Source organism: Thalassobacillus cyri (assembly GCF_900107755.1).
GTDB lineage: Bacteria > Bacillota > Bacilli > Bacillales > Halobacillaceae > Thalassobacillus > Thalassobacillus cyri.
Map to the genome: position 1 here is coordinate 230,687 of NZ_FNQR01000001.1, position 57,671 is coordinate 288,357.

General features: G+C 38.2%; 49 protein-coding genes and 1 pseudogene (1 of these 50 cut by a window edge). 36 read left to right on the forward strand and 14 right to left on the reverse strand.

Annotated features, from left to right (window positions below; genetic code table 11):
* The 6 genes in view from BLV00_RS01080 to BLV00_RS01105 are tightly spaced (at most 22 nt apart) and all read right to left on the reverse strand, a layout consistent with a single transcriptional unit that may run on beyond the window.
* Nucleotides 1-4: the 5' portion of a restriction endonuclease subunit S gene (locus tag BLV00_RS01080; RefSeq protein ID WP_093041327.1), read on the reverse strand. It extends 1,631 nt beyond the left edge of the window; 4 of the gene's 1,635 nt are visible here — the first part of the coding sequence; it begins with the start codon at nt 2-4; the stop codon falls past the left edge of the window.
* On the reverse strand, nt 4-1,443 hold the full coding sequence (locus BLV00_RS01085) for a type I restriction-modification system subunit M (protein WP_093041330.1): 1,440 nt from the start codon (nt 1,441-1,443) through the stop codon (nt 4-6). Before BLV00_RS01085 ends, BLV00_RS01080 begins: the two co-directional genes overlap by 1 nt.
* 22 nt (nt 1,444-1,465) lie before the next feature.
* Nucleotides 1,466-3,835, reverse strand: a complete 2,370-nt coding sequence (hsdR, locus tag BLV00_RS01090; protein WP_093041332.1) for an EcoAI/FtnUII family type I restriction enzme subunit R — start codon at nt 3,833-3,835, stop codon at nt 1,466-1,468.
* 17 nt (nt 3,836-3,852) lie between these two features.
* Nucleotides 3,853-4,419, reverse strand: coding sequence for a restriction endonuclease subunit S (locus BLV00_RS01095; protein ID WP_176791275.1), 567 nt, complete (start codon nt 4,417-4,419; stop codon nt 3,853-3,855).
* Nucleotides 4,412-5,209 (reverse strand): restriction endonuclease subunit S domain-containing protein, encoded by a 798-nt coding sequence (locus BLV00_RS01100; protein WP_093041338.1) that lies wholly within the window; start codon nt 5,207-5,209, stop codon nt 4,412-4,414. Before BLV00_RS01100 ends, BLV00_RS01095 begins: the two co-directional genes overlap by 8 nt.
* Nucleotides 5,206-6,591, reverse strand: a complete 1,386-nt coding sequence (locus tag BLV00_RS01105) for an N-6 DNA methylase (RefSeq protein ID WP_093041340.1) — start codon at nt 6,589-6,591, stop codon at nt 5,206-5,208. Before BLV00_RS01105 ends, BLV00_RS01100 begins: the two co-directional genes overlap by 4 nt.
* 283 nt (nt 6,592-6,874) lie before the next feature.
* Here BLV00_RS01105 and BLV00_RS01110 point away from each other — a divergent pair, with 283 nt between their 5' ends.
* The 6 genes from BLV00_RS01110 to BLV00_RS01130 all read left to right on the forward strand — a co-directional run bounded on the left by BLV00_RS01110 (nt 6,875) and on the right by BLV00_RS01130 (nt 10,886).
* Nucleotides 6,875-7,363, forward strand: coding sequence for a hypothetical protein (locus BLV00_RS01110; RefSeq protein WP_093041342.1), 489 nt, complete (start codon nt 6,875-6,877; stop codon nt 7,361-7,363).
* Nucleotides 7,364-7,485: 122 nt separating this feature from the next.
* Nucleotides 7,486-7,824, forward strand: a complete 339-nt coding sequence (locus BLV00_RS01115; protein WP_093041343.1) for a hypothetical protein — start codon at nt 7,486-7,488, stop codon at nt 7,822-7,824.
* A 376-nt stretch (nt 7,825-8,200) separates the two neighbouring features.
* Entirely contained in the window at nt 8,201-8,611 is a 411-nt protein-coding gene (locus BLV00_RS01120; protein WP_093041345.1) for a hypothetical protein, read from the forward strand.
* A gap of 476 nt (nt 8,612-9,087) precedes the next feature.
* Nucleotides 9,088-9,270, forward strand: a complete 183-nt coding sequence (locus BLV00_RS22215; protein WP_245728702.1) for a hypothetical protein — start codon at nt 9,088-9,090, stop codon at nt 9,268-9,270.
* Entirely contained in the window at nt 9,258-9,407 is a 150-nt protein-coding gene (locus BLV00_RS22220) for a restriction endonuclease (protein ID WP_245728704.1), read from the forward strand. The genes BLV00_RS22215 and BLV00_RS22220 overlap by 13 nt, the downstream gene beginning before the upstream one ends.
* Before the next feature lie 339 nt (nt 9,408-9,746).
* Nucleotides 9,747-10,886, forward strand: a complete 1,140-nt coding sequence (locus BLV00_RS01130) for an MrcB family domain-containing protein (protein ID WP_093041347.1) — start codon at nt 9,747-9,749, stop codon at nt 10,884-10,886.
* Nucleotides 10,887-11,053: 167 nt separating this feature from the next.
* Here BLV00_RS01130 and BLV00_RS01135 read toward each other — a convergent pair whose 3' ends face one another.
* Nucleotides 11,054-11,923 (reverse strand): hypothetical protein, encoded by an 870-nt coding sequence (locus BLV00_RS01135; RefSeq protein WP_093041349.1) that lies wholly within the window; start codon nt 11,921-11,923, stop codon nt 11,054-11,056.
* 287 nt (nt 11,924-12,210) lie between these two features.
* On the opposite strand from BLV00_RS01135, the gene BLV00_RS01140 reads away from it, so the two are divergent.
* The 8 genes from BLV00_RS01140 (at nt 12,211) to BLV00_RS01175 (ending at nt 25,453) form a co-directional block, all read left to right on the forward strand.
* Nucleotides 12,211-14,409: an HsdM family class I SAM-dependent methyltransferase gene (locus tag BLV00_RS01140; protein WP_093041351.1), complete on the forward strand. Its 2,199-nt coding sequence runs from the start codon at nt 12,211-12,213 to the stop codon at nt 14,407-14,409.
* On the forward strand, nt 14,406-16,178 hold the full coding sequence (locus BLV00_RS01145; protein ID WP_093041353.1) for a DNA methyltransferase: 1,773 nt from the start codon (nt 14,406-14,408) through the stop codon (nt 16,176-16,178). The genes BLV00_RS01140 and BLV00_RS01145 overlap by 4 nt, the downstream gene beginning before the upstream one ends.
* 190 nt (nt 16,179-16,368) lie before the next feature.
* The gene (locus tag BLV00_RS01150) at nt 16,369-18,072 is read left to right on the forward strand and encodes a hypothetical protein (RefSeq protein WP_093041355.1); all 1,704 of its coding nucleotides are present in this window, start codon (nt 16,369-16,371) and stop codon (nt 18,070-18,072) included.
* A gap of 1 nt (nt 18,073) precedes the next feature.
* Entirely contained in the window at nt 18,074-18,916 is an 843-nt protein-coding gene (locus BLV00_RS01155; RefSeq protein ID WP_093041357.1) for a hypothetical protein, read from the forward strand.
* A 467-nt stretch (nt 18,917-19,383) separates the two neighbouring features.
* Complete coding sequence (locus tag BLV00_RS01160) at nt 19,384-20,031, forward strand: hypothetical protein (RefSeq protein WP_143030658.1); 648 nt, start codon at nt 19,384-19,386, stop codon at nt 20,029-20,031.
* A 625-nt stretch (nt 20,032-20,656) separates the two neighbouring features.
* Nucleotides 20,657-21,994, forward strand: a complete 1,338-nt coding sequence (locus BLV00_RS01165) for a GmrSD restriction endonuclease domain-containing protein (RefSeq protein ID WP_245728706.1) — start codon at nt 20,657-20,659, stop codon at nt 21,992-21,994.
* 705 nt (nt 21,995-22,699) lie between these two features.
* Nucleotides 22,700-23,023, forward strand: a complete 324-nt coding sequence (locus BLV00_RS01170; RefSeq protein ID WP_093041362.1) for a nucleoside triphosphate pyrophosphohydrolase — start codon at nt 22,700-22,702, stop codon at nt 23,021-23,023.
* Nucleotides 23,024-23,032: 9 nt separating this feature from the next.
* Nucleotides 23,033-25,453 carry a DEAD/DEAH box helicase family protein gene (locus BLV00_RS01175; RefSeq protein ID WP_245728741.1) on the forward strand — a complete coding sequence of 807 codons (2,421 nt, stop codon included), beginning with the start codon at nt 23,033-23,035 and terminating at the stop codon, nt 25,451-25,453.
* A 114-nt stretch (nt 25,454-25,567) separates the two neighbouring features.
* Here the strand turns inward: BLV00_RS01175 and BLV00_RS01180 are convergent, their stop codons facing one another.
* Both BLV00_RS01180 and BLV00_RS01185 read right to left on the reverse strand, forming a co-directional pair.
* Nucleotides 25,568-26,047, reverse strand: coding sequence for a sigma-70 family RNA polymerase sigma factor (locus tag BLV00_RS01180; protein ID WP_093041366.1), 480 nt, complete (start codon nt 26,045-26,047; stop codon nt 25,568-25,570).
* 275 nt (nt 26,048-26,322) lie between these two features.
* Nucleotides 26,323-28,011 carry a sigma-54 interaction domain-containing protein gene (locus BLV00_RS01185; RefSeq protein ID WP_093041368.1) on the reverse strand — a complete coding sequence of 563 codons (1,689 nt, stop codon included), beginning with the start codon at nt 28,009-28,011 and terminating at the stop codon, nt 26,323-26,325.
* A gap of 261 nt (nt 28,012-28,272) precedes the next feature.
* Between BLV00_RS01185 and BLV00_RS01190 the strand changes: the two genes are divergently transcribed.
* From BLV00_RS01190 to solA, 14 genes are all read left to right on the forward strand, one after another.
* Nucleotides 28,273-29,454 carry an iron-containing alcohol dehydrogenase gene (locus BLV00_RS01190; RefSeq protein WP_176791276.1) on the forward strand — a complete coding sequence of 394 codons (1,182 nt, stop codon included), beginning with the start codon at nt 28,273-28,275 and terminating at the stop codon, nt 29,452-29,454.
* Between the two features lie 72 nt (nt 29,455-29,526).
* Nucleotides 29,527-30,906, forward strand: a complete 1,380-nt coding sequence (locus tag BLV00_RS01195; RefSeq protein WP_093041370.1) for a solute carrier family 23 protein — start codon at nt 29,527-29,529, stop codon at nt 30,904-30,906.
* A gap of 21 nt (nt 30,907-30,927) precedes the next feature.
* Nucleotides 30,928-32,370, forward strand: a complete 1,443-nt coding sequence (locus BLV00_RS01200) for an aldehyde dehydrogenase family protein (RefSeq protein WP_093041372.1) — start codon at nt 30,928-30,930, stop codon at nt 32,368-32,370.
* A 579-nt stretch (nt 32,371-32,949) separates the two neighbouring features.
* Complete coding sequence (locus BLV00_RS01205) at nt 32,950-33,990, forward strand: alpha/beta hydrolase (protein ID WP_245728708.1); 1,041 nt, start codon at nt 32,950-32,952, stop codon at nt 33,988-33,990.
* 162 nt (nt 33,991-34,152) lie between these two features.
* The gene (locus BLV00_RS01210; RefSeq protein ID WP_093041378.1) at nt 34,153-34,536 is read left to right on the forward strand and encodes a VOC family protein; all 384 of its coding nucleotides are present in this window, start codon (nt 34,153-34,155) and stop codon (nt 34,534-34,536) included.
* A gap of 216 nt (nt 34,537-34,752) precedes the next feature.
* Nucleotides 34,753-35,463: a GntR family transcriptional regulator gene (locus BLV00_RS01215; RefSeq protein WP_176791277.1), complete on the forward strand. Its 711-nt coding sequence runs from the start codon at nt 34,753-34,755 to the stop codon at nt 35,461-35,463.
* A gap of 344 nt (nt 35,464-35,807) precedes the next feature.
* Nucleotides 35,808-36,134 carry a (2Fe-2S)-binding protein gene (locus tag BLV00_RS01220; RefSeq protein ID WP_093041383.1) on the forward strand — a complete coding sequence of 109 codons (327 nt, stop codon included), beginning with the start codon at nt 35,808-35,810 and terminating at the stop codon, nt 36,132-36,134.
* Nucleotides 36,124-37,203, forward strand: a complete 1,080-nt coding sequence (locus tag BLV00_RS01225) for an NAD(P)/FAD-dependent oxidoreductase (RefSeq protein WP_093041386.1) — start codon at nt 36,124-36,126, stop codon at nt 37,201-37,203. Before BLV00_RS01220 ends, BLV00_RS01225 begins: the two co-directional genes overlap by 11 nt.
* Nucleotides 37,204-37,228: 25 nt before the next feature.
* A complete protein-coding gene (locus tag BLV00_RS01230) occupies nt 37,229-37,549 on the forward strand; it encodes a (2Fe-2S)-binding protein (RefSeq protein ID WP_093041388.1) in 321 nt (106 codons plus the stop codon).
* Complete coding sequence (locus BLV00_RS01235; RefSeq protein WP_093041391.1) at nt 37,539-38,627, forward strand: NAD(P)/FAD-dependent oxidoreductase; 1,089 nt, start codon at nt 37,539-37,541, stop codon at nt 38,625-38,627. The genes BLV00_RS01230 and BLV00_RS01235 overlap by 11 nt, the downstream gene beginning before the upstream one ends.
* A 40-nt stretch (nt 38,628-38,667) precedes the next feature.
* Nucleotides 38,668-39,192, forward strand: coding sequence for a TRAP transporter small permease (locus tag BLV00_RS01240; RefSeq protein ID WP_093041394.1), 525 nt, complete (start codon nt 38,668-38,670; stop codon nt 39,190-39,192).
* Nucleotides 39,170-40,480: a TRAP transporter large permease gene (locus BLV00_RS01245; protein ID WP_093041397.1), complete on the forward strand. Its 1,311-nt coding sequence runs from the start codon at nt 39,170-39,172 to the stop codon at nt 40,478-40,480. The genes BLV00_RS01240 and BLV00_RS01245 overlap by 23 nt, the downstream gene beginning before the upstream one ends.
* A 176-nt stretch (nt 40,481-40,656) precedes the next feature.
* The gene (gene dctP / locus BLV00_RS01250) at nt 40,657-41,670 is read left to right on the forward strand and encodes a TRAP transporter substrate-binding protein DctP (protein ID WP_218131873.1); all 1,014 of its coding nucleotides are present in this window, start codon (nt 40,657-40,659) and stop codon (nt 41,668-41,670) included.
* A 119-nt stretch (nt 41,671-41,789) separates the two neighbouring features.
* Entirely contained in the window at nt 41,790-42,935 is a 1,146-nt protein-coding gene (gene solA, locus BLV00_RS01255) for an N-methyl-L-tryptophan oxidase (protein ID WP_093041399.1), read from the forward strand.
* Nucleotides 42,936-43,147: 212 nt separating this feature from the next.
* Here the strand turns inward: solA and BLV00_RS01260 are convergent.
* The 3 genes and pseudogenes from BLV00_RS01260 to BLV00_RS01270 form a co-directional block, all read right to left on the reverse strand.
* Nucleotides 43,148-43,351: pseudogene (locus BLV00_RS01260) on the reverse strand (thioredoxin reductase); the annotation flags it as partial.
* 285 nt (nt 43,352-43,636) lie between these two features.
* Nucleotides 43,637-47,242: an outer membrane protein assembly factor BamB family protein gene (locus BLV00_RS01265; RefSeq protein ID WP_093041401.1), complete on the reverse strand. Its 3,606-nt coding sequence runs from the start codon at nt 47,240-47,242 to the stop codon at nt 43,637-43,639.
* Between the two features lie 87 nt (nt 47,243-47,329).
* Entirely contained in the window at nt 47,330-48,418 is a 1,089-nt protein-coding gene (locus BLV00_RS01270; protein WP_093041404.1) for a HupE/UreJ family protein, read from the reverse strand.
* A 776-nt stretch (nt 48,419-49,194) separates the two neighbouring features.
* Here BLV00_RS01270 and BLV00_RS01275 point away from each other — a divergent pair.
* Entirely contained in the window at nt 49,195-49,530 is a 336-nt protein-coding gene (locus BLV00_RS01275) for a PadR family transcriptional regulator (protein WP_093041407.1), read from the forward strand.
* Nucleotide 49,531: 1 nt separating this feature from the next.
* Complete coding sequence (locus BLV00_RS01280; RefSeq protein ID WP_093041410.1) at nt 49,532-49,870, forward strand: DUF1048 domain-containing protein; 339 nt, start codon at nt 49,532-49,534, stop codon at nt 49,868-49,870.
* A gap of 540 nt (nt 49,871-50,410) precedes the next feature.
* On the opposite strand, the gene BLV00_RS01285 is transcribed toward BLV00_RS01280, so the two are convergent.
* A complete protein-coding gene (locus BLV00_RS01285) occupies nt 50,411-51,460 on the reverse strand; it encodes an NAD(P)/FAD-dependent oxidoreductase (protein ID WP_093041413.1) in 1,050 nt (349 codons plus the stop codon).
* Between the two features lie 150 nt (nt 51,461-51,610).
* On the opposite strand from BLV00_RS01285, the gene BLV00_RS01290 reads away from it, so the two are divergent.
* The 6 genes from BLV00_RS01290 (at nt 51,611) to BLV00_RS01315 (ending at nt 57,016) form a co-directional block, all read left to right on the forward strand.
* Nucleotides 51,611-52,456 carry an ABC transporter ATP-binding protein gene (locus tag BLV00_RS01290; RefSeq protein WP_093041416.1) on the forward strand — a complete coding sequence of 282 codons (846 nt, stop codon included), beginning with the start codon at nt 51,611-51,613 and terminating at the stop codon, nt 52,454-52,456.
* Nucleotides 52,407-53,339, forward strand: a complete 933-nt coding sequence (locus BLV00_RS01295) for an iron-hydroxamate ABC transporter substrate-binding protein (RefSeq protein ID WP_093041418.1) — start codon at nt 52,407-52,409, stop codon at nt 53,337-53,339. Before BLV00_RS01290 ends, BLV00_RS01295 begins: the two co-directional genes overlap by 50 nt.
* Before the next feature lie 169 nt (nt 53,340-53,508).
* Complete coding sequence (locus BLV00_RS01300; protein WP_093041420.1) at nt 53,509-54,519, forward strand: FecCD family ABC transporter permease; 1,011 nt, start codon at nt 53,509-53,511, stop codon at nt 54,517-54,519.
* Complete coding sequence (locus tag BLV00_RS01305; protein ID WP_093041423.1) at nt 54,516-55,526, forward strand: FecCD family ABC transporter permease; 1,011 nt, start codon at nt 54,516-54,518, stop codon at nt 55,524-55,526. The genes BLV00_RS01300 and BLV00_RS01305 overlap by 4 nt, the downstream gene beginning before the upstream one ends.
* A 210-nt stretch (nt 55,527-55,736) precedes the next feature.
* Nucleotides 55,737-56,408 (forward strand): lysozyme family protein, encoded by a 672-nt coding sequence (locus tag BLV00_RS01310; RefSeq protein WP_093041425.1) that lies wholly within the window; start codon nt 55,737-55,739, stop codon nt 56,406-56,408.
* Nucleotides 56,409-56,599: 191 nt separating this feature from the next.
* The gene (locus BLV00_RS01315) at nt 56,600-57,016 is read left to right on the forward strand and encodes a hypothetical protein (RefSeq protein WP_143030659.1); all 417 of its coding nucleotides are present in this window, start codon (nt 56,600-56,602) and stop codon (nt 57,014-57,016) included.
* Nucleotides 57,017-57,094: 78 nt separating this feature from the next.
* Here BLV00_RS01315 and BLV00_RS01320 read toward each other — a convergent pair whose 3' ends face one another.
* Nucleotides 57,095-57,670, reverse strand: coding sequence for a general stress protein (locus BLV00_RS01320; protein ID WP_093041432.1), 576 nt, complete (start codon nt 57,668-57,670; stop codon nt 57,095-57,097).
* Between the last annotated feature and the right edge of the window lies 1 nt (nt 57,671).

Sequence of the window (57,671 nt, forward strand, 5' to 3'; positions counted from 1 at the left end):
TCATTATTTATCCCTCCTAGAGATAGAAGCTAATTCATCGGCCAATTGTTGCTTTGTATTTTGAACACTTATTTTAGCTTCTTGATAACGCTTATAAGCTTCTTCTGGAGAAAGGTTTTCTGCTTCTATTTGGAAAGGGTTTTTGATATCTAGATTATAATTTCGTTCTTTAATTTCATCAATATTAACTTTCCAAGCATATTTGTTTTTCTCACGGTTATTCCACCATTGTTTTTCCAAATCAAATTCTTCAATTCTAATTGGTTTGGTTTTTGTATAGTTTTTATAACCTTCTGGATAAGGATGCTCAAAGTACCATATATCCTTAGTTTCTTTTCCTTTCTCGAAGAAGAGAAGGTTTGTTTGAATATCAGTATAAGGATTAAATACTCCTTTTGGAAGCCTTACGATGGTATGCAAATTACATTCGCTAATTAACTTTTCCTTAAGACGGGTTTTAACACCTTCGCCGAATAGAAACCCGTTAGGTAAAACCACTGCTGCTCTACCATAATCTTTTAGCTTTGCTAAAATGAGAGCAATAAAAAGATCAGCTGTTTCTTTTGTTTGAAGTGCTGCAGGGAAATTAGCTTGAATACCATCTTCTTCAATTCCCCCAAAGGGAGGGTTAGTTACAACAATATCTACTTTATCCTTTGATTTAATGTCTCTTAGTGGGTAAGTTAACGAGTTATCACGTTGAATATTTGGAATTTCAACATCATTTAGAATTAAATTGGTCATCCCTAATACGTGGGGGAGGGGCTTTTTTTCTACCCCAAGAATTGTTTTATCTAACACCTTTCGTTCCTCTACGGTTTTAGCTTGCTCTTTTAAATGGTTAAGTGAACAAGCTAAAAATCCACCTGTTCCACTGGCTGGGTCCAATACTTTTTCTCCTAGTTGTGGTTTTACCATATCCACCATAAATTGTGTTACGGCACGTGGAGTGTAATATTCACCTGCATTACCAGCACTCTGAAGGTCTTTTAAAAATCCTTCATAAAAGTCATTGAATAGATGGCGCTCTTCAGAACTATTAAAATCTATTTCGTTAATCTTATTTACTACCTGACGAATAAGTGTTCCTGATTTCATGTAGTTATAAGAGTCTTGGAATACCTCTTTTACAATAATTCCACGTGTGCCTTCTTGTACATTTGGGAGCTCGCTTAAAGTTGGGAAAAGTTTGTTATCAATGAAGTCTAACAACTCTTCTCCAGTCATTCCTTCATCATCAGCCGCCCAGTTTCTCCATCGAATTTCTTCTGGAATAGGGGATTCATAGTTATCTTCCATCAATTCTAATTCCATTTCTTTATCATCAATGATTTTAAGAAAAATCATCCATACAATTTGGGAAATGCGCTGGGCATCTCCATCGACGCCCACATCTTGTCGCATGATGTCTTGAATTGATTTAATAATACTTGTAATACTCATGAGGTATTCGTCTCCTTTTATCCTATTGATAGATTACATCTTCGAGTTCGCTAACTGCTTGCTGGTATTCTTTTTTTCCACCAAACGCTTTGACAATTTCCAATACAGATCCTTCTTCTTGCAGATCAGGAAGCTTTAAAACTTCCATGCTTTCAAGATTTTCAACACCGTTATCAGCGTACTTATCTAGAAGGATTTCAAGGACTTTCTTAGCTTTGTCTCCATATTTAGCGAAGTAATCTTGTTTTTGTTTTACACCTTCAGCACGCTCTTTCCGGGTCAATGGTTTTTGGTCAAAAGCAACGTGTGCTATGAGATCGAAAGGGTCAAGGTCTTTACCAACTTCTTCTTGAAGCGCATCTAATAGTATTCCTTGCTCCAACAGCTCTTCAATAATCACTTCTTTACGGTCTGCATCTCGCCATTTTTGTAAGAACTCATCTAGAGAAGCATACTCTTTTTGGACTGTCTTTTTGGTGTAGTCTTTCAAAGATTCCGTAATGAGTTTTCCGTCATCTCCGATATATTGGACTCTTTCATTAAGAACTTTAATTTGGACGTTATCCACTGTGTAAACACTAGGTTTGTCATCAGGGTTATCTCCGGGAGTAAATGGTTCTCCTGGCCCCCCAGGGATAAATCCATCATCTCCAGGCAGGTCACCTTTACCTTCATTTCCAGGATCATCTTCAGGTGGTGTGGGCGGATCGCCATCGTTTGGTTCATAAATACTCTCAGGAGGTCCATCATAGTCAGGGTCTGCAAAATGACGTGTTACATTACGAAAATCCATAATAGTAAAGCTATACTTGTTAAACTCTTCGTTCACACGTGTTCCACGACCAATAATTTGTTTGAATTCAGTCATAGAATTAATATTAGAATCTAAGACTATGAGTTTACAAGTTTGTGCATCTACTCCGGTAGTCATTAATTTAGAAGTTACTGCAATCACTGGATATGGGTTAGAAGGGTCGATAAAGTTGTCGAGTTCACGCTTACCTTCATCATCATCGCCTGTAATTCGCATTACGTACTTACGGTTTTTGGCCACCATATCTGCATTTTCATTAACCAAAGCCTGACGCATTCGTTCGGCATGGTCTATATTAGCACAAAATATGATGGTCTTTTGAAATCGATCCGTATTTTTTAGATACTTCGTAACAGTTTTAGCAATTTCTTTTGTGCGATCATCGATAATTAGCTTACGGTCGAAATCTTTTTGGTTATAAATGCGATCTTCAATCTCATAACCATATCGATCTCGTTGGCCTTTAACGGGGCGCCAGCCTTCAACATCTTTGTCTAAGGTATAGCGAATGACACGGTATGGAGCTAAAAATCCATCTTCAATACCTTGTTTGAGGCTGTACGTATAAATTGGGTCACCGAAATAGTGGATGTTCGATACGTCTTTTGTCTCTTTTGGTGTAGCCGTTAAACCGATGTGAGTTGCTGAAGAGAAGTATTCTAAGATTTCTCTCCATGCAGAGTCCTCTGAGGCGCTCCCCCTGTGACATTCATCTATGACTACTAAATCGAAGAAATCTGGTGAGAATTGCTTGTAAATGTTTTTATCTTCTTCAGCACCGGTGATTCCCTGGTAAAGGGACAAATATATCTCATAAGATTTATCCACTTGCCGGTTTTTAATTTTGGTCATTTGGCCTCTGAATGGTTTGAAGTCATTACTCTTAGCCTGATCAACTAGTATATTTCGGTCGGCAAGAAATAGGATACGTTTTTTCGTGCGAGACTTCCATAGTCGCCAAATTATTTGAAAGGCTGTATAGGTTTTCCCGGTTCCAGTAGCCATAACCAGCAATAAACGATCTTTTCCTTTTGCGACTGCCTCGACAGTTCGATTGATTGCTACACGTTGGTAGTAACGCGGTGTTTTTCCACTGCCATCTGTGTAGTATTCCTGTGTAATGATATCTTCTTCGTTTTCTTCAATCTGCTCTGCCATCCGGTATAAATTCCACAATTGTTCAGGAGACGGAAACTGACCTAATGATAGCTCTTGTTCTTTTGTTTCGTTATTGCCTGTGCGATCGTGAAAAAGGAATCCTTTTCCATTGGAGCTAAAGACAAATGGAATATCAAGAATATCAGCATATTCTAAAGCTTGTTGCATACCAGACCCTACAGAATGCTCCATATCTTTAGCTTCTACAATAGCTAATGGAATATTGGGCTTGTAATACAAGATATAATCTGCGCGTTTTCCTTTTTTTCGGGTGAATTTTCCTTTTTGTCCTATAATACGCCCGTTAGTAAAGGTGACTTCTTCTCTCATCTGAGTGTTTATGTCCCATCCAGCACTTTTAATAGCGGGTGTAATATATTTCGTACAGACGTCGCGTTCACTTAGTTTGTTCTTCAATATTGACCCCTCCTAATGTTTTAATGACGTGTACTATCTTGCTGTAGAAGTTTTTTGGTGAACGATATTATCTCTTCTTGAAGTTCTTTATCTGAGTTTAGTTGTAATTGTTTACTAATATCGGAAACGATGGCTTGCTGTTCTTCTAACTCTGGAACAGGTACTTTAAGTTCTTTAATGTCTTTAAGTCTGATAAATTGTTGGGCTGCTCCAGTAGCTTTTTGTTCTAACTGTTCAATAGCCCATGGAGTTTGCATATAGAAGTTGAAGTATTCCGGCAAAAGTTTATTTTTATCCACTTGAATGATAGTGATGTGTTGATTAGTGACAGAACCTTCAAGTTCTTTAGTTACAAAGGCTGATTTACCAATTGTACCAACTCTTGAAATCAAAATGTTCTCATTTTGTAAAATTGCTTTATTGCTAATATTAATTGTAGCAAAATCTTCGCTGACATACACAGCGTCATCTATAGATATAGAGCCATTTTTCATATCTTTAATCCTTACGTAAGGAACACCTTCATCTTGATATTCTTTTGAAGGGATTGCAGCTCCTGAACGGAAATTAATAGCTAATTCATTCAACTTTGAAGTAGGAAAGTCCCATTGATTTTTTATCAGAAGGAGTCATATAAAAACCTACATCTAGTCGATTTTGTAGTTTATTATAAGGGACTACTTTTATTAATGACTCGGAAGTTGCATGGTTCATATCTACACTTTGAAGGTGTTCACCAAATACAATTTCCACAATTTTTTCTAAGGAGATTTTGTTGGATTGTTTGTGAAGCCAATAATCATAAAGAGAATTGGCTTTCTTCACTAAAGACTCTTTTATATCTTTAAAGAGTAATTTTAAAGCTTTTAAATCTTTCACCCTAATAGTTGGAACGGCAGTACCTCTAGCAATTAAATTTAAAGTTTGTTGGAATTGCTCACTACGTAGTGTGAAATAGAGGAATGGTGACAAATTCGTTCTTTCTTTTGGTCGTAGAACTGTAAAAGTACTATTAATAATACTTCCGGATAGGTGCTCATCAACAACTGCGACTAAATTTCTTTCCGGTCTAACTGTGGAAAGGATAATGTCGCCTGTCTTAACTTTAAGTGTTGCTCTGGAAGGTAGGTCCTCACCAAGCACGGACTTGTAGTCAGTAATAATACCCTTTTCAGAAGATACGGCACTAAGATCAACATAGGAGTAAGTTTGGTCTGGAATAATATCCTTCCTTTTACTTACCTTTTCTGGATCAAAGTCCACTAATTCGGAAAGAGGAAGACCCTTGTTTTCTATCTCAAAAGAGGAAAGTAAAGCGTTAATGGACCAATCATTTTGTCCCAACACTTCATATGGCATAATTTTTAACATTTTCATTCGAGATCCCCTCCACTTTTCCAATTTTTATAGCCTGCTACAGCCTTAGGAAATTGATCTATGGTTTCACAATTAGCAAGCAGGATATTCTCTCCCGTTTCCTTCTTGTGTTTTTTCTTTCTTAGGATTAACATACTAACCTTTACACTCGTATATGGCTTTAGAGAGTGAGGGGGCAGGCTGATAATGGATTCAATGATCATCCGGTCTTTTAGTAATGACCGTGTAAAATTAGATTTTTCATTAAATAAGAAGGATTCGGGAACTAAAGCAACGACATAACCACCCGGGGAAGCTAACTCTGTTGCCCTTTCCATAAATAGATCCAATGTGCTTACTGTTCTTCCTTCTGTTGCAACTTGGAAGTTAGAGATATCATCCCGTTTCTCTTGGAACCCTCCTAACGGCGGATCAACTACGACGACGTCAGCCTCTTGTAAATTATTCTCTGAGCTTAGGACATCCCCCAAAACTACTTCTGATTTATTTTGACCACTAACAATATTCAACATCTTATAGTAGCCAAATATAGAAGGGTTCTTCTCAATTGCTGTCAACTTTTCAATGTTATTATTGCTATTTAATAAGGAGGTTGCGATTGTTCCATATCCTACACCCATATCGAGAACAGAGAAGCGATTTAGGTTTAATGTATTTATAATATCTGTAAAAAGATCTTTTACAGGTGGAGAAGTCATGTGTGCTCCTGTAGATCCATTTCTCTCCATATGGTTCAAAATAATCTCATTGTATTTTGAATAGATGGGTGGAATTTCATCTAACTTCCAAATGAATTGTTGAAATGCTCTTTCTGGCATTTTTGGTTTTTCTACGTAATGATCAATCTCATAGTGTTTATAAACAGTTTCAAGTAACTCAAAGTAGTTATCTTGGCTTAACTCATACCATTGTTCTATTGAAGACTTTTCGAATAAATATGTTCTTACTAATAAGCCTTGTAGCATATATAGCCAGTACTTAGATGAGTAAATATTTTCTCGGATTAAATCAAGAATGTATTTAAAGACTTGATTTAGTTGATCAGGATCTTCGATATATCTATTTTTTGTTTCAAATACAGGCGGTTCAATAGGCAAGAAAGTACTAGATTCAAACCAAATAAGGCGATCTGGCGTTGCTAATAATGCGTATGGTGTTTGTAATGATTCTGCGGACCTCATTAATTGCATTTGTGCTTCTTTACTTGGTTCCTTTTTTATTTCTACAACAACTTCCGGAACAAGGTCCCCTTTCTCATTTAATGTGTAAGCAGCAAGATCAGCATTTCTAAACTCCATGCGCCTTACAATAGGCAATCCATTTTCTTTTAGGTTCTTTATTACAGTTAATTCCAAGTTTTGTTCATTAAAATTGGTTTTCAATTAAAACACCCTTCCTTTTTTATGCGGTTTCTTTAGTATCCTTTAAGCTGAAAGTCTTTATCAACGCTTAAATTAAAAAAAAATAATTACGCGCCAATGATAAAATGGTATCTTCAATGCTTTTAGTCCGATGTCCTTATAAAGAAGAGGGAAAATAATTTAATGGTTTATTTAGTTTAAATACCTATTTATTTACATTGGTTTCTGATATAGAAGAGGTGGAAGGATGTAATTTGTCGAATATAACTATGTGCAATTTTTTTCCAACAGGAGTGATAATCTTATGGACTGTAAACGAAAGGTCACTATTAACGAAATAAAGAAATGTGCTATTGAGCTTGTTGAAATATCAGTCAAGGTGAAAAGTAAGGTTAATACTTCTGAATACAAAGAAAAAAGAGATAAGATATTGCATTTAATTGATTCTGGGATGGAAAATGAGGCTTTTACAATTGCTGAACAGATAGAAGCGATTAGTATTAAAAGCTTTTTTGAATATTCTTCAGATTCATTTTTAGATAGCGAGCTAAAGAAACATCACGAGGATGGGGAATCTGAAACTCCGAAAGCTTTGAAGGAGTATATAACTAAAAAAGGGCAATTGTTTAAAATGGACGGTTCGGATGTGGTGTTTAGACTAGAAAGAGGAAGAAGAATAGATGGTTTTTTTGCTGCTACAATTGATCAATCAAGTTTTGATGTTAGTCATGCAGTTGGAAGCTTTAGGTGGTTTCATGAAGATACTATAGTTGTACGGGTTAAACCTAACTGATTAAATAAGTAGGATAAATAAGGGGCGAAGGTATATTATTGTGATTTCTTTTCTAAAGGATCTCTACTCTACAAAATCTATTTTTTTATGCTCATTAAAATTAAGAAGGGTGTGACTATAGAGTGATAGTAACGTTATTTGAAAAAGAAATACTATCATTGCTTGAGACATTCCTGATATTCGGTATAAAGAATCAAAGTGAGAAAATTTATGCTACCAAAGATAAAGATATAGTTTTAGTAGTCAATCCAAGTGAAAATTATATCCAAATTCAGAGTTTTGGCTTAGAAGTATTTCAAATGCATTACCAGCTAAATAATCAAACCTGGAAAGAGGTACTACACCCCCTTAGTGAAGAGGATTTTACCGAAAGAGCCACCGAGATTTTAGAGAGTATAAATAACATTTATCTAAGATTGAAAAAGAAATTCGGCATTCGTCTCGTTGTTTCCAACCAGTAAGTGCAACCATTGGAAAAATATATGATGAAGAGGGGTTTAAAAATCAGAAAATAATATTATGGTATAATTCTATAGGTGTTCCTTTAGGGATGCGGGAGATATGCTAGGTTTGTTAATATCTATGATTGATTTTATTGTAGCAGTATTATCGTCTAGTTTGTCTAAGGTTCGAGTCCTAAAAGGGGGAGTGTGTAATATGATTAAACGAAGCGTTGAAAAGGTTAAGAGTTTCCTTGATAACTCAGTAGTTAAGGCACTTCTCCTGATATCGGGTGTGTGGTTTATCCTCCCACAACCCTAAGGGAATATTTTTTATCTCAGACCGGCATCCCGGTCTTTTTTTATTTATAATTTAAAAAATAAAGGGGGAGATGAATTGTTTGCATCAATTCTTCAATTAACAGGAGCTATTGTGCTGGGGTATTTTATTGCGTTTAGAACAAAAGTGAAGTCAAGACAGGCCGCCAGAATGATTGTTCCAGTTAAAGGAAAACGCAATATGGGATATTTAGATAGATATACTGAAACTTACGCATATCGAATTGGATTTTCTTTTATTATTGTGGGCTACTTAGTACAGATTGCAAACTTTAATGTTCAGTATTTACAGGATATGGATGTTTTCTGTAAGCTAGTAACTGCAATCTTATCAACCATTATTCTTACTTATTTGAGCGCTTTGGTTGCCGGGTGGTTTGGAAGAAGACTTTTTGAAAAAGAAGGAGTATATGACCCAAATGAGGACGTTAGAGAAGGGGAATTTATGATCGAATTGGATGATGATTAAAATGAATTCGATTCGAATGAAAATGGTGCGATTGAATTGCCCTTTAATCGTGTAATGAATGCTTTTTTTATAACACTACCAGGCTAAAATAACAAAGTAGAATATTTCAAGGGAGGAAAAATATGAGTATATGGTTGTTTCGTGCAGGTAAGCAGGGGGAGTACGAGAATAAGTTTTTACAGGATAAAAGAGTATATTTAACCTGTGACAACCTAAATACAGATTAATTCACTTTAAATGAAAAAGAGGAGCTTTATCAGACACTCATTAATCTCTATGACCTTGAAAAGGAAAAGCAGGAAGTAAACTGGGCTTCACAGATCTGGCCAATTGCTCACCGTGTGAAAATTGGGGACTGGGTGGTTCTTCCTTCAAAAATGAACCGAACGATACATATTGGGGAGATTATTAGTGAGTATCAGTACTAAGAATCAAACGGTAGTCCTTATTTATGACAGTTTTTAAGATCAGACGAAATGGTGCGGAAAAAAATACGTGAGATGTATCAAAACAATTGGAATGTCAGGAAAGATAAAACGATTGAAGATCCAGTTGACGAGTATGAAGAGCAGATTACATTTGATTTAGATGAGTACATTTATGACCAGATTTCCAAGCGCATTATTCAGCGATTTAAGGGACATATATGGAGGTTTTAATTGAAGAATTGCTTAAGGCTAAGGGTTTTACCACTTATCGAAGTCCGGAAGGGGCAGACCAAGGCGTCGATATCCTTGCTGCATCTGATACGTTAGGATTCGGTCATCTAAGGATTTGTGTACAGGTAAAAACTTAAGATACACCTCTTGACAGACCCACATTAGACCAGTTAATTGGTACTATGAGTAACTTTAGTGCAGATTTTGGTTTGTTGGTTTCATGGAGCGGCTTTAAAAACTCCGTGATGAGAGAAGTTCCTAAGGAATTAACTTCTTTGTATTACACTTCAAGTGTCCGAGTTAGATAATCGTTAGTATATTTTATGTAGGTTCTTTTTATAGTTAGAAGGATAATGAAGCGGTTTCGTAATTATGGTAAAGAAATATAAAAAGCAGTAAAATGTTAATAGAAAAATGGGTAGAATAATTTGATATGCTTCTGACAGTATCTAATTCAATCTAAGGTGAGTGAAATAATGGATAAAAAGTTACTGTTAACTAAATCTGAAATTCAATTGCTAAAAGAGTATAAATTCACAGAAAGTGGTGAGATAAGTGCAAAGGTAGATAAAAGACAAGATGCCCATAAATTATTTGTTAATCGCCTCCCTATTTTACTAGAAAAATTACTTGGTAAGAAAGGTGTCCAAATAAATGACTATCAAATTAGATCCTCAGTGGGTGAGGGTAGAATGGCCGAAGTATATTGGATAGCTTTTCTTAATAAAAACTATGTTCCAATGAATTCTGTTGGTAATCTTACCACACAACATGGGGTTTACGTAGTGTTGCTATTTGATAGAGAGCTAGAAAATGCATATTTAGCTATTGGGAATGGAGCAGAATTCCTATCTCCTAATGAGCTTAAAAATATGAGTAAGAATCAGATTAATATGATTAAAGATAAAATAGTGGGAGATAGAGTGTTAGTAAATAGTGATTTTTCTCTAAATTTAGGGAAAGGATCTAGGCCAAAGAGATATGGTAAAGGTGTTTCAGTATATATAAAATACAGGGTTGATAAAATTAATTTAATTCAACTAGGAAATGACTTTCTAACGTTAGAATCGCTACTTGAATATATTACCTTAGGTCCTGGCCTTGAGGAGATAGAAGGTGAATTACTCACCAGTACAGATTTAATCAATAAGAGGAGATATACAGGGATAGATGTTAGTAAGTATGAGAGGTTGCGAGAGCTTAGAAATAAGAGGAACAAAGAAGTTGGTACTATGGCAGAACAATTTATTTATGATCTAGAAACTGAACGACTAGCTGCATATAACCTATCCTTAAACTTTGAAATAAAGTGGGTAGGAAAAAAAGTAGATGGTTTAGGGTATGATGTTGAATCCTTTTTTCCTGATGGAACAAGAAAGTATATAGAAGTAAAAGGAACAAGTAAAATTAATACTAAGTTCTCTTTCTTCTTCACAAATAATGAACTAATGAAAGCAAAGGAGCTTGGAAAGCAATATGTCCTTGCATTTGTTCAAGTAGATAAATTAAGTAATCAATGTGAATTGTTAGAAGAGATAAAAGATCCATATATTTTTTTAAGTAATAATTTAAAACCTAATTCCTATAAAGGGGAATATAAAGCACAAAGATCCTGATGTATATTCTATTATCCTTGGTAATAAAACTGTCAGCAAATGAGCTTCTAAAAACAAGTAATCCCCTAAAAATAATAATTTTTCAAAGGGAGTAATTGACTAAAGACAGGGATCATCCCTGTCTTTTACATTTAATTTGGCAGGTTTAGTTATCTTAATGAGAAGAATTACTCTTTTACCCATTTTTCAATTGTTGATATGTCAGTATTTAGCTCTTTTGAAATTTTTTGGGATGGATAACCTTTATTAAAAAGTTTCTTTGCATATGCTCTTCTTTTTCTATAGTTTTTACTTCTACAAGCATTTGAGCAAAAGAGCTTACTTTTTCTCGCAGAGTCTGGAGAAATCTCAAACCATGTTTGACATTCTTTGCACCTACGAAAATCCTTATCCTCGCTAACAGCTAAGGCCAACTGTAACCACATTCCGCTAAGCAAGCTTTTAGGTGAATAACCAAGATAAAGCTGTTTGTTATTTAAATACATTTCAGATGAAACAAGCTTTAATTTATTGTTTATATGGTTTTTTAATAAATTACATGTTGTTGAATAAACTTCCTCATTTATCTTATTTAAGTTCAAGGTATCATTTATTATTTGAATAAAATTAGAAACAGACTGACTATTGGCAGAAATATTATGCGTTTCGTATTGGTTAATCTTACTTTCATTTTGTTGATCTATCCAATCTTTTAATCTAGAAAGAGCGAGTTTGTTACTTTTAATTATTCCTTCCCATATAGATATTACTATCCAAATTTCTTTTACATTACTGGCCCAATATTCCAAAGTTTCTATTTGGTTAGTTGTTAGGGTCCCATACTTGTTAGCAAACTGGATTATACCTATTTCGTTTAACTCAATTTCTGAAAAATTCTTAAACAGCCCTGACTCAATAAAAGGACTATATTCTACCGAAGTATCTTCTGAAGAGAAATGAGTTAATACTTTGATTTTCTCCTCTCCTTTTTTACATTCCATCCATACATAGCCATCTTTTTGAAAGTGCCATCTCATATTAATTTTGTTTATCGTCATAATTCTCCCCCCAATATAACCGTTACGGTAATTTTACTAGATAACGTATTGACCTGCAACGAGAATTTTGTTACGATAAATTTATAATTACCGTAACGATATGTGGGTTGCTAGGTTATATACATACAAATTGTTGATTTTTCCCTTAATTTAAAAGTACGTAGAGCAAGCCTTCAATGGAAGGTGCGTATCAAAAGAACAATAAATTTGATATTATTAGACTTATTCTGTCTTAACTTGTCATCAAAGGAAAGTTAAGAAGTTCTTCAAAGGGGTTGGTGGAATTTATGGTTGGAGAAAAAACTATGTTAGCGCAAACTCCAAAAGAAATCGTAAATATTCTTATTAATGTATATAAAACTTTAAACAAATACTCGATTCAAATGTTTGAAACATGGAGTAAAAATTTAAACATAGAAAAGTTTCCAACTGCAATATCCTTGGAAAAAAACAAAAAGAATAAAGGGATGGCTAAAGAATTATTTATAAATGATACGGTAACGTTATTTATTACAAGACTTCTGTTTCTCAGGTTATTAAAAGAGCTAGGCTACATCAATGAATCAATAGTAAATGATTTGACTTACAATATAGAACTTAATAAAAATGGAAATCCTTTTATTAATAAGAGCATATCTAAGGAACTAAATGACTTGAATAAATTACCCTACATCGACTTTGAACGTTTTTTGTTTGAAAGAAAGGATGCTTGGGATGAGGATGTAACCATGGCAATTAATACCTTATATAACATACCTGTCTCCAAGATTGATGAGGAGATCTTAGGTGATGTTTACCAATATTTTCTCAACGCAAATAAAAGAAAGCATTTTGGCGAATATTATACACCACGTTCAGTAGTTGACTATATTGTCAACGAAACAATTCTTAATGGTGAGCCCATAGAAGGTGATATTTTAGACCCATCTTGTGGTTTTGGAACCTTCCTAACAGAGGCTGTTCGAAAAACTAATAATTCTGAAAACTTCAAAATAAACGAGTTAGTGGGATTTGATATCAACAATTTTGCTGTTACATTAACACGCTTCTTTCTTATTTGGACAATGTTAAAAGAAGGTGAATTTGATGGGAATATAGAGAATGTTTCCATTTTAAACACAAATTCCTTAGAAAAAAACGCATCGGAAACACAAATTACTTTATTCGAAAATAACCAATTTGAAAAAACGAATGAGAATAATCACTATCGAGATGAGAAACGCTATAAATATATCGTTGGGAACCCTCCTTATATAAGGGCAGAGCGTTTGAAAAATGGTAAACAATTAAAGGCAATGTGGGGAAATGTTTGGGGGCAAAATGGTGATACCGCAATTGTTTTTCTGTATAGGATATTAAAAGAATGGATTGAAAAGAATGGAAAAGTCGGATTAGTCCTTTCTGGTGGTATTTCAAATTCCACTGCTGCAGAGTCAATACGTAATATACTAGCTGAAGAAGTAACTATTAAACAGATCATTTGGCTTGAATTTTCACCGAAAATATGGGATGCAAGTGCGATACCAATGATTCTTATAATCGAAAATAAAAAGCCAAATGATTACGATATAATTAAAACTGCGGTTCCGAGTGAATGGCCTAGTTCAGAAATAGAGTTTCAAAGCTTTTATTATAAAGATTACTTTTCTATGTCCGTTAATCCAAGCAAATATATTTTACCTTTACTTGAGACAAATGATATACCTATACTAGAGAAACTAGACTATAGTGAAACCCTTGGTGAACACATACAATTCAAATATGGTATTCAACGAGGTTCTAAAGCTAAAATTTTTAAAGATGCAAATAGCCCTAATTCCGTAAAAGTAGTAGATGGAAAAAGTATGTTTATTGCGGGTAAGGGACCTTCCATTGGGTGGGTTGACATAGATAAAGTACAGAAGAAATCATTATGGAATAATAGGGTGAACTTAGATAATGGATATATAGCACTACCTGGAATCATCCTTGCGCCAACTGCAGTTTATGTGGAAGACGCAAGTATAGCAGCATTAGATACATCAATTGTAGCTACTCATGAAAATAAAAACTTTCTAAAAGCAGCAACTGCTTATTTAAACAGTAATATTATAAGGTATCTTTCATTAATAAGTCTTCGTGCTGGGGTTATGGAAGGTTCCCACAGGTTACACATGTACCCTAGGACAGTTGAAAAATTACCTTTTCCATATTCAGAATGTATTGTGAAAAAATTAGCTAAACTATACGATAAACTATCAGAGAGTAGTCTTTCCTATAACCAACCACATGACAAGGTAACCTTTATGGAAATTATTGAAGAAATAGATAACGTCGTAGCTAAACAAATCGGGCTATGTAAAAAAGAGTTAAATCAAATTAAAAAAAGGTTATCTCAAAAACCATTAGATAGTCTGATACCACGTTATCCATGGATGAAGGCAAGTGAAAGAATACCCAACGGTTATGAAAAAGACAGGTATAAAATACAGGAGGGCGAGAAATGAATAGCACATCAATAAAGTCAACACAAATAGCCCCTCTAGAAGGAGTTGTGCAAGCTCAAACAACTGGTCAGGGAGTTTTTTTGAATGCGCATCCTTATCATACAAAACTTCCACCTTCAATAATTAAAGAGTATATTAAACATTATACAAACGTAGGAGATACCATATTAGATCCATTTTGCGGTAGTGGGATGACTGGGGTAGCTACTAGATTAATGAACAGAGTGGGTGTTTTAAATGATTTGAGTACAGCAGCTGTTCATATCTCAAAAGGTCATAGTCAAATAGTTAATCAAGATTTATTAAGAGAAGCTACTAAAGAAGTTATTGAAGAGGTTACAGAAAAAATTAATACCCTTTATCAAACAAATTGTTCTAAATGTTGTGGAGAAGCAGAGATTGCCTACACGATATGGTCAGATGTCTTTAAATGCCCTTTTTGTGATTCTCAGTTTAATCTTTGGGAACGGGCAGTGGACAATGAAAGTGGATCAGTTGCCAAAAAATTTTCATGCGGTAAATGTGATCTTACTCTAAATCGTAAAGCTTTAACAGGTTATAGAATGTCGTCAGTACCTGTAATCACAGTCTACGATTGTAAAAACGGCTGTAAAAGAAGAGAACATAAAACTACGGATAAAGAAAAAGAAATATTATCCGCAATAAATAAAATAGAAATACCGCAAAACGCACCAATAGTGAAAATGATGAATGTAGATACAGGTCAAAGGTGGGGGGAGCAATGGAGGTCAGGTTACCATTCTGATGTAACTCATGTCCACCATTTCTTTACTCATAGAAATTATTTGGCTCTTAGTTACTTGCACCAAGCTATTACTAAAGTTAAAGACAAGTTGATAAGAGAGAAACTTCTTTTTGCTTTTACGGGGTCACTAATAGCAGTTTCAAGGATGGTTAAGTATATAGCTAGTCGAGGTGGAAGAAGTAATATACCAGGGACACTTTATATTCCCTCTTTAAACTTAGAACAGAATGTATTATCTGTTTTTAAGAGAAGAATAGCAAAGGTAGAAAAACTTTGTGATATCATTAAAGACTACAATGAATTACAGAATATTTTTATGAATAATACAGCAAATAATTTAGCCGAATTAGAAGATAATTCTATTGATTATATATTCACAGATCCCCCTTTTGGAGCAAACATACAATATGCTGAATTAAATTTTATATCTGAAGCTTGGTTAGGAGAGTACACAGATAAGGATAAAGAAATCGTAATAAATAATACTAGAAAACATGATCTGAATAGATATAATGATCTGTTATATAAGAGCTTAAAAGAGATGCACAGAGTTTTGAAGACTGGAAGCTATACTTCTCTCGTATTCCATAATACAGACTCAAAGATTTGGGAAGGTTTAAGAGAAGCTATTAAGAAGTCAGGTTTTGAAGTCTCTGGCGTATCTATGTTAGATAAAGGTAAAGGAGGATGGAATCAGGTAACAAGTAGCTCTGGTACAGCCCGTTTTGATATTGTAATAGAACTTAAGAAAAATACAGAGAAGAAAAGAAAATCAGAATTTAATTTTAGACTTACTGAGGAGGATTTTCTTGTATATTTAGATGATTTTTTGAAAAACACTCCAGATCAAGAAAAAAGAAGCAGAACACTACCGTATTTGCATAGTAAAATAATTCAGCTGATTTTTATTAAGCAATCTAGCACACCGCCCCCAGACATGAAACAATTAGAAAAGATTTTATCTAAGAATTTTATTAATATTAACGGATTCTGGTATAGTTAATCAGCAATATAATCGTAATATTAACTCTTCCTTTTATGGAAGAGTTTTTTTACGTTATTTCAACATACTACTCAACATGGATCCACTTTATCATCTCTGTGTTAAGCTAATAGTAATATTTTTTGTGGAAAAATTTCCATAAATTATGTAGAATTTAAAATGTCTAGTTCTTAAGATGGGGGATGTTCTGATGGTATCACATATGGGGGTACAGGAATACGCGACTGTTAGAAACCAAAATGTAGAAATTTTAGTGGATTTTATTATTAAATGTTCGCTTGAAAAATTAAAAGAAAAAGGTATTGTAGCAAGTTTCGAAGAACCACTTAGACAAAAAGAGTTTGTAAGATCCGACTGCAGTGATGTTTTTGATCACTTTTTTAAAGTAAAAACGTTTTCTAATATTAATGGAAATAGAGATTTTGAAATTTGGGCTCAAACTACATGTTACAAAGGAAATAAAAGTGGTAGACCAGAGTCTAACAAAACTTATGAAATAAGAGAGACTTTAATTGAATCTCTAGGTTTAAGAAAATGGTTACTTTCTGAAAACAAATCCTTTAGAACAGTCCATTTTACTGTAGGTCCAACTGAATATACCTATGGGTGGTTTGAAAGTGCAAAAAAGAATGCTTTTGACTTGTCTGTTTACCCAATTGATAAATTCGACATAAATGGTTTGTTTAATGAACTCAATGAATTATTTAAAGAGGCAAAAATGGAATTTCAATATAATTCACTTCTAGAAGAGATTTATAACTCTTCTGAGTCTACTCTGATAAAGGAATTTATTCTATATATGCAAGATAAAATTATAAGCTGGTTTGAACAGGGGTTACCTAGCTCGGAAGTAGCAGATAAACAAGCTAATTTGATTAAAAGAATAGAAGATATAAATAAAGAGTACTTTGATGAGGTAATATCTAAATCCAAATATGGTGGTATGAATATAAAGGGGAAAGTTAAAGGGATTTTATGGGGCTCAGAACCATATAATCCAATGTATAAAAACACTCTAGAAAAAGTTACTAGTAAAGCACCCTTTATACCCGGAGCATTACAGACTATGGCTAATTGGGATATCACTACTAAAAAAATATTTGATAAACCAGATCAATGTGATTCTATAAGTGATTATATAAGATATTTATGGAGCAGGGAAGATGAGAACAGATTGATAGTGCGTAGACTTTTGTTAAGGACACCACACAAGGGAACAATAAATTATATACAAGATTTAGATATAAATGGTATAACTGAACATAATCTCTATAACGGAAAACCTACTTCTGAACAATTAGATAATATTAAAGAGAAAATTACGAAGATATGTGAAGAAAACGACATATTTAATATTAATGATTTGTATGAAGAGCTTACAAACAAAAGAGCGAGAAAACTTCTGTCTGAATCAGTAAGAAGTGAAATAAATAATGGATCAAATATAAAACCTACTTTTTACTTTGTTGAAGACTCATTAGGGGATAGCTATGAGATAGTTTCGTTTAACGAAACTAATTTAGAACGTCCAATTGCTTACCATAGTAATTTCACCACTGGAAAAGTTTCTCCATATCAAAATATGAAAGTAATTAGATTGAGAGAAACAAAAGTACCTTTAGCAATAATTAAAGCTAAATATTTTAGCGAAAGGGAATTTGGAAGAAGAGCAAAAGAAGAGGCTTATGTCGGTATTACTACTAAATATATTTATAATAACGGTAGTTTTGTTGAACGTTACAAAGGGTTACCTTTAATTATGTTTGTAGATATGGATGAGAAATTAATCCCTCAGGAGTATTTTATAAGAAGATTGATAAATACAGGGTGGACTGTGTTTTTCTCAATAGAAACTTTACGTCAATTTCTAAAGGATATTGCTGAGGTGAATTAACTTGAACTCACAGACTTTAAAAAAATTAGCTAAGAGCATGTTAGAAGATTATATTGAATTTTTTGAATGGGATGATGTTTGGGAGAGACCAATATCCAGTGGAACCTCTTTCGAGTGGCTTATTTTAGCTGCATTAATTACCGAGAGTAAAGAAAGAGGATGGAATTATGAGTACCCTATTTTAAAACATGAAATAAAAGAAGAAATATTTATTTTAAGAAACGAGATTCCTCAACACCATGGGGCACAGCCTGGTCATTCAAGTAATGTCTCAAATATTAATCTCTCAGAACGTTTTCTTCAGTCTCTAGTTCCAAAAATTATAATTGAAAAAGATGGGATATACTACAGCTTCTTTAGGGAGGGATGTCCATATCATAAAGTGATGTGTAATCAAGACTACTCTGAAAGGCCAGATATTATAGTTATACCTGGAAAGCCATCAGTAGGATTCCCTTATATAGACAAAGATAGAGGGGAAGTCCATTTTTCCTTTAATTTTATGGATGGTAGTAATATAGCGGAGGGTATTTTAAGAATTACAAATTCACCAAACATTCCTTGTAAAAAAAGGAGCCCTTTAAGAGGGATGAATATACCCATAACAGGTATCGTAGAGTGTAGTGTGAATAAAACTGCAAAAGTAGCAAATGACCAATTACTCTGCTACAAGAATTTATTTAAGGTTCAAAATAAAAATCGTTTATTGCTTATCACCGGAAATGATTTAAGTCATTCCGATTGGGATAACCATTATGTGGACTTAGAAAGAAAAGAGGAAGAAGTATTAGAAGATTGTATTAGGGCTGCCAAATCTACTTTAGATTCTCTAGGTATTAAGTAATAACTTATCTGTGAATAAACTAACCATCATTTAACCAATTTTGTCGAAACAAAAGAACGATTATAAGTATAGTACTAGGTATAAATGCATTAATCTAATAAATCGCTTATTAAAAAGGGTTGCCAATTTTTTAAGGTAACCCTCTTTTACAGATATAGTATTTTCTAACGAGTACATTGTATTATCTATTTGCTATAATTTATATATATAAAAAATTAGGAAGAGAGTTATGGGTGATGAATATCAGAAGCTAAATTACACCATAAACTTTTATGAGAAAAAGGGGAATCTTCTAAAAGAACAAAAAAATAAACCTTATATGAAAGATGAGCATTATAATATGTCTTCCTTCAATTATTTTAGAAGAGACGAATTCTAAAGAGATAAATTTAAAAAGAGACATAAAAAGATAAGAAGTAAAAAATAAAGGTTGGATTCATTTGGGGTTTATTAAAAGAATATATATTGTGGCAAAAGTACCATTGTTAGTAATGCTTTTATTGATGGTTTGGTCGTTTTTAGGCGGATTAATATGGTCTTATATGGGTCGAGCCTTTTTTGAACATTTTTTAATGTTATCTTTACTAGTAATACCCTACCTTTTATTACATTTTATCCTTAAAGAGTATGACTTATTTTATTCCAAGCAAATTGGAAAGTTAGAAAAATGGACTGGCACCTATAGTTACAGTGAAATACTTAATACATTGGAACTAAATTATCAAGGGAATATGCCTGTTTTAAAAAAAATGATAGAAATAAGAAGCGCCATTTGGAAATACTGTGATTATAACAGAGATAATTTACTAAATTTAATAATAATATTAAACTCACTTAAAGATGCGAAAGAGAAAGATAAAAACACTACTATCCTAGTAACTATAATGACAGGGGCAATGTTCTTAGCACTTCGAAGTGGAATATTGGTTAATCATATTTTTACTTTTAAAGCCCTAAGTGAGTCACAAGTGGTGTACTATAATATACTCTCAATTGTGTTGTTAGGGTTAGTATTTATATTAGCTCTAATAAGAATTTATAGTGGGGAATATAAGTCTATTACTCTATTGGCCAATTTAACTGAGAAAATGTATGAGGAAAAAAAGGAAGAATAACTCGACATTAAAAGGTGAAAAGTTTAAAAAAAGTGATTCACCCTAATTGCTTTTTATACTAAGATTTTGAAGGAGGTTGCAATGGAGGAATTAGAAAAGTCATTATCTAGTAGAGTAAATACCCCAGCAGAAAAGCAAGCTTATGAAAATCTAAAGTTTATATGATAATGGCACTTATACAATAAAGAAAGGTAGTAAAATAAGTGGTATTCTCAAGGGGCAAGTATTAAAGCCTAAGTTTAAAAAAAGATATTTAGTAGTAACGCAAGAAGAAATCAACAATTACCTACAATATGCTCAAATTTTAAATTACAGACATTCTGATTTTAAACCGGGGATATTTACTGAAAAAAACTCATACGAAGCTTCTTTTGCAAAAAAAGTTTATTATAGTTCTAACGAAGATTTTATTATTAATTTGTTCATAACCCATCATAATATTCATGCTTTCGAGGATGGTAATAAGCGTACAGCATTAAATCTATTTATTGATTTTTTACACAAATACACATCACTATACATACAAGATGTTATTACTATCCAAGATTCGCAAATACTCTACTTAGAAAAACACATATCTCAGGAACAATTTGAACACATTATTTATTATGAGGTGAGCGAAAAGTTGTTTAATAAAAACCAAAAATGTAATTTAGAGCACTTAATTCCTAGAGGAGATATTGAAGCCACAGATGAATACCAAAGTGGTGCGCAATCTGATAGAAGAAGTAGTTTCAACTTAACAGATTTAGAGAAAGGACAATTTTTCTATCAACAGTTAAAGAAACCAATATTTCAAAGGGATACAAATCAATGGACTGTTGAAAGAGTAGAAAAATTAATTAATACGTTTCTAGAAGATGGGTTAATTCCAGCTATAATTCTTTGGGAAGATTCAGAAGGGAATATTTATATTATAGATGGGGCACATAGAATTAGTTCTTTAATAGCTTGGGTTAATTCTGATTACGGTAAAGAGAACGAACTAAATGATAGTAATCATCAGGTAATAGAATCTTATATTAATAAGAATATAGGCAGCTACTCAGAAATTAAAACTTCTACTGATAAAAAGTTCAAGCAGGCTAAGAGCGTTATCGCAAAACGATCTATTGCTGTACAATGGGTAACCGGTAATTACGAAAAGGTAAAGGAATCCTTTATAAGGATAAATGAACAAGGAGTAGTTATAACTCAAGACGAAAAAGAATTGATTGAAAAAGATCATTTGCCTACATCTAAGTTAAGTCGAGCAATATTGGCACATGGTTTAGGCCAAGTATCTAAACATCAGAATGACTCAACTGAGTCACTTTTTAATCGTTTCTTTATGCCTTCTTTATCCCATCAACTAAATAATTATCCATTAGGTGGTTCTCTAAATGAAGGTTTCGTAATCTCCAGGATTTATAATGCGGTTAAAATTGTTGATAATGGAGAGCATTTAGATATTTGTTCTTTAGAAGCCAAGTTATTAAATGTACTAGAGTTTATTCAAGATTACTTAAATATAAGTCAAAAAGCTTATTTCTATGGTGCAACCAAGCAATTCAAAACTAATACTTTTTATGGATTTATTAGGTTTGCAGTAGAATTAAGTCAGAATGAAAGGCTGACAAAATTATTTATTAGAAACAGAAAGGAATTTGAAGAGTTTCTTGTTGATAATGAAAGACATATTCAAGCTATTGCCCGTAAGAAAAGACAGGCGAAAAAAGCATTTAACGAGTTAAGCTCTTATTATGAATTACTCCTAATAGCTTGTGAAAATGATGATTTTTCTGATTTAAAGTCAAGGTACAATTATCTGGAATTTGGGGAAAGCAATTATAAAAGCACAAAAGAAAAAACTATCCGTGAAAATTATGAGAAATTCATCTCAGAAATTCCAAGATGTTTTGTTTGTGGAGGCTTTATTGATGGAAAGGAAGATGCAGTGCAAAAACATAATTGTTGCTTATAAAGTTAGGCCCTGAATTTCTTTCTAAAAGGCCTATTAGTGATCATTTTTGTAATATCAATAATAAAGAGTAGGGCAAAGTTCGGATATAGTTCATCGAACAAGAGGTAAGTATCTTAATTAAAGGTTAAGTGTTGGTTAATACCACCTTTATGTTCACAGAAATATCACAAACACCAAAGAAGTACGGACTTTAACGAAAGTTTACCGGAAATTATGATAAATCCATAAGAATAGACATATCGAATTCGAGCGATTAGTTAAAGGTTGGCCTTATGTTACTTTTAAACTGAAATGGCATACTTTTTGACATGCTTTTTCTCTCATTTTATTATTTCTTTTCATTAATGATAAAGGAGATAAGCATAATTAAACTTATAATTACAAATGATTTTGATATTATTTTTCACTATTTATCTTAACGACCTATGGGCGGCATGATGTAAAGTTTTAGCTAGCACATATTAAATGCGTATTTACAAAGGTATAGGATTTAGTCCTTTTATACCACATAAAAGGGATATTAACTTTACTATAAATAATTTACGTTGTGTATCCCATTACATTCATAATAAAATATAATGGGATTGTTTTTTGGATTGAGAATATAATACTCATCTATATTACATCGATTAATTCTGGATATGCTTTTAATAATGGAGTAGCTTTATTTAGCTATAGTTAACCAATTATATTTAGGAGGTATATATGCCTACATACAACAAACTGATCAGAGATCGAATCCCAGATATCATCGAAAGATCAGGCAAAAACTTCGAAACTCGCATTTTAGAAGATGGAGAATACGTAGAATCTTTAAAGACCAAGTTACGTGAGGAACTCGCTGAATATTTATATGCTAACAACAATGAAGAGGCACTTGAGGAAATGGCTGATATTCTTGAATTAATGAATGTCCTTGCAGAAGTGCATGGCGGTTCCATTGAATTGGTAGAGGAAATTCGTAAAGAGAAAGCTGAGAAGAGAGGGTCATTTAAAGAGAAAATCTTTTTGGTAGAGGTTGAAGACTAGGTGAGTGAAATGAAACTGGCTACAGGTCAACTCTTAGACGATCTTCTTGATCACATCAGCCATGCATCTACCATTTATATCATGACTTCTTTTGTGATGAAGTCGGGGATTGAGCAGCTGTTTCAAAGTTTAGAAGCGGCTGCTCTTCGAGGTGCAGATATCAAAATCCTGACAGGGGATTACTTATACGTCACGCAGCCAGAAGCTTTAAAACAATTGGTAGGACTTCCGAGTGACCAGGTGGAGATTCGCTTATGGCAAAGTAATGGTCGTTCCTTTCATCCGAAAGCTTACTTGTTTAAGTATGAGGAGCAGGGGACGTTGATTGTTGGTTCCTCCAATATGTCGAAATCAGCTTTGAGAGACGGGGTGGAGTGGAACCTCAGCATGCCCCGGCATGTCTCAGAGGAAGTGTATGATGAAGCCTTGGAAGAATTTATTCATCTTTTCCAGAATGAAAACACCATGATTATCAATAAGGAAACAATCCAAAAGTATGAAGAGAGATACATAGCATTCAGACAACGCCATCCTGATTTGGCCCAAACATGGACAAAGCAGGAAGAGCTGAACCTCACCTTTGGTGAACCGGAAACAATGGAGGGTACTACAGAGGTTATAGAAGAATCGAAAGGGGAGTATCATTTCAGGCCTGAACCTCGTTTTGCCCAGCCGGATGCGCTGGAAGCATTAGTGGAAACACAGGAAGAAGGCTATGATAAAGCCATGGTAGTGATGGCGACCGGGCTAGGGAAAACCTATTTGGCTGCTTTCTTTGCAGAGCAATTTGAGCGAGTGTTGTTTGTAGCTCATAGAGAAGAAATCTTGTATCAGGGTCAGAAATCTTTTGGCCATGTTAGCCCGGAGAAGAGTTCAGGAATATACAATGGACGAGTAAAGGAAGAAGAAAACGACTTCGTTTTTGCTTCTATTTTTACCTTAAGTATCCAGGAGAACCTGCACTCTTTTTCGCCGGACGATTTTGATTTGATTATAATTGATGAATTTCATCATGCGGCAGCGAAGTCATATCAGCGAGTGTTGGATTACTTTAACCCGGCATTTTTATTAGGAATAACAGCTACCCCTGAACGGACAGATGGGCAGGATATCTTTGCAATTTGTGACGGTAACGTCGCTTATGAGATGGATTTTATTCAGGCCATCCAGCGTGGCTGGCTATCCCCTTTTCGGTATTATGGTGTCTATGATGACATTGACTACTCTCAAGTTACTTGGCTGGGGACGCGTTATGATCAGGAAGAATTGCTCGCTGCCCAGCTGCAGGAAGAAGTGGCAGAGAAAGTGTTGATTGGCTGGAAAGAACATTCTCAGACACGCACAATAGGATTCTGTTCGTCTGTCATACAGGCTGAGTTTTTAGCTCAGTACTTCAGGGATAAGGGATATCAGGCTCAGGCTATCCACGGTAAGACCGATCACTTCACCAGGACAAATGTCATCGGTCAGCTGGAAAGTAGAGAAATCGATATTATCTTTACGGTGGATTTGTTTAATGAAGGTGTGGATATTCCTTCCGTTGATACGCTTTTATTCGCCCGTCCTACAGAATCCTTGGTTGTTTATACACAACAGGTGGGGCGTGGTCTTCGGTTGACTGAGGGGAAAACCCACTGTCATATCATAGATCTGATTGGTAATTATCGTAATGCAGATAACAAGCTTGCGTTATTTGATGTTACTCATAGTGAGAAAAAGAAAAAAGGCGAACTCCTGCCAGTGGTACCAGCGTCTTGTGAATTGAACCTGGATACCAGGGCGATCGATTTGATTGAAGAGATACGCAAAAAAGCAAGTCCGCGAAAAGAACAACTTCGTATGGCTTATCAGAAGGTCAAAGAAATGCTCGGCCGACGTCCGACATACTTGGAACTACACCTACGCAGTGATATCAATGCAAAAGAATATAAGCGGATTTTTAGAAGTTATTTCGGCTTTTTAAAGTGGGCGGATGAACTTTCTGAGGAAGAAATAAGGGTGTATGAACGTTATCAAGACTGGCTGGAAGAAGTCGAAAGGACAGCCATGAGTAAAAGTTATAAAATGGTTGTCTTAGAGCTGATGCTTAATCGTGGAGTTGAGTTATTTGATCAGCCATTGCAAGCGGAAGGTATTGCCTATGACTTTCATCAATTTTTCATGAGCAAAAGATACCGGAGAGATACTGACTTTTCTACAAAGAAAGCTAAGGCTCTGTGGGATTATAAAGAAGAGAAAGTCGTAAAGTTGATTGAAGAAATGCCATTTACTAAGTGGGCAGGCTCAAGTAAGGGGCTTGTTGAGTTCGATGGAGATGTCTTTAGCGTAGCCATGGATGTAGATGAGATTGACAAGGAAGTACTGTATCAACTTACAAAAGAAATCTGTGAGTACCGCTTAGAACACTATTTTGAAAAGAAAGCTAGATAAAATTAAACAGGTTAGTTTTTCTTAGTATTATTAAGAGAATATTATTAGTCGTGTAAAGATGTAGAGCTAGAGGAATTTCTATTCCTCTAGTTTTTTTAGAAGTTACAAGAATTTTTATTTTTCATAAGTTCTTAGTAAAACAGCAATTTTCTTTTTAGCTTCCCTAGCCCAGCCTTTTATAGCATCTATTGTGGTGTTTTCTAGTGTAGCAATTTCTGGATAACTTCTGTTCTCAAGTATATGATAATGAAACCATTTTGCTTGTTTGGGTGTAAGTAATTGAAGGATATCGTCCATAAGAAAACGATCAAAAGAAGGTAAGGGGACAGAGACTGAGGATTGTATTCGGAGCTTTTTCGTTAAGCGAATTTGTTTTTGGTTCTGGCGATGGAGGTCAAGAAAGTGATAGTTTAATTTCATGTAGTAATAGGTGGTGAAAGAGGAGAGGGATTCATTGTGGTTTTGCATACATTCATAAAGGACAATTAAACCTTCCTGGTAGAGATCTTCTTTTTCTAATAGAGGGTATTTACTTATAAATTTGTTTAGCATGAGTTTGTATTGCCTTAGACGAGCTTCAAAAGTGATTGACATATTTGATTCCTATCCGAAAGCACTTTCCTTCTATTGCCGGCTTTTTTATATTATATGAGCATTAAGAACTGGGCAATAATATCCGTACAAAATACAATTATCTGACATAAATGAAAATTTATTTTTGGATGTGTGATGTATTACATAGAATAAAACACCGCTATGGTATATAGAGGTGTTAGGGCTTAGATATTCATTAAAAACAAAATGGATAGCAAGCTCTATATTTGTAGTTGAAAGAGCTTCCTAACATAAGGAAGCTCCTTCTTTGTTGTTTAATGAGTAAAATCAATTCCAAGCTTCTCTGCTTTTCTCAAGAGGGTTGTGCGATGTATGCCAAGCATCTCAGCAACGGTATACATGTTTTTATGTTTGTTCCATAATTCAAGAATATAGCTCTTTTCAAATGCACGAACTGCTTCTTTTAATGGCCGGTTTTCCTCTGTAGGTTTGGCGAGCTCCTGAAAAGGCTCAGACAAGTCTGATGTACCTATAATCGGGCCGTCATTCAAAACAACTAGTTGTTCTACCAAATGCTCCAGTTCCCTTATGTTCCCTGGCCACTGATAGAATTCAAAGGCAAAGAACACTTCTTTTGCGAATTTCAGCTTTTTTTCATGCCTTTCATTGAATTTATCAAGGAAAAATTTAGTCAGCAGATAAATGTCTTCTTTCCGTTCCCTTAATGGTGGTAGCTTCAAGGTGACTACCGATAATCTATAATATAGGTCTTCTCTAAGTTTTTGTGTTTTTATAAGTGTTTCAGGTTCTTTGTTTGTGGCAGCGATGATCCGGACATCAACATGCCTATCTTTAACGTCGCCAATTCTTCTTACTCGTTTGCTTTGGAGCACCGTTAATAATTTCACTTGAAGATTAACGGGGAGTTCCCCGATTTCATCCAAAAAGATAGTACCTCCATCTGCTGCTTCTATCAGCCCTTTTTTTCCTTCCCCTGAAGCTCCTGTAAATGCTCCTTTTTTATAACCGAATAATTCTGATTCAAATAACTGTTCTGGTATAGCACCGCAATTCACTTCAATGAAAGGTTTATTTTTTCTTTTACTAAGAGAGTGGATACGTTCCGCTATGACATTTTTTCCTGTACCTGTTTCTCCTTGTATTAAGGCAGATGTACTCACTTCGGCTAAGCGATTAATTCTCTCCACGATGATATCCATAGCAGGACTCTGAGCAACAAAATCAGAGCTTTGATCAATTTTTGAACGGAGCCTTTGGATTTCTTTTTCTTGTTTTTTTATTGAGACATTCTGTTTCTTCAATTTCTCTTGCAAATCATTCAACTTTGTCATGTCATAAACAGTATTGATGATTAGAATCAAATGGTTGTGACTGTCGAACACGGGTATCCCAGTGACGAGCCATATGTTCCGTTCATTATTAATTCTTTGCATAATAGAGACCTTCTCGCGATATTTCAATACCTTAGCAGTGACAGAACTATCGAAATATCCAAGGGTTATCAATTCGGAAACGTGTTTCCCTTCCACATCCTGTTTATGGATATCAGTGAGAAGCGAATAGGTTTCGTTGATTTTCAGCGTGTAACCTTCACCATCCGTGATATAAATTCCTTCCTGGGCGGAATCCATGACATATCCTACTACATCATTTAAGACTGGTATTTCCCTCTTTGTATCTGTCGGATCAAAGGTGACATGGTAAAAGAGGTGGTTATGTAATTCGATTTTTCTGCGTGTACAACTATATGGAACACCTTTGAGTTGTATGTGTTTTTTTAAAATGCTTTCTGTACATTCCCATTTATGAATGGAAAGGGAAGCGATTTCCTTTGGAGTTATGATTTCGTTAGCCAATTGGTTTGATTGAACGAACTTTCCATCTTCATCAACGATTGTGCATGCTCGATCTGTCCATTCCACAAATTCTGAGAGTTGAGAAGAAGAAAGGACTTCTTCATAACTACTTGATGTAACAGCCATAATTACCCTCCGTTAGTGTTAGCGTTTACATTATTTTTACATAATTAACTGGGATGTGCAAATTTTCACACTATTGTGCAAAAAAGCACAACAAACGTGCCAAATTGCTCTATTTCGTGTTTCTCTTAATATAGGATGAAATATAGAGAGAAAAATAGAAACCAGTGTTATCACTGTTTTAATAGAATAATCTTTTTGAAATCTATTTTTGGCACGATATTTGCATCAACTAAAGTGACAGAAAATAAAGGAGGAATGGGAATGAGTTTTGAACAATTGAGTCAGTTTAATTTAGGACCAGATTTATTCTTTGGGGCCGGTGCAATTGCTCATGTACAGGAAATCATTGAAAAAGAAGGTTTTGAGAGAGTAATGATTATTTGTGACGAAGGAATAGAAAAAGCTAAAATTTTAGATCAAGTTATGGAGCAGATAAAAAAGACAGAAGCAAAATGTACGGTATTTTCGAATGTAGAAGCGAATCCAACAACAGGTACAGTCGATGCCGGCATGTATCTATTAGAAAGGTTTCAACCGGATCTCTTGATCGGTCTTGGTGGAGGAAGTCCAATTGATGTAGCTAAAGCGTTAGGGATGCTGGCGACAAATGGCGGGCAAATCACCGATTATGAAGGAATGGACAAGTTTGAACATGAATCCCTCCCGTTATTAGCTATCCCTACCACCGCGGGAACTGGCAGTGAAGTTACCATTTTCACAGTAGTTACGGACACGGCCACAGAATACAAGTTAACGGCCGGTGGGAGAAAACTCGCCCCGAAATGGGCCTTGCTGGACCCCGAATTGACATTGACACTGCCAAGGAAAATCACTGCAGCAACTGGCTTAGACGCACTTGTACATGCGATCGAATCTTATACATCTACGATGGCGCATCCGTTGACGGAAGCGCTGGCATTGGACGCTATTCGTACAATCAGCTCGAATTTGCGTCAAGCGGTTTATAATGGTGAAAACCTGTCAGCTAGAAGTGCTATGTTGTATGGTAGCTTATTAGCAGGCATCGCCTTTAATAACACACGCTTGGGGAATGTCCATGCTATGAGCCATCCGCTCAGCGCGAAGTACAATGTCCCTCATGGTGTGGCAAATTCCGTATTGTTGCCTCATGTAATGGAATTCAACTTGCCGGCTGCCCCTGAAAAATTCATGAATATAGCAAAAGCAATGGGAGAGTCACTGGATCCAAGTCATCCTTTAATGAAAAATGCCAATAAAGCGGTTGAAGCTGTCAAGCAGCTATCTACTGATATTCAAATTCCCAAAGACTTTTCTGATTACAATATTCCTGACGAAGATATCTATCCTATGGCAAAGGATGCAATGAAAAGTGGAAATGTCTTGGTCAATCCGAGACAGACATCCATAGAGGACATTATTAAACTTTATGAACAAACGACCGGAAGTGCTGTTTCTGTATGAGGTTAATGTAAGCGTTTAATTTTGACCATTAACTTTAAGCATTATCATTTTATTCAATGAGGAGCGTGTGACATGGCTATTTATAAAAGAAAAGAAGGCGAAGAGCAGCCTTATTGGCCGTTCGGTCCATTTAAATTAAGGCTGCCTTTTATCCATTATAAGTTTGAAAGTGCAGAATGTATTCAGGCTATCATCTTATCGGTTGTAACCATCAGTATGATTCCTTTGCTCCAGGAGCATTTAGGACTTCCTTATGACGTGGCGTTGGCGTTTATTATTATTTGCGGGATTGGGAATATGATTCCAGCCTTCTTAGGTACTTCCTTTGTGCCAGGTTGGATCACTCCCGCCATCCCCTTAGTTGTTCTCTTCCTGGGGGACTTTGAACCAGGTCCAGAAGCAATTCAAGCACTCGTTGCGATGCAACTGCTAGTCTTTTTAATCTTCTTCCTGCTCGGTGTAACAAAATTGGGAAGCAAAGTGGTGAACATTGTGCCGCGCTCATTGAAAGCCGGTATTGTCATTGGCGCTGGTTTAGCTGCTTTGTTAGGCGAGATACAGCCAGGAGGAAGATTGATGGAGACACCGATTTCTATTATTATCGGGGGTCTCTTGACAGCGTATATTATGTTTTCGTTATCTTTTAAAAAGCTGCGTTTGAAAAATAAAGTAGCTAATATGTTGTCTAACTACGGAATGGTACCTGGATTGATTGTAGCGATTATTTTCGGATTGATTGTTGCTGAATATCCGGTTCCAGATGTGGAATGGGGATTTGTATCACCTGCTTTTGGTGAAATGTGGGCTTACCTGCCTTTCAGTGTCGGTTTACCTGGCTTAGATGTCTTTTTACTCGCTGTACCCACTGCTTTCATTGCGTATATTATCGCTTATGGCGATATTATTGTAGGTGATACGTTGATTAAAAGAATCAGTAAAACCCGTCCGGATGAAGAAATTGATAATGACCTGGACCGCCTGCATTTAATAACAGCTATCCGGAACTTGCTTCATGCTCTTTTTGCCCCGTATCCAGGGCTGGCAGGACCAATTTGGACCGCAGCTACTGCCACTGTTATTGAAAGGTTTTCATTTGGTCGAAAAGCGATGGATTCCATTTATGGCGGGGTAGGAACGTTCCATATTTCAAACTTCCTGGCTCTATTTTTATTACCTTTAGTAACCTTTTTCCAACCAGTACTGCCAGTAGCGTTATCGCTTACATTGCTAGTAACCGGCTATCTTTGTATTCAGGTGGGGATGGAACAAATCCATAATTCCACAGAAAGAGGAGTTGCTGGTGTAACCGCTGTTGTACTAGCTGTTCATGGAGCGGCATATGGTTTACTGGCGGGGGTTATCATGTATCTATTATTAGAGAAAACATCCAATAAACAAAGTGAACAAGAAAAACAGGAAAACTATGAAAACCCTGAGAAAAAAGCACTTTAATAGAGTAGAGGAGGTAGAAATATGCGTTATTCAAACTACATTAACGGCGAATGGCTGGAACCTGTTTCCGGTGAATATAAAAACAACACTAGCCCTCACGACAATCAAGTGATAGGAGAGTTTCCGGCTAGTACCGAGGCGGATACAAAGGAAGCTATCGATGCTGCAAATAGAGCTTTTCCAGGTTGGAAAAAGCTTTCCTATCAACAAAGGGGCGCATATTTACTGAAAGCAGCAGAAATTTTAGACAAAAATGCAGAAGAGATTGGACGCGACCTCACGATTGAAGAAGGTAAAACACTTAAGGAAGGTATAGGAGAAACACGACGGGCGGTCAGTATACTGAAATACTTTGCCGGGGAAGCGATGCAGCCAACTGGAAATGTCATTCCATCATCAAACCCTGAAACAATGATCTACACAAAGAGAGTACCACTAGGGCCAATTGGCTTAATAACCCCATGGAATTTCCCTATCGCTATACCAGTCTGGAAAATGGCTCCTGCTTTAATCTATGGAAATACGGTTGTTATAAAGCCTGCGGACTTAACACCTAAATGTGTCTATCACATTATGAGCGCTTTTCATGAGGCTGGTTTGCCAAAAGGGGTAGTTAACTGTGTATTTGGCCGAGGTTCAATCGTTGGAAATGAGCTTGTAGAGAACCCTGATATTAAAGGGATATCCTTTACCGGGTCAAACCCAGTTGGCAGAGCCATACAAGAAAAAGCAATTGCAAAAGGTAAAAAAGTTCAACTTGAAATGGGTGGGAAGAATCCATTGGTAGTTTTAGCTGATGCGGACATTGATAAAGCAGTAGATCTGGCAATAAAGGGAGCTTATCAATCTACAGGTCAAAAGTGTACAGCAACCAGCCGTGTTATTGTGGAAAATGGAATCTATGAAAACTTCCGTGATGGTTTAATCGAACGTACACAAGCTTTAAAGGTAGGGGATCCATTATCAAATGATACATTTATGGGACCAAGTGTCTCTAAAAATCAATATGACTCCGTGCTAAGTATGATTGAGCAAGGAAAGAAAGTAGGGGAACTACTTTGCGGTGGTGGAGTAGTGGAGGAAAGCAGCCTAGACAAGGGTTATTACATCCAACCTACCATTTTTGCACTTTCCGATCAGAATGCACGAATAGCCAAAGAAGAGATTTTTGGACCGGTCTTTTCTTTGCTGACAGCTGCTGATTATCGGGAAGCCGTCCTGATGGCCAATGACACTGAATTTGGGTTGAGCGCGTCCATATGGACGAATAATCTTAACCGGGCACAGCAATTCATCGATCAAATTGATGCCGGAATGGTACATGTGAATTCTGAGACTGCAGGTGCTGAACCACAAGTTCCTTTTGGTGGCATGAAAAATTCAAGTGCTGGCCCTCGTGAACAAGGTAAAACTGCAATCGAATTTTACACCCAGGTGAAGACCGTCTACTATGATCAGCATTGATGATGTTTGAGTAAGAAGTTAAATAATTGAATTAAAACTTTTGTTATCCCTATAAGTTCTAGAATAGTTTTCTTTCTCATACACTCCTTCTCAAAAACTACTTTATATGACGGTGCCTGGCCCCCATTACGCTAATGATTTAGCTTGCTAGGGGTCAGGCACTTTTAACCTTTTAAATAAATGAAAATTTACTTTTATAAGTGTGATGTATCGCATATATCTGAACATAAAAAGGATATATAGTATTATTATGATTTTTTATAGTATAGTCTTCCATATTCATCCGATGACCTATTGATCGCTTCTACTGCTGTATTTTATTTCCTGGCATTAGTAAAGCTTTTCTGATAGAGAAGCTTTCGGAACCGCTATACATCTATGCCACCAGTCTGAGTTTCGTTGAAGTGAAAGACATAGAATAAAAAGGTGTTATAACTCTACAAGGAAAAGACGCAAGCAATGTAGAATTTAATTGTTTAAAAACATCTGCATTTTCACCTATGCAGCTATCATCACTAGGTCATGAAATAGATTTCTTTTTCATATATGTATATTTAGAAGGCTTTTTAGATCATCTAAATGATAGAGCAAAATATAAAGGAGGAGTCGAATGGCAGAGCCACAATTGTCTTAAGTTCTGTGGCTGCAGGTTCCGATTTTCTCCAATTAAATGATAGGGAGGCAGTGATGATGAGTCTTGATCCTCAGGCAAAGTTTCTTTTAGAACAAATGGAGGCAGCAGGCGAACCACCTATGCATGAACTATCCCCGGAGGAAGCGAGGGCAGCTATGGATTTTTCACCATTGGCAGGGGAGCCGGTAGAAGTAGCGAAAGTTGAGAACCGAGCGATTCCCAGCCCTGCAGGAGACATCCCCGTACGGATTTATACACCGGAAGGACAAGGTCCGTTCCCGGCATTGGTATTTTACCACGGTGGCGGCTGGGTGATTGGGGATTTGGATATGGTCGATGTGCCGTGCAGGCTGATAGCCAACCAAAGCAATTGTGTGGTGGTCTCTGTGGATTATCGATTGGCGCCTGAGCATAAATTTCCTGCAGCTGCTGATGATGCCTACGCTGTAGCGCAGTGGACCGTGGAAAAAGGCGCATCGATTGAGGTCGATAGTAAGCGGGTTGCGGTCGGTGGCGATAGCGCCGGCGGAAATCTTGCTACGGTAGTGGCCTTGATGGCACACGATCGAAGAGATTTTTCATTGGCTTACCAAATGCTAATCTATCCTGTCACCCAATATTCCTATGACACGGCCTCCTATCAAGAGAATGCCGATGGCTATCTATTGACGAAAGAGTCGATGGAGTGGTTCTGGGATCATTACTTGAGAACCGAAGATGATGGAAGACATCCCTATGCATCTCCGCTTCTGGCGGAAGATTTAAGCGGACTGCCACCGGCGCTTGTCGTTACTGCTGAATTCGATCCCCTGCGTGATGAAGGAGAAGCTTACGCCAGGAGGTTGGAAGAGGCCGGTGTCGCTGTAGAACGTAAGCGTTATGATGGCATGATTCACGGATTCTTCTGGATGCCGGCTGCGCTGGAACAAGGCAAACAATGCATCAACCAGGCTTCCGCTGCCTTGAAAAGGGCGTTAGCGGAATAAAATAGATAAGCAGTTCAATGTTTGGGTGCATTGTTGTACCCAGGATTGAACTGCTTTTTATTTTTTAGAATATCGTTCCGGCAATGATTATGAAATTAATTAAAGGATTATTGATGTGCTTGAAGAAGTTAATAAACGATCTATACTTGCAGGAGGGATCTAATGATTAATCAAGTCGGTCAAATTATGGTGTATGTCAATGATCAGGATAAGGCAGTGAGTTTTTGGACAGAAAAAGTAGGGTTTCGTGTGATTGCGGATGAAAATGACGGTCAGGGAATGAGATGGATTGAGATTGCCCCTACAGAAGAAGCGGAAACAAGTATTATCCTTCACGATAAGCAACTGATCGCTAAAATGGAGCCTGAAATGAATCTCGACACACCATCGTTAATGTTTTTCTCTGACAACCTTGAGCAGTTACATAACTACTTATCCAGCAGGCATGTCACCGTCGGGGAAATCGTTGACATGCCTGCTGGAAGAGTATTTAATTTTGCTGATGATGAAGACAATTATTTTGCAGTCATGGAAAAAAAAGAATAGATTTTATTGACGGTGCCTAACCCACGTTACACGTATACTGGTGTTCAGGCACCGTTAACTATAAATAGCAAGGGGTTGCTGTACCCCAAACTCGTGAAAATGTCGAATAATATCGATTGAAAATTCTGAAAAAACATTTACTTTACGTTTTTTCATCTGTATAATCTTAAATAATTATAAAGTTATAATATTATAATGCGATTGGAGCAAGTACACATGAAATTAGACAAGGGATTACCAATTCCACTTTATCATCAAGTAATAGAAATTTTAGAAAATAAGATAACAAATGGTGAGTGGAAAGTTGGAGATCAATTACCTACAGAGAACGAATTAGCAAAGCATTTTAGTATTAGTAACATTACAGTAAAAAGGGCTGTACATGAATTAGTAGACAAAGGGTTATTGTATCGTCAAAGAGGAAAAGGAACTTTTGTTGCACCTCAATTTAAAGAAGCTGAGATGTACAAATTGCTAAGCTTCGGTTCAGAGAAAGAATATCCACATCAAACCATAAAATTTTCAATAGAAGAAGCTGGAGAAGAGGCTGCAAAATGGTTGAATATATCAAATATAGACAAGGTAATAAATTTAAGCCGATTAAAAATGGATGGGAATAAGCCGGTTGGTGTAGAACATATCTATTTAAATTACCAACTGTGCCCAACCGTTACACAAGAATCCATGGAAAATCAGTTAATTTATGATGCACTGAAGGCAGAGAATATTAAACTTGGGAGAACAAAAATCGATTTCTCAGCACTAAATGCAAGTGATGCTGAAGTTGAACTGCTTAATATAGAAAAAGGCACTCCATTAATATCCATACAAAGAACTACACTTACAGAAAAGGATCAGGTTATTGAATTCTCCAGATTTTTACTTTGTCAAGATCATGCCCAGTATTCTATTGAGTTTTCCTTTTAACCAATGATAGTTTCTTAAACAATATAAAGTTATAATTTTATAGTTTTTACTAAGGGGTTGCGATTCTTTAGAAATTTAAAATTATAAATACAAATTTGGAAGTGGGTAATTCTAGTTCAGATATAAATAAAAAATATTAAGGTGTTGCTTTCACACTAAGATAATTAGAATTACCGTAGAAGATCAAAAAGAAGTACATATCCCTTTAAAAGTTATAACTTTATATTATTATATATTTTGCTGTTACTGAATGAATGTAGTAAATAATTTAGGTTACTGGTTATTAATGAATCCAGGAAGGCTAACGCTGCCAAGTTTTTTTGATTTTTAGTGGAGGTGAGTTTATGGAGTTTATTAAAGATCATTCTATATTGCAAAATACCCAGAATGAAAAGGTCACGTTTTTTTATGAAGGTACACCGCTGCATACAAGAAAAGGGACAACTGTAGCGGCAGCACTAATGGAAAATGGAATAAAGAAACTGGGTGTAAGTCGGAAGCTGAATCAGTCAAGGGGGTATTTCTGTGGAATAGGTCGTTGTTGCAGTTGCTTTGTCACAATTAATGGCGAGGAGCATGTCCGGTCTTGTATGGTCACTGTTGAAGAATCAATGGAAGTTCAACCTAATTTACAGGATCCTAATGTAAGGAGTAGTAGCAATGAATATTGATCTATTAGTTGTTGGAGGTGGACCGGCTGGTTTAATGGCTGCCCTTGAAGCTGCTGAATATGGCGTGAATGTTGCTATTGTGGAAGAATCCAGTCGACTTGGAGGACAATTAAGACAACAAACGCAATACCTTTCTCCACTACCATCAGGGATAGGGGAAATTAGAGGGTTTGAATTGGCAAATGAATTAGTAGAGGCTGTCACCTTTAATAAACATATTGTTACATATACGAACCATACAGTCATCGGTCTATATGAGGATGGCAGTGTTGGAATAAATAATGGCAAAGAAATAATTCGGTGCGAAACAAAAAAGATTAGCGTTGCGACAGGCGCAGATATTCAAGGTGTTTTATTTCCTGGTTGGACATTACCTGGAGTACTTACAGTTGGAGCGGCTCAAATTTTAGTGAATCGCGAAAGGGTAAAACCAGGGAATGAAGCATTTATTGTTGGTTCCTCAGACTTTTCCATCGAAGTTGCACTTCAACTCTATGATGTTGGTATTAACGTACTGGGAATAGTTGAAACCGAAACAAGCTTACATGATAGAAAACAGGAAAACCTTTATAGGTTAAAAGAAAAAAACATTCCCATCTTAGAGAATTCTTACATTGAACAAGCAAAAGGAAGAGGACAAGTTGAAAAAGTAATCTTAAATCAAAATGGAAATAAAGAGGAGTACGACGTAGACCTGATATGTGTAGATGGAGGACTAAACCCGGTTATAGAACTTTGCCAACTATACAATTGCAGCTTTGCTTTTAATGAAATACTCGGGGGATGGCTACCCACCTATCAAGCCAATTTCGAGACAAGTACAGATGGTGTATTTATTGCTGGAAATACAGCCGGAATTACAAATCAAGGGGCAGTGATGGTTACAGGGAAACTGGCAGGTTTGGGTGCTGCCGAATCTTTAGGGAATGTACCGGAACAAGCTGCAGATGTATGGAGAAATAACTATTGGAGTGAGCTGGCGAAACTTGAAAATTATCAGGTAAATGAGGCAAGGACTTGCCATATTCAAAACTTTGAAACGTCAAAAACGAAAGTATATGAAACCTGAAGTTAATTGTACAGGAGGGTTGGGCTTGGATAAATCAACCATAGTATGCAGGTGTGAGGAAATTAATGTGGATGAAATCGAAACGGTTTTGAAAATGGGAGCTGAAACATTTGATGATGTAAAGCGAATTACACGATGCGGGATGGGACCATGCCAGGCAAAGATGTGTGTGAAACACGTGTCCAACTTAATTAGTGAATATACCGGAAAACCTTTAGCTGAAATTCCGCCTGCCCGGGCAAGAATGCCATTAAAGATAACACGAATGCGTGTGTTAGCAGGTACCGAAAGTCATGCATCTACTGTGAAAGCTGTTTTTGAAGAAGGTGATCCAGATGAAAAGTAGGACACATGCAGAAGCCTACGATGTAGTTATCATTGGTGCCGGGGTGATAGGAAATAGTATTGCGTACCATTTATCTGAGCAAAATTCACAGAACATTCTGGTTATTGATAAATCCTTTCCATTGTCAGGTACCTCAGGTTCGACACAAGCTTGGGTGTGGGTACATACAAAGACTCCTTCTTCGTATGGCGAATTAAGCTTGTTCAGTTCAGAACTTTACCCTTATCTTGAGCGGAAAATTGGAGATGTAGAGTACAAAAGGACAGGCGGATTGGCACCGTTCTTTACCGAAGAGGAGCGGGAGAAAGCCCTGAAATTGGCTGAGAGTCAGGCAAAAGTAGGGATAGATATTAAAGTGCTCAGCCGCGACGAAGTATTAAAAAAAGAGCCATCTTTTTCACCAAATGTAGTAGGTGCGACGTTCAGTAGTATTGATGGAAATGTAAATCCCTTTCGTCTACTGGAGCTATATACAAGAGCTGCTGAAAAAAATAAAGTAGATTATTCTTTTTACAATCCTGTTGTCGATATTGAACAACAAGGTGATGGCTATATGGTTCATTCCGAAAAAGGGGTATTTCGAACGAAAAAACTGATCTTGGCAGGTGGTCCCTGGTCCAAGCAACTTGGATCATTCATAGGCCTTGATATTCCCGTCAAGTTGGTGAGAGGGCAGGTGCTAATTACAGAACCGCTCGCGCCTTTGTTAAACTATACGATCGGAGGAATCAGGCAGGCAAATAATGGAGAGGTCCTGATTGGTTATTCAAAAGAAGAAGTTGGTTATAATCGCCAGGGTACTCTGGACGTTATTCAGGAGACAGCGAATATGGCGGTATCATTTGTTCCTGCGTTGGCCAATGCAAATGTAGTACGCAGCTTTTCAGGAGTGCGTGTAGTGCCAGAAGATGGATTGCCTATTTTCGGGGAAATCCCAGGGCGTAAAAACCTTTACATCGCAACCATGCATAGTGGAATAACATTGTCCCCTGTTATAGGTACGTTGATGTCAGAGCTGATTTCAAGTGGAGAGACATCTTTACCCATAGAGAAGTACTCGATTTCCCGATTTGCTTAACTGGAAAATAAATCTAAAACATAGGGAGTGAGAGGATGAGATGAGTACATTCATTAAAAAGTTACAAAATATTCAACGTTTTGTCGTCTTATGCTTAATTATGATATTGCCGATACTCGTGTTTATTCAAGTGCTGTTGAGGTATGTCTTTAAGGCTCCATTAATGGGCATTGAAGAACTTATGTTGTTTCCTACCATTTGGCTGTATATGCTGGGCGGAGCTAACGCTTCCATGGAACGAAATCATATATCCTGTGGTGTACTGACTTTATATATTAAAAAAGAAAAAACGAATAATCTCTTTAATTTAATCACTTCGATATTATCATTCGTCATCAGTACCTGGCTTACTTTTTGGGCGTTTAAATACTTTTTGTATTCATTACAGGTATGGAAAGAAAGCAATCTCCTCTTAATTCCTATGTTCTTTGGTGAAAGTGCAGTATTTTTGGGGCTTTTTATCATGACTCTATATGCATTTATGGATGTTAAGCAAAATTTTATGAAGCTACGGACTCGCTACACTGCAGAGGAGGGACTAAATGTTAACAATAGTAATACTTGATGTGATCCTACTTGTTTTCCTGCTGTTTATGAATGTGCCGCTTCCTTATTGCTTCGGTGGTGCCCTTTTATTTATGGTTCTGTTCGGGGATGTTTCGATGCAAAGTATGATGCTATGGACGTTTAATCAGACGATTAGCCCGGTACTACTTGCAAGTCCGCTTTTTATCCTTGCTGGAGTTGTAATGGGAGGAAATGGTGTTGCAAAGCATCTGTTGAATTTCACTGATATTTTTGTTGGGCGGATTAAGGGAGGGATTGGTGTTGTCTGCGTTGCTACCTCGGCATTTATTGGTGCAGTTTCTGGCAGCGGCTTTACGGGGGTAGCTGCAACAGGTCCAATCATGATTCCACGGATGGTAAAGCAAGGATATCCACGGGGATATGCAACTGGATTAGTTACAGTTTCATCCGTTCTTGGTCTGCTTATTCCGCCAAGTGTCATTATGATTTTGTATGGTTGGGTTACGAATACATCGATTCTGGCAGCATTTCTTTCAACTTTAGGACCTGGATTATTGATCGTGGCCTTATTTTCGATTATTAACCTTGTTTGGACTCGCAATTTTCCGAATATTCAGATCGAGGAATCGGTGACAAGACCTGAAAAGGTAAGAATTATTAAAAAAAGGTCGCTTTTAGCATTTCCTGCATTACTTTTACCGGTTATTATTCTGGGTGGAATCTACGGGGGGATTTTTACCCCAACTGAAGCTGCTGCAATTGCAACAGTAGTTGCTCTCCCTATTGGATTTTTTATTTACAAGGAATTAAGCGCGAAACAATTCTTTGAACTTGCGGAAGAATCTGCAACGTCAGTCGGTGCAATTATGACTATGATTTTCTTTACATTAATGCTAAGTCAAACTTATGTAATGATGCAGGTTCCTCAAGCAATCATTGATTTGTTTTTTGGTATCACTGATAACCCTATTATTATGTTACTTATTATTAATATTTTCCTATTTTTAGTAGGGATGATTGTCAACGACGCCACAGGTATGATCTTAGTTGCTCCTCTGCTTTTACCTTTGATTACAGAATTAGGAATTGATCCGGTTCACTTTGCAGCGATTATGGGCGTTAACCTTGCGATGGGCGGGGTAACTCCACCATATGCAAGTATCTTATATTTAGGCATGCGAATCGGAAAATGTGAGTTTTCAGAATTACTTAAGCCTACCTTAGTTTTCCTCCTTTTTGGATACTTACCTGTCGTTTTCCTAACAACATTTTGGCCAGACTTATCTTTATTTCTTCCAGGAGTTTTTGGTCTGCTAGAAAATTAGGGAGTGATAGGAAAAGACCACACCTTAGAAGAAGCTGGTGCGCAGATTATTTAAGGATTGAAGGGAGGGATTCCTACATAGTTATCTGAGTGTTTAGGTGCTGTAGTTGTCTGATCAGTTAAAGAGAAAAGGAGTATTGTTCTATTAATTTACCAGATTAAAAGGGAGGCTTTACTGTGAATTTTAAAAAATCGATTTCGCTCTTGTTCGTTTTAATGATGCTAACGATGGGACTTATCGGCTGTTCTTCGTCTACTAGCGCCGGGGAGGAAAAGACTTTTAAAATTGGACATATTCGCCCAGAAGCTACTGGAACAGATAAAGATGTACAATGGTTTGCAGAACAGATTGCTGAGAAAACCGGGGATAAGGTGAAGTTTGATATCTATCCAGCGAGTCAGCTGGGTGACTACTCTGTTGTGCAAGAACGGGTAAGCATGGGAGATGTTGAAATGCAACTTGCCCCTGTTGGCCCATCTCTTAATAAAAATATGGGGATTACTTACATGCCTTATCTAGTAACAAACTGGGAGGATGCTCTGAAATATTATGGCCCAGATAGTGAAATTGCAAAGGCTGTTGATGAAATGTTGCAAGAAGAAAACATAAAATTACTGGCAACTTATCCAAAGTACTTTGGTGGAATTGCCTTGAAGGAAAAGCCTGACAACCCAGCAGATATGAGTCAAAAGAATATCAAAATCCGTGTTCCAGGAACGAAAGTATTTGAATTGACCGCAAAAGAACTTGGATACTCTGCAACGCCATTGCCGTTCGCTGAAGCGTTTACCGCCATGCAAACAGGGATTGTTGATGGTGTAATTGGTTCAGGAGCGGAAGGCTATTATGCAAACTTCCGTGATCTAGCGAATTACTATTTACCACTGAATGATCATTTTGAAATGTGGTATATGTACATTAGTAATGATACGTGGAAGAGTTTATCGGCTGAAGAGCAGGAGATTTTCCAAAACACTGCAAAAGAATTAGCAGAAAAAAGGTTTGCTTCAGCTGAACAAGAAACAAAAGACTATGAACAAAAGCTTCGTGATGAAGGTATTGAGGTAATCGAATATACAGATGAAGAACTGGAGAATTTTGCAAAACAAGTTAGAGATAATGTATGGCCTGAGCTGAAAAAAGAGTATGGAGAAGAATTGTTTAATCGTGTAACTGAGGGTGTTCAGTAAAATAAACATTTATGTTCCTCAAATGATCGATATCCATTTGAGGAGCCATTTTTTTTGTAACTATTTGTTTTTCTTTAGAGATAAGATAAGTAAGTCTAAATCACGAGGAGGCGAAGGAAGTGGATGCTGACATTGGAATTATTGGAGTAGGTACTATGGGCAGCATGGCAATGTGGCAGTTAGCCAGGAAAGGGGTTTCTGTATTAGGGTTTGAACAATTTGGTACAGGGCATGATCGTTCCGCGGCTAGCGGGGAATCCAGGTTGTTTAGAACGGTTTATTTTGAGGGGGAAAAGTACGTCCCTTTATTACAGGATGCGAAGAAATTATGGTCACAATTGGAAGAAGAATCAGGCAATCAATTATTGACATTGAACGGTGGTGTAATGATTGGTAATCCTAACTTTGAAGAAATGAAAAATGCCATGAAATCTATTAAAGACTTTAGTTTAGAACATGAACTGCTATCTCCAGAGCAGGCAAAGGAACGTTATCCGCAACATCATCTTGAATCAGAAGAAATAATGATTTTAGATAAAAATGCAGGTTTTCTAAGACCAGAACTGTCGACCGTATCGGCAGTAGCACGGGCTGAGTCTCTTGGAGCAACGGTTAATAGGTACACTAAAATTGAAGAAATCATACCAGATGACAACGGAGTAACAATAAGAACAAAAAACAATGAATATCGAGTAGGTAAGGTTTTAGTAACAGCGGGTCCCTGGGCCGGGAAACTGCTTCCGCAATTGAATGAAATTATAACCGTCAAAAGGATTGTTCTAAGCTGGTATACTCCTAAAAACATTAACCAATTTATGCCTGAGCAATTCCCTGTGTTCGCACATCTGGGCGATGATTTTAAACTAACCGGAACGCCTACGATCGAGGGAAGTATGGTCAAAGCATCAAATAATCCAACATTTAAAGATGTTAGTAGTCCTGATCAATTAAATAGAGAAGTCTCAATCGAGGAAATAATAACTGCCAGCAATGTAATCAAGGGAAAGATTCCAGGATTGATCCCACATCCTGTAAGATCGACAGCTTATATGGATGCTTCTACACCCGATGGACATCCAATTGTAGGAGAAGTTCCTGAAATTAAAAATACTGTATTTATGTGTGGGTTCTCAGGCCACGGCTTTAAGATGTCACCAGTGATGGGGAAAATAGCTGCAGAACTTTTAGTTGATGGGAAAACAAACTATTCGATCGAACACCTCTCACCGCAACGAATGGTAGATAGCGCGTCTTTATTGAGTTAGTAAGAGACTTTAAACATACGTAAAACAGTAGCTGATCCTCAGTGAATCAACGATTGCCGGGTGTCTGACCGTATGTAGAGCTTTAAATATGATTTAGTTTTACCAATAGAAGCTTTTCCTTTGGAAGTGAGTGGGCGAGGTTCAGACACCCTTGCTGTGCAATAAGAAACAAGCACCTGCATGTATAGGTGCTTGTTTTCGTGTATGTGGATTTAATTCTTCGTCATTTCCCTGACTAATTCACGGTTTCTCTTTTTAAAAACATCGTTATGGGAGGACACCATGGCAACAGCATTGGCATCTGGTTCGATGAATTGCTTGGCTTTATTAATGGCATTGGCTGCGTCCTGGAAGGCGCCGGCAATCAAGTTCAGCTTTCCTTCATGATTCAGGATATCTCCCGCTGCATAAAGGCCAGTGTGCCTGACCCCCAATACGCTAATAATTTAGCATACTGGGGGTGTCAGGCACCGTTAGATAGCGAATTTACGAAATCTGCTAAAGAGCTTGTATAGTAAATAATGTTGGCCAGTTTCTGGCTACTAGATGCGTGGTGCTATATGAATAGTGATATCTTGAAACCGAGTATTCCGAATAAGGGCAGGGTTGTGGAAGACTTGATTGCAAGATAATGGGCTAATTAAGCTTTTTTAGAAACATAACCCGAAGTAGGATGTCCTTTCTTCGGGTTATGTTTCTTTTTATGGGGTTATTTGTTGATAAAGGTTACTTAAAACGGTGAAAGGATTGGTCGAATCACTACCCTTGATGGCTGCGATATATCGGGTCAAAGTAAAGCTTTCACTTGGGGAAAGCTCGATTTGCTTTTTGGTCATCATCCAGTTTCCATTTCCGTAAGCACTCAAGCCGTTCATATCTCCCGTATATAGGAATCCATAGACTTGATTATCGGTACCTGTCATCCCTATCCAAGGTTCATTGGGTGAAAATTTTTCCGGATTGGAATAGGAATTGGTGATGACCCCTTGGCCGGACACTCCGCTTTTTTGCCCGGCGCCATCATAATCCATGACGTCTCCCACCCATAATGTTTGGTCGTCACTGCCTGTATTTGTGAAGACCGTTTCTGTTTTGACCAATGCTTGATCAGCACCAATCGTATAAGTGGTCTCCACTTCAATCTCTGGGTTTTCCGTAGATTGTCCGGTTGCTTTCACGACCGCCTGGTCAGCCGTTACTCCTGCAATCTCTACATTATCATGTTTGGCGGTCAGCTGCTGCCATGCCCCGGTCCCAGTTGGTTCCATAGCAGAGACGTAAGGGAGGTTCATCCAGTCTATTTGGTCCTCAAATCCTTTGGCTGATACATCAATCGGCTTTCCTTTGGTCACGCCTGAAAGCTGGGAGTCTTCACTTACTTTAGCGATCGCCATCGCTAGTTTACTATTTTCCATGACGATATCCTTGGTAGTTGCCTCTGATCGCGGCCCGGGAACTGTTTTTCCAGTACTCGCATCCACAGATACCGGAGTCAAGGAAACATTCCATTCTTTTGGATTCCCCTTTGTAAGGTCCAACGTGGCTGTTTTCGTCTGATATCCTAGGCGGGAAACCTGAATTGTATAGCTTCCCGACTCAACAGCAAAGAGATATCTACCTTCCTTATCCGTTTGAACTGCCCGTACTTTTTCACCCTGGTCATCTTTGATAGTAATCGTTGCTCCAGCTATTGGTTCATTGGTCGCCTTATCCGTGATTTTTCCGGTTACTTTTGGCCAACGCTCGGCAGCTTCCCCGCCTGGGGTAAAGGCATACAGATTCCCATCAAAAGCACCAACTAACAGTGTGTTTCCTGAAATGGCTGGGGTGGATGCAACCCAAGTTCCAATTTCGTGGTTCCATAATGGTTGTCCAGTTATGCTGTCCAAACCGTATAACCTTCCATCATTAGAACCAATATAGACAGTTTTCCCACTGACTACCGGTGAGGAAATGATACCTCCTTCTGTGCGGTATTTCCATTTTAATTGACCTGTTTTTGCATCCAGTGCTGTCACGTTTCCATCCGGGAATCCCATATAGACAATCCCATCTTTTACAGCTGGCGTGGATCCAGTGGCATCACCAGGAATATAACTGGCATCTTTACTACGATAACGCCAGAGTTCCTCTCCTGTAGATGCATCAAGCGTTACCAGTTGACCGCCTTGGTGGCCGATATGAATACGTCCATCCGCAATCGTTGGCATGGAGTGCATCCATGCCCAAGAAATCTGATGACGCCAAATTTCTTCTCCTGTTTTCGCATCAAAGGCAAACAACCAGCCGCCATCACCACCGACATAAACTTTTCCGTCTTTGACAACTGCAGAAGCTTCGGAAATCCAGTTTCCTGCTAAAGGACTCTTCCATTTCACTTCACCGGTTTTACTGTCCAGGGCCATTAATTCGCCGCCCTTACCTGTACTATATGCTTGATAGACCGTACCTTCAGAAACTGTAGGGGAATAATACATCCATGCCCGTTGCACACTATCTTTTCCTATGGTCTTCTTCCAGATCAAATCCCCTGTTTTGGCTTCAAGAGCATAAAGTGTACCTCGAACAGTGGAAGCATAGACGACACCATCCTCTACTGCAGGGGAGGACTGCACTTGAGCATTGGCCTTAAACTGCCAAAGTTTCTTCCCTGTCTTCAAATCTACGGCATGAATGGCGTGGTACTTCGAATTACTTTCATCACGTGTACCTATATAGACGATTCCATCTACGATTGCAGGAGATGAAGTGAGGATCGAACCTGGTGTTTTGTAAGACCAATCTAGTTTCAGGCCTGGTTCAAGTTCATCTTTGGCAACCCCTGTATGTTGAGCGTTCCCGTGGAACATGGACCAATTTGCCCCAGGTTTTGGGTCTGTATCTTTCCCAGACTCTACAATTGTGAAAGTATTAACTTTACTCCATGTATCTCCCTTATCATCGGTCACTCGTACTTCTATACTATGCTCGCCTAGGGAAGTTTCACTTGCATGCCACTCTCCCATCCAAGTAAAATCGCTGCTTTGGTTTAGAGATTCCCACGGTCCCCCATCGATACGATACTTCACTTTCTGTACCAGGCTTGTCGTATTATAGGCATTCACTAGAATACCGGTGTCTTCTTGAGGGATTTCGCCGCCAGCGCTTGGGTTCACAATCGATAAACTTTTTTCTACGCCATACATCTTGAATTGTGTATCTGCCTCTTCCCCCTTAAAGGTAATTTTTCGGAATCCGTTAGGTGTTTGGTCAATGGTGTAGGAGCTTGAATTTGTTGTGATATGCTTTGCACCCGGAATCGTGTCGACCGCCACATCATTCACATGGGTGTGTCCCACCAATACAAGACGGGCATTGTATTTAGCAAGAAGTTCCTTGAATTGTTTGGTGTAAGTAGGCGCTGGAGTTTGTGGTGTATTCATCGGCTTATGGACAATTACAATGACTTCCTTATCTTTTGCATTGAGTTCCAAATCCTTTTTAAGCCACTCGATTTGATCCGATTCTTTGAAGCCTAAAATGTTTTCCAGCGTAACAAAGTGCTTCTGGCCATAATTGAAGGAATACCATTCGGGACCTAAATATTTACGGTACCTGTCAATACGTTCCGCATAGGTAGAGCCCGGAGCAAAATCATGATTTCCGACAGCAGGGTATACCGGCAGGTCAGAAGCAGCCGTACTTGCTGTATAGTCCTGGAATTCCTCGTGGGTTGCACGGTTTGTCAAATCTCCGCTTACTGCAATGAAAGCGGGATCCCCGGATAATTGATTTACTTGTGCCAGTTGATCGGTAAATCGTTCACGGTTATTTGTCGTGCCCTCCTGTACATGAACATCGGCCAGGTTGACAAAGCTGAAGTTGGGATTATTCGATTCCGGATTAGGGAGTAATCCAAAGTTCTGTTTTTGCGTCATCCCTTTCTTTAACTCGCCAAGCTGTTTGTAGAATTGAGGGGTCTGATTTTCATCGGTAGGGACACGATAACCATTGGGTACGGTAACAAAGACAATATCTTTGATACGTCTGTCGATATCCATCCTAAGTTCATAATTACCATGTTCATCCGTAACAGCTAGGGTTTTCCCATCAGAAACAGTGACGTTAGCAATTCCCTCTTCATTCTCCTCTTGCTTCCCATTATCATTTTTGTCGTTATAAACTGTTCCTGTAATCGTTGCATAATCCCTTTCATCTGCAATAACCGGTTTAATAACAGCTAATAATACTAGACTCATTAAAAAGATAATTGCCACAGGCTTTAGCTTGCGCATACGTTTTTGCCATTTTTCATTGATTGTACCCAATAATTTCTCCTCCTTTTAAAAATTTCCCATTCTAAGTTAGAAACCTCTACCTAAAAGTGGCATCACCTCCTCCCAGCAGGGTCAAAATCAAACAAAGACCCTTTGAAAATACCAGGTCAATCCAATGATGAAAATTAACGCATTGACCATTCCATGGACCGTAATCGCCCACTTATATTTTCGAATGAGGAGAAGCAACGGAAAAAGCGTGGCTATAATTAGAGCTTGTCCCGCTTCTACTCCTACATTGAAAGTAATGATCGGAAGCAGCGACTCCCAAATGGAGGACTGAAATATATGTAAAGCACCGGCGAATCCGACACCATGGATTAACCCAAAAATGAATACGACTCCGTAGCGATAGATCGAGGAAAATCCTAAGAAATTTTCGATTGCTACAAACATGATACTTAATGCAATCAATGGTTCTATAACAACAGCAGGAATGGATAATACATCAAGCGCTGTCAAGCCAATCGTGACACTATGAGCGAGCGTAAACAGCGTCATCACTTTCCAAACATCTGCCATATTTCGGGATGTGATCACAAGTGCAATAATAAAGAGAATGTGATCCCAACCGATCAAAATGTGATGAAACCCAAGCTGTATAAATCTCAAGCTTTGACCAATTAGCGTCTCCTTTTCAATTTGAAGGTTTCGTTCCCCGCCGTTAAAGACAAAGCGTCCCGATTGATCACCTAACTGATAAGAAGCAATATTTCGATGCGACGGGTCATTATCATCAAAGAAAACATTATATGTAATTTGTATGGCGGCTGAATCAGGGTTTTTTACTGGAAAGTGCAGTACCAAATGCGCATAATCACGGCCTCTTTTTCTTTTTACATTGGTTTTCACAATTTTTCCTTGTAAAAGGGCTCCGTGATTATAAATGAGAAGGTTCGATTGAAGGTATTGCTCAATTATCTTTTCTTTATTTTCTAAAGCCCATTTCATTTGTGGGGTAGTAGCTTCAGAGGTTATTCCCAAATCGATCAATCTAGACAATTCCAGATAATCAAGCTCTAGTTCATAACGCAGTCCTTGCTCATCAAATGTTATGTTTGAATACCCTTCACTGTTGTCTGTATGCGCAGAAGCCCCAATGGGAAAATAGATGAAGGTTAGGGTGGAAAACAGGAAAACAAAACACCATTTTTTCAATTCTGACATATACTCAAACCCTTCCAGAAATATTTAACAATTGTGACAACCTATGGTTGAGTATATAAACAAAGTTTTAAGTCACTGTTAATAAGGTGTTAAAGAATTTAAAAAAAGATTAAGAATGAAAAGGTAAACGGCAGTTCTCCCGGATAACAGGACAGGTAACCAAAGACAACACTAAAAACCTCCCACCCTCGCCGTCTATCTAACTACCTTCTAATGTCATGTCGTTATGGTTACTAAAAAAGAGAGGAGAAGAACCCAGGATTTTTCGTCTTTTCTTAATCTTTATCTAGCGTTAAAGTTTTATAGGGTTTACAAAATTCTAATTATTTTTACAAAAGGTTATTCAGGACTCATCCCGTGTGGGGAAATTGAAATGAACTTTAAAGGAGACATTGTAGAATTAATTGATGATTGTATAAATTTAATTAAAGAGAATGTTCTTAAATGAGTTATTACATAATCGGGGACGATTGCTTTTTAACTAACGTGGCATTTTAGATTAAGATAGAATGGTTTCAAATGAAACCATAGCACCAAGAGGTGAAAGTGTTTCGTTAATGAAAAAAGAGTAGGATTATCTTCGTTAAGTTTGATCCTAGTTAAACACCTATGAAAGTTGTAATAATGGGATTTTGACGAAAATTTTAATCCTTGACAAGAGACGCTACTATGTATTACTATTTACCAGTAATAAGTATTACTGAATATCAGTAAAACAAAATACCTGTGATACAGAGTACTGAAAAAAATACAGCAACATACAAATGGAGGTAAAAATGGGAAATTTCAGAGAAATGATGAAAGGGGTGCTTGAGGGTTGTGTGCTTGAGATCATCAGCCGTGGCGAAACTTACGGCTATGAAATCACTCAACAGCTACGAGAACTTGGCTTCACTGATGTGGTTGAAGGCACAGTTTATACGATTACCATGCGCCTTGAGAAAAACAATCTGGTGGACATCGAGAAAAAGCCTTCCACTATGGGACCACCGAGAAAATTTTACACACTCAACGCAGCAGGTCAAGAGCATCTTGAAATCTTTTGGCAAAAATGGGAATTTGTCTCGAGCAAAATTAACGAACTAAAAACTGAAAATAGAAAGGAGAATTAATATGATTTTTTTTGAAAAAATTATTGGAAGTCTGGATGACAAGCGAGAATGGAAGGCGATGGAGGCACGTGCGAAGGCACTTCCAAGTGAGTATTATAACGCTTACAAAACGATCCAAAAGTATATGTGGACCACTGGTGGTCCCTCTGACTGGAAGGACACCAGCCGTATCTTTGGCGGCATACTCGACCTCTTTGAGGAAGGTGCTGCGGAAGGCAAGAGAGTCACTGACCTCACGGGTGAGGACGTGGCCGCTTTCTGCGATGAGCTATTGAAGGACGAGAAAACCTGGAAAGACAAGTATCGTACGAAGTTGAACGATACGATTGTTCGTGACTAACAGCTAAATCCTAATCCGATACTTTTGATGCGGGTGTCTGCGCCCCGCCCAGGATCATGCGCATTTTACAAACAAGAGATTTTCCAGAGAAAATGATATGTTTTATATCATTCATTTTATGGTATAATAACTACAGAAGTAATATATATTAAAAAAGACCGCAGATGCGTCAACATCTACGGTCGGTAATAGAATGGTTCCCTGCAAGGGGGATCGGCACGACAGAGGGAATAATCCACCTGAGTCCTTAGCTCAAGGGTGGATTATTTTTTTTGGTTAAATGACAGTATGCCCATCACCAATGTTGCGAATGCTACTGCAAACATTAACGCTTCGTATACTGTCATCGGCATCACCCCCTTTCTTATGGGGATGGATGCCGACCACCCTTGAGTCACCTATTCTATTACTTAATAACATTATAACATGGTTATACCTTCCTGAAGAGGTATAAATTATGCATGAAAAATGCCTAACATCCGTTGCGTAATGCTTTACTACGGCGGAAGTCAGGCACCGTTCATTTATGTGTGTGAAAACTTAATGCTTCGTCATTTCTCTGACTAATTCACGGTTTCTCTTTTTGAAAACATCGTTATGAGAAGACACCATGGCCACAGCATTGGCATCTGGTTCGATGTATTGTTTCGCTTTATTGACGGCGTTGGCTGCGTCCTGGAAGGCGCCGGCGATCAAGTTCAGCTTTCCTTCATGGTTCAGGATATCCCCTGCTGCATATAAGCCTTCCATCGATGTTTCGCTCGTTGCCGTTCCTTTTACGAAATATTGGTCGACTAACTGGATATCAAATTTGGTATTTTTCAGGAGTGAGGTGTCCTGGTCGAAACCGTGATTGACGATAACATCATCTACCTCTAAGTAAAAGCTCTCTCCGGTCTTATTACTAGTCAGTTCCACCTGCGAAATGTTTTCATGGTCATCCGAAGCCAATAACTTCGAAATCGTGGTATAAGGAAAACATTCTACCGAACTGTTTTCTAATTGGGTGATTTGCGCTTCATGCCCGCTCAGGCAATTTTTCCGGTAGACGAGGTAAACTTTTTTGGCTACTGGTTCCAGTTCATTCGCCCAATCGATTGCTGAATTACCACCGCCTGAAATGATGACCGTTTTATCCTTAAATGTTTTCAGCGATTTGACGGTATAGTGGAGGTTTCCAAGTTCGAAACGTTCTGCCCCTTCGATGTTAAGCTTCTGAGGCATTAAAATGCCGCTGCCTACTGCCACAATGACGGTTTTGGAATAATGAATCCTTCCTGATGCCGCTTCTAATAGAAAGATTCCATTTTCATCCCGTGAGATGGATACCGCTTTTTCGTTGAGCACTACTTTCGGATTGAACGTTAATCCCTGTTCAATCATCTGGTCCATGAGCTGCTTTCCTGGAACGGGAGGGAGGCCGCCGACATCCCAGACCATTTTCTCCGGATATATGAGAACTTTCCCGCCTAACTGCGGCTGGAATTCGATGATTTTTGTTTTCATTGCCCGTAGTCCACTGTAAAAAGCAGAATAAAGCCCCGCTGGCCCTCCGCCGATAATGGTGACATCAAAAATTTCTTTTCCCATGAACGATTCCCCTCCAATATGTAATTCCTTTTAAACCGATAAACTTAATATGGAAAATGTTGTTGACAAAGCGAGCGAGCCGACTTATAGTATCATTATAAACGAAAGTGATAATCATTCTCAACAAAATATTTATTTGGAGGCTTCACAATGCGCCGTTTATCAACCGAACATTTACATATCGGCTATGGGGAAAAAACGATTGTCAGTGATTTGACGTTGGAGATACCAGATCAGAAAATCACCACCATCATCGGTTCCAATGGGTGTGGAAAATCCACCTTGTTGAAAGCGATGACACGAATCATTCCGTATCAATCGGGATCGGTCATTCTTGATGGCGCCAGCATATCAAAAGAAGATACGAAATCACTGGCCAAAAAGATGGCGATCCTCCCGCAGAATCCGGAAAGTGCTGGCGGGTTGACGGTTGGGGAATTGGTTTCTTATGGACGTTTTCCTTACCAGAAAGGGTTCGGCCGTTTAACAAAAAAAGATTTCGAGGTCATTGACTGGGCGCTTGAAGTAACCGGTATTGAAACATTCAAATACCAGCCTGTCGATGCTTTGTCCGGCGGACAGCGCCAGCGGGTCTGGATTGCCATGTCCCTTGCCCAGGAAACCGAGATGATTTTCCTTGATGAACCGACCACCTATTTAGATATGGCTCATCAGCTCGAGGTCCTTGAGCTTTTGCAGAAGTTGAACAGGGAACAGGGACGAACAATTGTGATGGTGCTGCATGATTTGAACCAGGCCGCCCGGTTTGCCGACCATATTATTGCCTTGAAAGACGGGAAGGTCGTAAAAGCCGGTTCCAGTGAAGCGGTGATCCAGCGGGAAGTCCTCCAGGAAGTATTTAAAATTGATGCGGAAATCGGCAAAGACCCTCGCACCAATAAACCAATGTGCATCACTTATAATTTACTTAAAGGAGAAGAAGACAATGAAAAAGATACTTATGCCAATCCTGCTCTTATTCGTGCTTATTCTTAGTGCATGCGGAAGCACATCAGGCGAAACAGCTTCCGGTGAAAAAGAAAGTGACAAAGAAAATGACCAGCCTGAAACAATTACTTATGAATCAGAAAATGGACCGGTAGAAGTACCGGCGAACCCGGAACGAGTCGTTGTATTATCATCCTATGCCGGAAATGTTATGGCGCTTGATGTCAACCTTGTCGGCGTGGATTCCTGGTCGAAGATGAATCCGAAGTTTGAAGAGGAATTGCAGGGTGTCGAGGAAGTTTCCGATCAGAACCTGGAAAAAATCATCGAACTGAATCCGGATTTAATCATTGGACTTTCCAACATTAAAAATGTCGATAAACTAAAAGAAATAGCACCGACCGTTACCTATACATACGGCAAATTGGGCTATTTAGAGCAGCATGTAGAGATAGGGAAGCTTTTGAACAAAGAAGAAGAAGCGAAACAATGGGTGGAAGATTTCAAAAAGCGTGCCCAAAAAGCAGGCGAGGACATCCGGGCTGAAATCGGGGAGGATACCACGGTTTCTGTCATTGAAAACTTCGAAAAGCAGCTCTATGTGTTTGGTGATAACTGGGGACGAGGCACGGAAATCCTTTATCAGGAAATGAAGTTGAAGATGCCTGAAAAAGTGAAAGAGATGGCGCTGAAGGATGGCTACTATGCCATTTCTCCAGAAGTACTTCCGGAGTATGCCGGCGATTATATCGTATTCAGTAAAAATGCCGATTCCGAAACCTCTTTCCAGGAAACGGAGACTTATAAAAATATCCCGGCCGTGAAAAATGACCAGGTCATTGAAGTGAATGCCAAGGAGTTTTACTTCAACGATCCGATTACATTGGAGCATCAGCTGGAGTCATTTAAGGATGCATTTCTAAACGAGTAATCTATGAGAGGAATTCACCTGCTGAATTCCTCTTCTTTATACTTTAATAAAGTCTAATTTGTTAAAGAATTAAAGTATAAGAAATTACTAAGACTTTCACCATAAAAACTTGGCGACTAGCCAAGCTTTTCTAATACGTGAATCAATTTACAGAGAAGATGGGGTTTCCATGAATAAGGACAAACAGCTTACACGTTCATTTACATATCAGTTTATCATTGGCTTGGTCGTATTGAGCCTTTCATTTGCGGCAGCCATTTTTTTTGGTGCAGCGGATACAACAGCTCGCGATGTGTGGCTGGCGCTGACTTCTAACGTGAAGTCGGAAAGCGTCACTATCATCCGGGAATTACGGCTTCCCCGCGAAATCGCCGCCATCTTAGTCGGGGCCGGGTTGTCTGTCGCTGGTGCCATCATGCAGGGGATGACCAGAAATCCGCTAGCTGACCCTGGACTGCTTGGTTTGACGGCCGGAGCTAACGCTGCTCTCGCTGTCACACTGGCCATTTTTCCATCCACCAATTACCTCGGGATGACGATCGCCTGTTTTATCGGTGCAGGCGTAGGGGCAGGACTGGTGTTTGGTATCGGCTCGTTAAAAAGGGGAGGGTTCTCGCCTTTTCGGATCGTACTGGCAGGGGCTGCCGTGTCTGCGTTTTTGTTTGCAGTGGCGGAAGGAATCAGTCTTTATTTTAAAGTATCGAAGGATGTGTCGATGTGGACAGCTGGCGGGTTAGTCGGGGTGTCCTGGGTACAGGTTCAGGTGATCGTGCCATTCATCCTGATTGGTCTCGTCATTTCCTTTTTGCTTGCGAGGCAATTGACGATCCTCAGTCTCCATGAAGAAGTAGCCGTTGGACTGGGACAGAAAACAACGCAGATTAAAGCAATTTTATTTATCCTGATTATCCTGCTGACCGGCGCTGCCGTTGCGGTGGTCGGGAATATCGCATTTCTTGGCTTGATGATTCCCCACATCGTGCGACCAATCGTAGGGAAGGATTATCGGGCGATCCTCCCGATGTCGGCTGTGTTCGGTGCTTCGCTCATGTTGCTGGCTGATACGGTCAGCCGGACGATCAACGCGCCATATGAAACACCGGTGGTAGCAATCATCTCGATGATGGGATTGCCTTTCTTCCTGTTCATTGTGCAAAAGGGAGGGAGGAGTTTCTCATGATTCATCCGTCTCTTATTAAAAAACAACGCATGCTTATGGTAATTCTCACAGCCTTAATTATTGTTACGGTCCTTGTCAGTATGGGTCTGGGGTACTCTTCTGTATCGTATAATCGCATCATTCCGACGTTGTTTGGAAATGGTACCTTCAAAGAAGAATTTGTCCTGTTTTCGATTCGGCTGCCCCGGATTATTATTACGCTTTTGGCAGGAATGGCGCTTGCACTGTCGGGCGCTATCCTGCAGGGAATCACCCGCAATGATTTAGCGGATCCTGGCATCATCGGAATCAACGCCGGTGCAGGCGTCGCAGTCGCTGTGTTCTTTTTATTTTTTCCAATTGAAGCAGGGTCGTTCGTGTATTTCCTTCCGTTGGCAGCCTTTCTTGGTGCCTTCCTGACAGCCTGCCTCATTTATATTTTTTCTTATCAAAAGAAAGTGGGGATTCAGCCGACCAGGCTGGTACTGGTAGGTGTCGGATTTTCCATGGCATTATCAGGAGCCATGATTGTGCTCATTTCATCTGCGGAACGGGAAAAAGTAGATTTTATTGCGAAATGGCTCGCGGGGAACATATGGGGCACCGATTGGCCGTTTATTTTGGCGATACTGCCATGGCTGATCGTCCTTGTTCCTTTTACGTTATATAAATCCAACCGGCTGAATCTCCTGGGATTAAGTGAGCCGGTTTCGATTGGTGTCGGCCTCGCGATTGAAAAAGAGCGGATCGTCCTGTTGGTGACAGCCGTGGCTCTGGCTGCATCGGCCGTATCGGTAACCGGAGGTATTGCTTTTATCGGACTGATGGCGCCTCATCTCGCTAAATCGTTAATCGGTCCGAGAAATCAACTATTCCTGCCCTTGGCATTGTTGCTTGGCGGGTGGCTGCTGTTATTTGCGGATACGATCGGACGCAATGTACTCGAGCCGGACGGGGTTCCAGCAGGTATTATGGCAGCATTGATCGGCGCTCCTTATTTTATCTATTTATTGTTGAAGAAGGTTTAGCCCGCTTTGCTGCAGGTGACTGACCCCTGGTATGAAGAGCTATTATTTTTTGTTAGTTTTACCAGTAGGAATTTCTTGTGGAAGTGAGTGCGAGGTTCAGGCACCCTCGGTAGGGGCTGGGCACGCACGGTCGGTTTATATTAAATACGAGCCAATTTAATCGTAGAATGGTAAAATATAGATAGATATTCTGCGAGAGGGAGAAAACACATGGCTGGAAGCAAAACTAACAGGAAATTCAAAACAGCGTTGAGAAAAGTTTTCTTCAAGAATGTTCTCCCGTTGCTGCTTGTCATTGGCGTGATACAGCTATTTGCAAACAGCCCGATCGAAGAAAATGTGATCAGCAGTCTTACTTCTGAAAAGAAGGCGAATCTATCAAAGCAAGTGTTGCAGTATGAAGATAAAGTGGAGAAATACGCAAAAGAAGAGGGAATAGAAGATTATGTACCTATAATTCTAGCCTTGATGATGCAAGAATCTGGTGGGAGAGGGGACGATCCGATGCAAGCTTCCGAATCGTATTGTGGTTCTGTCGGTTGTATTAATGACCCTGAAAAGTCGATTGCACAAGGCGTTTCCTATTTTGCTCTTACCTTGGAGAAAGCAGATTATAACGTTAAATTAGCTTTGCAATCCTATAATTTCGGAGCTGGATTTATTGATTACGTCATGAATCATGGCGGGAAATACACGCAAGAGTTAGCGATCGAATTCTCTGCTATGAAGTACGAGCAGTTACAGCACACCGGGATTTATAGCTGCATTCGCGAAGAGGCGCTGCAGTATGATGCTTGTTACGGGGATATTTATTATGTAGATGCGGTATTGGAATATTATGATGAAGAGAACAATGAAAATAGGAAAGTGGCAAACTTTTAATAGAAGAGGCTGCTTCCTAAGTCTGTAAAAGGCTTAGGAAGCAGCCTTTTTATGTCCTCTTGCAAGATGTTTTCACTTTATCATAATTGTTAGACAGCAATTTCGTAGAGGAAGTGGGGAAAGGGGTCTTGCTCTTTTTGTCGAAGTATGGAAAGATGAATTTAGATTCATTTTTTCAGGGAGGCAAAAGCGTGACTAGTAAACTCAAAGTTTTTGAAAGTAGTACCAATGCTGACCACCTTCATTGTGCCCTTATCAAACTGCCTGGGGTAAAATATGATGCCAGCGCCCAGGGGCCAACCATCGGTTATCGCGTAAACGGTCAAACGTTCAAATTCGCAACCTTGCACGGTGGGAAGGCTTATCAATCACTTGTTTTACATATGGAACCCGGAAACCCTGTTTCGGCGATTGGAAAAGAAAAGCAGCGAGAGATCCAGGAGGTTTTGGATTTTGATATCCGAAAATGCAGGAGCCACTTGTTGAAGCGTCATGAAGTGTATATTCCTTTTGAAAAGCTGGATTGTCTGAGTGCGTTTGCCAGTATTCAGCCATTTATCAATGAGGCGATGGAAGCGCAAGAGAAAGAAGGAAGGATAGTAGTTTAATCCTCCCTTCTTTTGTGTAATAAAAGCTTGTTAAAAAAGCCTGGTTCCTTGTTTGAGGAACCAAGCTTATTATAGTCCTTACCGGTGATTATATTGGTTAGATCCTGTACCTACACCTTCCGGGTACATGGAGGAATTTTCTGTTCTGCTTTCCAAGAAGTTATGATAGACAGCACTTTGCTTGTTCTCTGGTGCTTCGACGAATACGATTATTTTTCCATCTTTTAAATCACTTTCATACTGTTTCGCCTGTTCTTCCGGTATCCCTGCTCCGACCAAGGCTCCCACGATACCACCGCTTCCAGCTCCGACTCCGGCACCTGACAGGGTAGTGGCAAGTGGACCGGCAGCTGCTATGGCACCGATACCAGGGATGGTCAATAAACCAATTCCTGCAATCCACCCTGCGATTCCTCCAAGGACACCGCCTGAAGCTGCACCATAACCAGCGCCAATCCCTGAGTTCTTGCCTCGACCGGTTTTGTTTTTAGAAACATCCGTGTCTGTTTCGTCTTCAATTTCATTTACCTGATCTTTGTCTTTAGCGAATACAGTAATGTCCTCACTTCCGAATCCTTCATCTTTCAATCCTTTGATCGCTTCTTCAGCATCTTGAATGTTACTGAATACACCACCGATGATTTTCTTATCCATA

What these genes read in the sequence shown, in the direction of transcription:
- BLV00_RS01085 (WP_093041330.1), bottom strand. Translation starts at nt 1,443, where the DNA reads ATGAGTATTACAAGTATTATTAAATCAATTCAAGACATCATGCGACAA.
- BLV00_RS01100 (WP_093041338.1), bottom strand. Translation starts at nt 5,209, where the DNA reads ATGAAAATGTTAAAAATTATGCCATATGAAGTGTTGGGACAAAATGAT.
- BLV00_RS01110 (WP_093041342.1), top strand. Translation starts at nt 6,875, where the DNA reads ATGGACTGTAAACGAAAGGTCACTATTAACGAAATAAAGAAATGTGCT.
- BLV00_RS22215 (WP_245728702.1), top strand. Translation starts at nt 9,088, where the DNA reads ATGGTGCGGAAAAAAATACGTGAGATGTATCAAAACAATTGGAATGTC.
- BLV00_RS22220 (WP_245728704.1), top strand. Translation starts at nt 9,258, where the DNA reads ATGGAGGTTTTAATTGAAGAATTGCTTAAGGCTAAGGGTTTTACCACT.
- BLV00_RS01130 (WP_093041347.1), top strand. Translation starts at nt 9,747, where the DNA reads ATGGATAAAAAGTTACTGTTAACTAAATCTGAAATTCAATTGCTAAAA.
- BLV00_RS01135 (WP_093041349.1), bottom strand. Translation starts at nt 11,923, where the DNA reads ATGACGATAAACAAAATTAATATGAGATGGCACTTTCAAAAAGATGGC.
- BLV00_RS01140 (WP_093041351.1), top strand. Translation starts at nt 12,211, where the DNA reads ATGGTTGGAGAAAAAACTATGTTAGCGCAAACTCCAAAAGAAATCGTA.
- BLV00_RS01145 (WP_093041353.1), top strand. Translation starts at nt 14,406, where the DNA reads ATGAATAGCACATCAATAAAGTCAACACAAATAGCCCCTCTAGAAGGA.
- BLV00_RS01150 (WP_093041355.1), top strand. Translation starts at nt 16,369, where the DNA reads ATGGTATCACATATGGGGGTACAGGAATACGCGACTGTTAGAAACCAA.
- BLV00_RS01170 (WP_093041362.1), top strand. Translation starts at nt 22,700, where the DNA reads ATGCCTACATACAACAAACTGATCAGAGATCGAATCCCAGATATCATC.
- BLV00_RS01175 (WP_245728741.1), top strand. Translation starts at nt 23,033, where the DNA reads ATGAAACTGGCTACAGGTCAACTCTTAGACGATCTTCTTGATCACATC.
- BLV00_RS01180 (WP_093041366.1), bottom strand. Translation starts at nt 26,047, where the DNA reads ATGTCAATCACTTTTGAAGCTCGTCTAAGGCAATACAAACTCATGCTA.
- BLV00_RS01185 (WP_093041368.1), bottom strand. Translation starts at nt 28,011, where the DNA reads ATGGCTGTTACATCAAGTAGTTATGAAGAAGTCCTTTCTTCTTCTCAA.
- BLV00_RS01190 (WP_176791276.1), top strand. Translation starts at nt 28,273, where the DNA reads ATGAGTTTTGAACAATTGAGTCAGTTTAATTTAGGACCAGATTTATTC.
- BLV00_RS01195 (WP_093041370.1), top strand. Translation starts at nt 29,527, where the DNA reads ATGGCTATTTATAAAAGAAAAGAAGGCGAAGAGCAGCCTTATTGGCCG.
- BLV00_RS01200 (WP_093041372.1), top strand. Translation starts at nt 30,928, where the DNA reads ATGCGTTATTCAAACTACATTAACGGCGAATGGCTGGAACCTGTTTCC.
- BLV00_RS01205 (WP_245728708.1), top strand. Translation starts at nt 32,950, where the DNA reads ATGATAGAGCAAAATATAAAGGAGGAGTCGAATGGCAGAGCCACAATT.
- BLV00_RS01210 (WP_093041378.1), top strand. Translation starts at nt 34,153, where the DNA reads ATGATTAATCAAGTCGGTCAAATTATGGTGTATGTCAATGATCAGGAT.
- BLV00_RS01215 (WP_176791277.1), top strand. Translation starts at nt 34,753, where the DNA reads ATGAAATTAGACAAGGGATTACCAATTCCACTTTATCATCAAGTAATA.
- BLV00_RS01220 (WP_093041383.1), top strand. Translation starts at nt 35,808, where the DNA reads ATGGAGTTTATTAAAGATCATTCTATATTGCAAAATACCCAGAATGAA.
- BLV00_RS01225 (WP_093041386.1), top strand. Translation starts at nt 36,124, where the DNA reads ATGAATATTGATCTATTAGTTGTTGGAGGTGGACCGGCTGGTTTAATG.
- BLV00_RS01235 (WP_093041391.1), top strand. Translation starts at nt 37,539, where the DNA reads ATGAAAAGTAGGACACATGCAGAAGCCTACGATGTAGTTATCATTGGT.
- BLV00_RS01240 (WP_093041394.1), top strand. Translation starts at nt 38,668, where the DNA reads ATGAGTACATTCATTAAAAAGTTACAAAATATTCAACGTTTTGTCGTC.
- BLV00_RS01245 (WP_093041397.1), top strand. Translation starts at nt 39,170, where the DNA reads ATGTTAACAATAGTAATACTTGATGTGATCCTACTTGTTTTCCTGCTG.
- BLV00_RS01270 (WP_093041404.1), bottom strand. Translation starts at nt 48,418, where the DNA reads ATGTCAGAATTGAAAAAATGGTGTTTTGTTTTCCTGTTTTCCACCCTA.
- BLV00_RS01275 (WP_093041407.1), top strand. Translation starts at nt 49,195, where the DNA reads ATGGGAAATTTCAGAGAAATGATGAAAGGGGTGCTTGAGGGTTGTGTG.
- BLV00_RS01280 (WP_093041410.1), top strand. Translation starts at nt 49,532, where the DNA reads ATGATTTTTTTTGAAAAAATTATTGGAAGTCTGGATGACAAGCGAGAA.
- BLV00_RS01285 (WP_093041413.1), bottom strand. Translation starts at nt 51,460, where the DNA reads ATGGGAAAAGAAATTTTTGATGTCACCATTATCGGCGGAGGGCCAGCG.
- BLV00_RS01290 (WP_093041416.1), top strand. Translation starts at nt 51,611, where the DNA reads ATGCGCCGTTTATCAACCGAACATTTACATATCGGCTATGGGGAAAAA.
- BLV00_RS01295 (WP_093041418.1), top strand. Translation starts at nt 52,407, where the DNA reads ATGAAAAAGATACTTATGCCAATCCTGCTCTTATTCGTGCTTATTCTT.
- BLV00_RS01300 (WP_093041420.1), top strand. Translation starts at nt 53,509, where the DNA reads ATGAATAAGGACAAACAGCTTACACGTTCATTTACATATCAGTTTATC.
- BLV00_RS01305 (WP_093041423.1), top strand. Translation starts at nt 54,516, where the DNA reads ATGATTCATCCGTCTCTTATTAAAAAACAACGCATGCTTATGGTAATT.
- BLV00_RS01310 (WP_093041425.1), top strand. Translation starts at nt 55,737, where the DNA reads ATGGCTGGAAGCAAAACTAACAGGAAATTCAAAACAGCGTTGAGAAAA.
- BLV00_RS01320 (WP_093041432.1), bottom strand. Translation starts at nt 57,670, where the DNA reads ATGGATAAGAAAATCATCGGTGGTGTATTCAGTAACATTCAAGATGCT.